This is a genomic window from Pseudomonas sp. Hp2 (assembly GCF_006386585.1).
GTDB lineage: Bacteria > Pseudomonadota > Gammaproteobacteria > Xanthomonadales > Xanthomonadaceae > Pseudomonas_S > Pseudomonas_S boreopolis.
This window is the reverse complement of record NZ_VAHJ01000001.1, coordinates 684,371-740,314: the sequence shown is the minus strand read 5'-3', so window position 1 is coordinate 740,314 and position 55,944 is coordinate 684,371. Positions and strand designations below refer to the sequence as shown.

The window sequence follows — 55,944 nt, the reverse complement described above, 5'->3', positions numbered from 1 at the left end:
CGTGCCGCTCGAGACCAGCACGCGGCTGCTTTCGATGCTGCCGTCGCGGCGCACGCCGACGGTGATCACCACGCGCCCGCCGAGGCGGCGCCGGCGCGCTTCGTCCGGATAGTTGAGGTTGCCCACCCGCTCGGCGCGGTCCACCCAGGCGCGCAGGTAGTTGGCGTAGGCGTACTCGCGGGTGCTGGCCGAGACGAACTTGCGGTTGGGGCGCTTGGCATATTGCTCGGAGCGCAGGTGGACCTCGGCGGCCAGGCGCGCCATCTCCGCGTCGCGTCGTTCGCGCTCGGCATCGGCCGGCGTCGCCGGCCGCTCGGTTTGGGGGCGAGGCTGCGGCGCCGGCATCGATTCCTCGCCATGCCGGCTGCTTACCACGCGCGCCTGCGGCGCAGGCGCCTGCGCCGCGGTCGTGGCCTGCTGCGGCTGCGGCGCCAAGCCGGCGTGCGGCTGCGGGACCACGCCCGGCTGGCTGTCGCGCGGGCGCTGCGCCTTGTCGCTGTCGCCGCCGCCCTGCTGGTTGGCCTGGGCGAGGAAATCCGCCTGCCTGGGCGTCAGCGGCGTGCTGGTCTGGCTGAAGATCACGTCCAGCGTCGGCACCAGCGGCGCCTCGTCGCTGACCGCGAAGCCGACGCCGAGGATCAGCAGGCCATGCACCAGCAGCGACAGCGCCAGGGTCGCGATCAGGCGCTGGCTTGCATCGATGCGGGGCGCTGCGACCGCGGCGCTCATTGCGGACGGCCGGCCTCGATCGCGTCGAACAGCAGCCCGGCGATGTTCAGGCCGAACTGCGCGTCCAGTTCGCGCACGCAGGTCGGGCTGGTGACGTTGACCTCGGTCAGGTAGTCGCCGATCACGTCCAGGCCGACGAAGCGCATGCCGCGCCGCTTCAGTTCCGGACCGACCTGGGCGGCGATCCAGCGGTCGCGCTCGCTCAGCGGGCGGCCCTCGCCGCGGCCGCCGGCGGCGAGGTTGCCGCGGAACTCGTCGCCCTGCGGGATGCGGGCCAGGCAGTAGTCCACCGGCACGCCGTCGACCAGCAGGATGCGCTTGTCGCCGGCGCTGATGTCCGGGATGAAGCGCTGCGCCAGCGCGAGCTTGCGGCCGCCGTCGGTCAGCGTTTCCAGGATCACGTTCAGGTTGGGATCGCCGCCGCCGCTGCGGAAGATCGAGCGCCCGCCCATGCCGTCCAGCGGCTTGAGCACGGCTTGGCCGTGCTCGCGCACGAACGCCTTCAGCGCGGCGGCGTCGCGGCTGACCAGGGTCGGCGGGCAGCATTGCGGGAACAGCAGCGCCGCCAGCTTCTCGTTGTAGTCGCGCAGGCCCTGCGGGTCGTTGACCACCTCGGCGCCGGCGCGCTGCGCCACGGTCAGGACCTGGGTGTCGTAGATGAATTCGGGATCGACCGGCGGGTCCTTGCGCATCAGCACGACCTGGCCGGGGCCGAACGCCAGTTCGGCGAACTCGCCCAGGGCGAACCAGCCGGCCTTGTCGTCCTTGACCGACAGCGGCGCGACCTGGGCCACCGCCACGCCTTCGCGCAGCGCCAGTCCGCCGGGGCGGACGTAGTGCAGGCGGTGGCCGCGGCGCTGGGCCTCCAGCAGCATGGCGAAGGTGGTGTCCTTGGCGATCTTGATGCTGGCGATGGGGTCCATCACCACGATGACGTCGAGCGGCATGGGGGAAACCTGGCAGAGAGGCGCCGATGTTAACGGTTGCCGCGGCGGCGGTGCGATCCGGAGGGCCGCCGCCGCCGCCCGGAACCGCGAACCCGGTCGCAGCGGGAACCGCTTCCAGGTGCGACGTTCGTCACGCGCCCTTGACAGCATGCGCCGGTGCTGGGATATAGATGCCGTTTCGCAGTGGCGCCGGAGGGATGAAGCGCCACGCGCCCCGGGGATATTGGAATGACAGAAAACATTGCTGCGGGCGGGGAGCTCGCAGGACTCAGAGTGATGGTCATCGACGATTCGAAGACCATCCGCCGCACCGCCGAGACGTTGCTCAAGCGGGAAGGGTGCGAGGTGGTCACGGCGACGGACGGCTTCGAGGCGCTCGCCAAGATCGCCGACCAGCAGCCGCAGATCATCTTCGTCGACATCATGATGCCGCGGCTGGACGGATATCAGACCTGCGCGCTGATCAAGGGGAACCAGCTGTTCAAGTCGACGCCGGTGATCATGCTGTCATCCAAGGATGGTTTGTTCGACAAGGCGCGTGGCCGCATCGTCGGCTCCGAGCAGTACCTGACCAAGCCATTTACCCGTGAAGAACTGCTGAGCGCGATCCGCACATACGTCAACGCCTGACCAGGGGGGAAGGGCAACAACATGGCTCGAATCTTGTTGATCGAGGACTCGCCCACCGACAGGGCGGTCTTCAGTCAGTGGCTTGAAAAAGCCGGCCACCAGGTGGTGGCCACCGATAACGCCGAGGACGGCCTCGAGCTGGCGCGCGGGCAGGCACCGGACCTGGTGCTGATGGATGTCGTGCTGCCCGGCATGAGCGGTTTCCAGGCAACGCGCGCGATGGCGCGCGACGAGGCCACCCGCCACATCCCGGTGCTGATCGTCAGCACCAAGGGCATGGAGACCGACAAGGCCTGGGGCTTGCGCCAGGGGGCGGCGGACTACTTCGTCAAACCCCCGCGCGAGGAAGACCTGATCGCGCGGATCAAGGAATTGGTGGGCTGATGCGTTCCCCGTTCGAGATCCTGGAAGGCTACGAGCGGCGCAGCCTGGCGCACGCGGTGCAACTGCCCGAGAAGCAGTTCGCCGCCGACCTGTGGCGCGGCGTCGGCTACCGCGTCGGCACGCGCCGGCTGGTGTCCGACTTCCGCGAGGTGGTGGAAATCGTGCCGATGCCGCCGGTGACGCCGGTGCCCGGCGCGCAGCCGTGGCTGCTGGGCGTGGGCAACCTGCGCGGCAACCTGTTCCCGGTGGTCGACCTGAAGCAGTTCATGGAAGGCCGGCGCACCGTGCTGCACGAGGGCCAGCGCGTGCTGATCATGCGCCAGGCCGGCGGCGACGTCGCGCTGACCATCGACGAACTGTACGGGCAGCGCAGTTTCGAGCAGGCGCAGGCGATCGAGCCGGGCGAACTGGCCCAGGGCCGCTACGCGCACTTCATCGACCGCGCCTTCCGCAGCGACACGCAGGAGTGGGGCGTGTTCTCGCTCTCGCTGCTGTCGCGCACCCCCGAATTCCGGCAGGCCGCCGCCTGAGCGCGGCCGCCACGCATCCGACCGAGAGGTTCCCATGAGCACCCCCGCCCCGGCCGCCACCAAGAGCCACAAGCTTGGCAGCGCCAACACCGGTTTCTGGCTTGGCCTGCTGATCCTGTCGATGATCGTGTTCGGCGCCAACACCGGCGTTGCGACCTGGCAGGGCAGCCGCCTGGCCGGGGCCAGCACGGGCGCGGCCGACCTGCAGGTGCTCTCGCAGCAGATCGCCAACCAGGGCCGCGAGGCGGTCGGCGGCGACGCCAAGGCGTTCGCCGCGTTCAAGGACACCAAGTCGCGCATCGACAACACCGTCAGCGAGCTGGAAGGCCAATACGGCAACGAGGCCGGCGTGGCTTCGCCGATCCGCCAGCTCAAGGCGACCTGGACGCCGCTCGGCAAGAGTGCCGGACAGGTGATCGCCTCCGAACCGGCCGTGCTGGCGCTGTCCGGCAACGCCGACCGCTTCAGCGCCAGCGTGCCGCAGCTGCAGGCGCAATTGAACGAAGTAGTGCGCGCGATGACGGTCAGCGGGGCGCCGGCCTCGCAGATCTACAACACGCTCCAGCAGGTGGTGGTCGCCGGCACCATGGCGCGGCGCGTGACCGAAATGCGCGCCGGCGGCGCCGGCGCCGCCGCTGCCGGCGACGCGCTGGCGCGCGACGCGGTGGTGTTCGGCCAGATGCTGGACGGCCTGCGCAACGGCAACGAGGAGCTCGGCATCGCCCCGGTGCGCAATGCCGCCGCGCTGTCTGCGCTGGAGCAGTCGCAGGCGCAGTGGACCTCGATGAAGACCGACCTGGACGCGATCCTGGCCAGCTCGCGCAGCCTGTTCGCCGCGCAGTCCTCGGCGGCGGCGCTGACCGCCGGCTCGGGCAAGATGCTCGAAGACAGCAAGAAGCTGTTCGACGCGTTCTCGGCGTTCGGCTCGACCCGCGACACCCGCATCTTCCCGAACTTCTGGCTGAGCGTGGCGTCCGGCCTGCTGCTGGTGCTCTCGCTGGCGATGTTCGTGTGGTCGACGGTGCGCGCGCGTTCGCGCGAGCAGGAAGTCCGCTACCAGACCCAGGTCGAGTTCAACAGCCGCAACCAGCAGGCGATCATGCGCCTGCTGGACGAGATCAGCTCGCTCGGCGAGGGCGACCTGACCGTGAAGGCCTCGGTGACCGAGGACATGACCGGCGCGATCGCCGACGCGATCAACTACGCCGTGGACGAACTGCGCCACCTGGTGACCACGATCAACGACACTTCGGCCAAGGTCGCCGTGTCGGCGCAGGAAACCCAGTCCACCGCGATGCAGCTGGCCGAGGCGGCCGGCCACCAGGCCAACCAGATCACCACCGCGTCCGAGCGCATCAACGAGATCGCCTCGAGCATCGAGCAGGTATCGCGCAACTCCACCGAATCGGCCGAGGTGGCGCAGCGCTCGGTGGTGATCGCCGCCGAAGGCGCCGGCGTGGTGCGCGAGACCATCCAGGGCATGGACCAGATCCGCGACCAGATCCAGGAAACCTCCAAGCGCATCAAGCGGCTGGGCGAGTCCTCGCAGGAGATCGGCTCGATCGTCGAGCTGATCAACGACATTTCCGAGCAGACCAACATCCTCGCGCTCAATGCGGCGGTGCAGGCCGCCTCGGCGGGCGAGGCCGGCCGAGGCTTCGCGGTCGTGGCCGACGAAGTGCAGCGCCTCGCCGAGCGCACCTCCAGCGCGACCCGGCGCATCGAGAGCCTGGTGCAGGCGATCCAGGCCGACACCAACGAGGCGGTCACCTCGATGGAGCAGACCACCTCCGAGGTGGTGTCGGGCGCGCGCCTGGCCGAGGACGCCGGCACCGCGCTGACCGAGATCGAGCGCGTGTCCAACGCGCTGAACAACCTCATCAAGAACATCTCGATCGCCGCCCACCAGCAGGCCGCGGCGGCGACCGACATCACCCAGACCATGAGCGTGATCCGGCAGATCACCGGCCAGACCTCGCAGGGCGCCGGCCAGACCGCCGAATCGATCGGCCGGCTGGCGCAACTGGCATCGGACCTGCGCCGGTCGGTTGCCGACTTCAAGCTGCCGGCATGACCGGCGCCGAGCTGGGGAAGGACACGCAGATGACGTACCGTGACACGCCGATGCAGCACGCGAGCGCCCGCCCGGCGCGCGCGCCGGGGAGCATGCGATGAGCGCGCTGGCCGATGCGATGAACCACGCGGCGCTGGGCTGGGTGAAGCCGGAGCTGGACGAGACCCTGCGCCAGGCGCGGGCCGAGATCGAGGCCTTCGCCGAGGCGCCTTCCGACACCGGCCGCATGCGCTTCTGCGCGGGCTACCTGCACCAGGTGCAGGGCACCTTGCGGATGGTGGAGCTGTACGCCCCGGCGATGGTCGCCGAGGAACTGGAACTGCTCGCCCAGGCCGTGCAGGCCGGCCGGATCGAGGACCGCGACGAGGCCTGCGCGATGCTGATGCGCGGCACGGTGCTGCTGCCGGACTACCTGGAGCGCCTGCAGAACGGCCATCGCGACATCCCGATCGTGCTGCTGCCGCTGCTCAACGAGATCCGCGCCGCGCGCGGCGAACCGGGGTTGAGCGAGAGCGTGCTGTTCGCGTTCAACCCGGACGCCGGCAACGCCACCCCGGCCGAGCTCGAGCATGCCCGCGGCAGCCTGAGCGGGCGCAATCGCGAACTGCTCGACACGGTCGGCAACGCGGTCAAGGAGGAGCTGCTGCGGGTCAAGGACGCCCTGGACCTGCACCTGCGCACCGGCGGCGAGCCGGCCGAACTGCAGGCCCAGGTCGCCGAACTGGGCGCGGTCGCCGACACCCTGGGCATGATGGGGCTCGGCGTGGCCCGCAACGTGGTCGTGCAGCAGCGCGATGCGCTGCGCCGCATCGTCGACGGCCAGCAGGCGATCGACGAAGGCCTGCTGCTCGACATCGCCGGCGCGCTGCTCTACGTGGATGCCTCGCTGGACGACCAGGTTGCCAATCTCGGCGCCTATGCCGAGGGCGGCGACGACGCCGGCGCCAGCGCCAACGCGTCCGAAGTGCGCCGCACCGTGGAGGTGCTGGCGCACGAGGCGATCGCCAATTTCGCCGCCGCGCGCGAGCACTTCGTCGCGTTCATCGAGACCAACTGGGATCACGCGCGCCTGGCCGACGTGCCGGCGTTGCTCGACGAGGTCGGCGGCGCCATGCGCATCCTCGACCTGCCGCAGCCGGCCGACTACCTGGAAGGCGTGCGCCGCTATGTCCAGCACGAGCTGATCGACAAGCGGCGCATCCCGAGCGGGCGCCAGCTCGACACCCTCGCCGACGCGATGGCCAGCCTCGAGTACTACCTGGAGGCGCTGCGCGAGCGCCGCCCCGGGCGCGAAGAGATCCTCGACATCACCCGCAATAGCCTGGAGACCCTGCGCTACTGGCCATTGCCGGTGGCGACGGCGGCGGCCGAGTCGCAATGGCACCCGGCACCGGCAATGGCGATGCCTGCCGTTGCCGCCCAAGCCGAAGCCACGCTGGCGATGGAGGCCTGGACGCTCGCCCCGGCGGAGCCGGAACGCGGTCCGGCCGACGTGGCCGCACCTGGCGATGCGCCTGCCGAGGCGGCGGGCAGCGCGTTCTCCTTCGATCCGGTGGCGGCGGAAGAAGCGCTGCACGGGCTCGATGGCTTGCCGCAGGTGCAGGTCGCGCCGATCGACCTGTCGGTCGACGGCGGCCAGGCCCCCGCGCACTGGCGCAACGATTTCGCCGGGCAGGGCGCGGCACCGTCGGCATTCGATCCGGTGGCGGCCGAATACGTGGAGCACCCGCCGGCCGGGGCGGAAGAGATCCGCTATACCTTCGATGCGGCGGCGCTCGACGACGTCCCGGCGCCGGCCGTGGCGGAGGCGCCGGCGAGGGCCTACGACGCGCTCGCGGAGCTGGCCGCGCCGGAGGCCGCCGCGATCACGCCGCCATTCCTGGCCGAGGTGCCTGTCGATGCGGTGTTCGTCGGCGAGCCGCAAGCCGACGCGGCCGAACCTGACGAGGCCGTGCCCGTACCGGCACCGGCCGATGTCGCCGGCGCGGACGGCGAGGCCGTGCAGCCGCTGGCGATCGAGGAGGACAATCCGTTCGTCGAGCGGAGCGAGGCCGTCCCGGTTCCCGACGCCGAGCCCGCGTCCTCCGCGGCGCAACCGGGCGTGCACGAGGCGGTGATCGGCAAGATCGAACTCGACGAGGCCGCGCGTGCGTTCCTTGCGGAGCTGGATGCGGCCGCGGCCGGGTTCTCGCTCGACGAACCCGAAGCGCCCGAGGAGGCCGAGCCCACGCCGGCCGAACCGGTCGCCGCGGCGCCGCTCGCGGTGCAGGGCGGATTCGAGGACAGCGGCGGCGAGATCGACGACGACATCCGCGAGGTGTTCCTCGAGGAGTTCGACGAGGAACTCGCCAACCTGTCCCAACTGCTGCCGGTCTGGCTCGCCGCGCCCGGCAGCCTGGACAACCTGCGGCCGATCCGGCGCGTGTTCCACACGCTCAAGGGCAGCGGCCGCCTGGTCGGCGCGCGTACCCTCGGCGAGTTCAGCTGGAAGATCGAAGGCATGCTCAACCGCGTGCTCGACGGCACCCGTCCGCCCAGCCCGGCGGTGGTGGCGATGGTCGAGCAGGCCTATGCCGTGTTGCCGCAGCTCAATGCCGCCCTGCGCCACGGCACGCCGGTCCATGCCGACCTGATGGCGATGGAGGCGGTGGCCGACCGCATCGGCGCCGGCGAGGAAACCTTCTACGTCCCGCATGCCGACGCGGACCCCGTCGGACCCGTGCAGGCGGCGGAGGGCACCCCGGCGTCCGTGGACAGCGTGCTGCGCGAGATCCTCGAGGCCGAGGTCGCCACCCACCTGGAAACCGTGCACGCCTGGCTGCAGGCCTCGCAGGTCGAGCCGCAGCCGGCGACCGAGGCGCTGTTGCGCGCGGTGCACACGATGAGCGGCGCGTTCGCGATGACCGACGTGCCCGAGATCACCTCGGTGACCTTGCCGGCGGAAAGCTACGTCAAGCGCGCCCTGGCGGCGGGCGTGACGCCCTCGCACGAAGGCGTGGAGGGCCTCGGCGCGACCGCCTCCGCCATTTCCGCCACCATCGACGCGCTCCAGGCCGAGTCGCCGCGGGTGCCGTCGTTCGCGGCGCTGGCCACGCGCATGCGCGGATTGGCCGACAGCCTGCCCGAGGCGCAGTGGCCGTTGCAGCATTTCGACGAGGAAGCCGAGCTGGAAGCCGAGCCGCCGTCGGTCCCGGAGCAGCCCGGCGAGCTCACCGGCGTGGACGACCTGAGCGCCTACCTCGACGAGTCGGCATTGGCGGCGGCGGAGATCCACGCGCCGTTGCCGGTCGAGCCGGCGGAAAGCGTCGAGCCGGCCGCTTCGCTGCCGGTGGAGCCGCTCGGGTTCCCGTCGGCCGGAGCCGAGGCTTTCCTCGACGCTCCGGAAGCGCCCGCCGAGATCGAAACCGAAGCCGAGACCGACGCCGAAGCCGAAGCGGCAGCCATCGGCGATGCGCCGGCCATGGCCCAGGCGGACGATGGTGCAAGCGACGCCGATCCCGCCGATGCGGATGCATTCGGTGAAGTGGAAGACATCACGCTGGAAGCGCCCGAGTTCGTTGGATCGGAAGAACACGTGGCCGATGTGGCGTTCGATGCGTCGTCGATCGCAGGCGAACCGGCGAACGATGCCGATGGCGGGATCCCGTTCGACCGGGAAACCGCCGCGGCAGCACCGGGAACGGTCATCTACGAAGACCAAGCCCAGGACGAACCGCATGCCGGGCTGCCGGCCGTCGCGGAGTTCGCCGGGCTGTCCGGCGTGGCCATCGAGCACGGCCAGGACGATGCGCCGGCCGATCTGCGGGAGCTGGCCGAAGTGGCCGAGGAAGCCCTCGCCGCCGAAGGCTACGAAGAGGCCAGCGACCTCGACGCGCATGCGGCATTCGACGTCGCCGAGCTGCCCGCGATCGACGCGCCGGCGGACATGCAGGCCGCGGTGGAAGCCGAGGCCGCGACCGCCGAGGCCGACCCGAACGACCTCGGCCCGCTCGACTTCCAGGAGCTGGACAGCGAGCTGGTGGACATCTTCGTCGAGGAAGGCAAGGACCTGCTCGACCATTGCGACAGCCTGCTCGCCGGCCTGCGCGAGACGCCGGACGAGCGCGAGCTCCTGATCGGGCTGCAGCGCGACCTGCACACGCTCAAGGGTGGCGCGCGCATGGCAGGCATCAATGCCATCGGCGACCTCGGCCACGGCATCGAGTCGCTGCTGGAAGCCGTCGCGGCGCAGCGCACCGCGCTGGCGCGCGAGGACGTGGGCCTGCTGGAACGCGGCTTCGACCGGCTGCACCGCCTGCTGGTGCTGACTGGCCAGCATCGCGCGGTGGCGATGCCGGTCGATCTGATCGAGGCATTCGAGGCGCGGACCCAGGGCCGCGGCGAGCCTGCCGTGGAGGCGCCCGTGGCGTTCGCCCGGCCCAGGCCGGCCGCCGAGCTGGTCGAACCGGCGCCGCTGTCCGCGCCGGTGCCGCTCGAGCCGCAGCCCGAGGAAGAACTGCTGCCGCGCGTGCAGCAAGAGCAGGTGCGCGTGCGCGCCGACCTGCTCGACAGCCTGGTCAACCATGCCGGCGAGGTGGCGATCTACCGCTCGCGCCTGGAACAGCAGCTGGGCGCGTTCCGCGGCGCGATGGCCGAACTCGACCGCACCAACGTCCGCCTGCGCGACCAGTTGCGCCGCCTGGACCTGGAGACCGAGGCGCAGATCGTCGCGCGCTACCAGCGCGAGCAGGAGCATGGCGACCGCGACTTCGATCCGCTGGAGCTGGACCGCTTTTCGACCCTGCAGCAGCTCAGCCGCGCGCTGAACGAATCGGCCGCCGACCTGGCCGGCCTGCAGGGCGTGCTCGACGACCTGGCGCGCCAGTACGACAGCCTGCTGCAACAGCAGTCGCGGGTCAGCTCGGAACTGCAGGAAGGCCTGATGCGCGCCCGCATGGTGCCGTTCGACGGCCTGGTGCCGCGCCTGCGCCGCGTGGTGCGGCAGGCCGCCGGCGAAACCGGCAAGCAGGTCCAATTGGTGCTCGACGGCACCCACGGCGAGCTCGACCGCAACGTGCTCGACCGCATGGTCGCGCCGCTGGAGCACATGCTGCGCAACGCGGTCGCGCACGGCCTGGAGGCGCCGCACGCGCGGCGGGCGGCCGGCAAGCCGGAGGAAGGGACCATCACCCTTAGGCTTCGCCGCGAGGGCTCGGAAATCGTGCTGGAAGTGGCCGACGACGGTGCCGGCCTCGACCGCGAGGCGATCCGCCGCCGCGGCGAGCAGCGTGGCCTGGTCGCGCCCGGCGAGGCGCTCGCCGACAGCGAACTGGACGAATTGATCTTCGCCTCCGGCTTCAGCACCTCCGAGCAGGTCAGCCAACTGGCCGGCCGCGGCGTCGGCATGGACGTGGTCCGCAACGAGGTGCGCCAGCTCGGCGGTTCGGTCGACATCCACTCGGTACGCGGCGAGGGCGTCACCTTCACCCTGCGCCTGCCGCAGACGCTGGCGGTCACGCAGGCGGTGTTCGTGCGCATCGGCGAGACCACCTTCGCCGTGCCGGTCGCCTCGGTCAGCGGTATCGGCCGCATCGCCCGCGCGCGCTACGACTCGGGCGAGGGCGGCTACCGCTACGGCGGCGAGGACTACACCCTGTACGACCTGGGCACGCTGGTCGGGCAGGCCGCGGCCACCGCCGACGGCGCCGCGCAGGTGCCGCTGCTGCTGGTGCGCTCGGGCGAACTGCGCGCGGCGGTGGCGATCGACCAGGTGCTCGGCAACCGCGAGATCGTGGTCAAGCCGGTCGGGCTGCAGATCGCCTCGGTGCCGGGCATCTACGGCGCCACCATCACCGGCGACGGCCGCGTGGTCGTCATCCTCGACGTCGCGCCGCTGGTGCGTCGCCATCTCGCCCAGCCGGCGCGCCCGGTGATCGAGGCCCCGGCCGAGGTGCAGCGCATCGCGCCGCTGGTGATGGTGGTGGACGACTCGCTGACCATGCGCAAGGTCACCGGCCGCGTGCTGGAGCGCCACAACCTGGAGGTGGTCACCGCGCGCGACGGCGTGGAAGCGCTGGAAAAGCTCGAAGAGCGCATCCCCGACCTGATGCTGCTGGACATCGAGATGCCGCGCATGGACGGCTACGAGCTGGCCACGGCGATGCGCGCGGACGCGCGCTTCAAGGCCGTGCCGATCGTGATGATCACCTCGCGCAGCGGCGACAAGCACCGCCAGCGTGCGTTCGAGATCGGCGTGCAGCGGTATCTGGGCAAGCCCTACCAGGAGTTGGATCTGATGCGAAACGTGTACGACCTGCTGGGGATCGCCCGTGTCCGCGAGTAATCCCGCAGGTGAAGCCAAGCCGGTTGCGCTGCTCGGGCGCGCCGGTCCCGCGCGCGAGCGCCTGCGCGAGGCGCTCGCGCTGGCCGGCGCGCATGTGGTGCTGGAAGACGAGCCGGCCGCGGTGGATGCGCAGGCCTTGCGCGATGCCGAACCGGTCGCGGTGCTGGTGGCGCTGGAGCCGGCCATCGAGGATGCGCTGGACGCGCTCGAACCGGCGCTGAGCGCGCCCGGGCTGACGGTGATCTTCGACGAGGCCGATCTCGCCGCCAGGCGCGAAGGCTGGGACGCGCAGCGCTGGGCCCGCCACCTGGCGGCCAAGCTGCACGGGCATGGCGACGTGCTGCCGCCCGGCGCGGAAGTCGAACCCGCCTTCCTGCCCGAGCCCGGCCTGCCGGTCACGCCGGCGCAACTGCATTCGCACCACCCGGTGGACGCGCACCTGGAAGCGGCGGCGTTCGAGCTCGACCGCGTGCCGGGCGATGCCCTGTTCGACCCGGTGGACGTGCCGGGCCCAGGCGCCGGCCCTGCCGTGGTCGCGGCCCCCGCGCCCGTGCAGGCGTTGGGCGATTCCAGCACCTGGGGCCTGGTCGACGTGGCCGTGGACGAGACCCCGCGCGTCGCGCGCGATTTCTCCGACCTGGCGACCGGCGACCTGGCCCTGGTCGCGATCGAGGAGGAGGAGTCAGGCTCGCCGGCCGGTGCGGTGCTGGTGATCGCCGGCATCGGCGGGCCGGATGCGATACGCCGCCTGCTGTCCGCGTTGCCTGCCGAGTTCCCGCGCGCCGTCCTGGTGCGGATGGCGTTGAACGGCGGCCAGTACGGCAACCTGGTGCGCCAGATGGGCCGCGTGTCGACGCTGCCGGTCGAACTGGGCGAAGCCGGGTTGCCGATCCGGCCGGGCAAGGTCTACATCCTGTCCGATGGCGTGTCGGTGGCCGAGGCGGAGGGCGGATTGGCGTTCGTCGCCGGGGACGATGCCGCCGCGCTGGTGGCGTCGCTGCCGGCGGCGGACAGTGCCGTGCTGTTGCTCAGCGGCGCCAGCGAAACCCTGGTCGAAAGCGTGCTGGCGGCGGCGCAGGCCGGCGCCTGGGTGGCCGGGCAGTCGGTGGACGGCTGCTACGACCCGGCGGCGGCTTCGCGGCTGGCGCTGCACGGCCGGCCCACGGCCGACCCGTCCCAACTCGCGCAGGCGCTGGCCGAGCGCTGGCCGGCCTGACATCGGAGAGTGCAGTGAGCTACGCCAACAACGACGAAATCCGCGGCGTCCTGATCCAGGCCGGCCAGGAACGCCTGCTGCTGCCGAACGCGACCGTGGCCGAAGTGATGTCGCGCGTGCCGGTCGAGCCGTTGGCCGACGCGCCGCGCTGGCTGGTCGGCCGGATCGCCTGGCACGGCTGGAAGGTGCCGCTGCTGTCGCTGGTGCGTTTCAGCGGCCTCGGCGAGGAGCCGCCGGCGGTCAACAACAAGGTCATCGTGCTGAAGGCGCTGGGCGGGCATTCCTCGCTGCCGTACTTCGCCTTGCTGACCACGTCGTTCCCGCAGCTGATCTCGGTGCCGCGCGACGGCCTGCTGGTCGACGCGTCGGAGGACGCGCTGCCGCAGGGCGTGCACATGCGGGTGCTGCTCGGCGAGCAGAGCGCGTTGCTGCCGGACCTGGAAGCGATCGAGGCGCGCCTCTTGGAACCGTCAGCCGCGTTGTAGATAAACGCGTCGCCACGCGCCAGGGAGGGGGAACGATCAGGCTGTTGCCGTTCCCCCTTCCTGGCGCGTGGCGACGCGTTCGTCATGGCGTCGGCGCCGGGTTTCTCCTGGCGCCCTACAGATCCCCGAACCGCGCCTGCAACGCCGCGATCGCCGCCAGGCCCGCGGTCTCGGTGCGCAGGATGCGCGGCCCGAGTCGCAGCCCCTGGAATCCAACCTGCGCCAGCACCTCGCGGTCGCGCGGCGACCAGCCGCCCTCCGGGCCGATCGCGACCACGACCTGCGCGGTGGCGACCGCCATCGACTTCAACGCGTGTTCGCCCTGCGGGTCGAGCGTCAGCCGCAACGCATCGGCGGGAAGCCGGGCCGCCAGCTGGTTCAGCGCGGCCGGCGGCGCCAGCGACGGCAGCGTCGCCCGCCCGGACTGCTCGCAGGCCGAGACGATCACGCTGTGCCAGTGCGCCATGCGTTTCTCGGCACGGGCGGCGTCGAGCTTGACCTCGGTGCGCTCGGCATTGACCGGGATCACCGCGGCCACGCCCAGCTCGGTGGCCTTCTGCAGGATCAGGTCCATCTTCTCGCCGCGCGCGATGCCCTGCACCAGCGTGATCCGCAGCGGCGACTCGTTCGCCACCGGCTGCGCCGATTCGATCCGCACCCGGGCATCGCGCTTGCCGGCGGCGACGACGACGGCGGCGTAGTCCTGGCCGTCGCCGTTGAAGAGCACGCACGCATCGCCCTCGCGCAGCCGCAGCACGCGCAGCAGGTGGTTGGCGGCGTCTTCCGGCAGCGCGACCTCGCTGCCGGCCTGCAACGGCTGCCCGACATGGCAACGGGTCAGGCGCATGCGGCGGCCTCCTCGATCGCGGCCAGGGTGGTCTCGGCCAGCAGCGCCAGCTGGGACTCGTCGATGCAGTACGGCGGCATCCAGTACAGCACGTCGCCGAGCGGGCGCAGCACCACGCCCCGCTTGAGCGCCGCCCTGTAGGCGCGCAGGCCGACCCGGGCCGAGGCCGGGAACGGCGTGCGCCTGCCGCCGTCGCGCGCCAGTTCGAACGCCAGCACCATGCCGGCCTGGCGCACGTCGGCGACGTGGCGGTGGTCGCGGAACGGCATCGCCAGCTGGCGCATCGTCTCCGCGGTGGCGCGGTTGCGTTCGAGCACCTGGTCCTGCTCGAAGATGTCCAGCGTCGCCAGCGCCGCCGCGCACGCCAGCGGGTTGCCGGTATAGCTGTGCGAATGCAGGAAGGCGCGTTCGCGCGAATCGTCCAGGAAGGCGTCGTACAGCTCCTGCGTGGCCAGCACCGCCGCCAGCGGCAGGAAGCCGCCGGTCAAGCCCTTCGACAGGCACAACAGGTCCGGCACGACCTGGGCCTGCTCGCAGGCGAACATCGTGCCGGTGCGGCCGAAGCCGGTGGCGATCTCGTCGGCGATCAGGAAGGCCCCATGCGCGTCGCACAGCTCGCGCACACGCTTGATGTACACCGGGTCGTGCATGCGCATGCCGCCGGCGCATTGCAGGCGCGGTTCGAGGATCACCGCGCAGATCTCGCCCGGGTGCCGGTCGAACAGGTCGGCCAGCGCATCGGCGGCGTGCAGCGCACGCTCGGCGGCGGACTGTCCCGGCGCGGCCAGGTAGGCGTCGGGCGAGGGGGTGAACAGCGCCTCGGCCAGCAAGGGCGCGTATACGCGGCGGTACAGCGGGATGTCGCCGACCGCCAGCGCGCCGATGGTCTCGCCGTGGTAGCCGTTCTCCAGCGCGACGAAGCGCGTGCGGCGTTCCTCGCCGCGATTGCGGAAGTAGTGGAAGGCCATCTTCAGCGCCACTTCCACGCCCGCCGAGCCGTTGTCGGCATAGAACACCTTGGCCAGCGGCGCGCGCCCGGGCTGCCGCGGCGCGATCGCCAGCAGGCGCTCGGCGAGCTGCACCGCCGGCTCGTGGGTGAAGCCGGCGAGCATCACCTGCTCCAGCTGCGTGGCCTGGCGCGCGATCGCCGCGCCGATGCGCGGCTCGGCGTGGCCGAACAGGTTGGTCCACCAACTGCTGACCGCGTCCAGGTAATGGCGGCCGTCGTGGCCGATCAGCCAGGCGCCGTCGCCGCGCGCGACCGGCACCAGCGGCAGCGTGTCGGGGTGCTCGCGCATCTGCGTGCAAGGGTGCCAGACCACCTCGAGGTCGCGCTGGCGCCAGCGGGCCGACAGCCCTGCGTCGTTGGCGTCTGCTAGCATTCCGGGTTCATGAACATGTTTCTGCATCCGCGCATTCTATCGGCCCTGCCGGCCGCCCATCGTGGCGCGTGGTGGCCATGAGCCGTTCCTTGCCGACCATCCACAAGGTCACCGAGATCGCCGACGGCGGGTTCCGCCGCCAGCAGCTCGATCTCGAGTTTTCCAACGGCGAACGCCGCCTCTACCACCGCCAGGTCAGCCAGGGCCACGGCGCGGTGGTGGTGGTGCCGATGCTGGACAGGGAGACCGTGCTGCTGGTGCGCGAGTACGCCGCCGGCGTGCACCGCTACGAGCTCGGCCTGGTCAAGGGCCGGATCGATGCCGGCGAGACGCCGGAGCAGGCCGCCGACCGCGAGCTGAAGGAAGAGGCCGGCTACGGCGCCCGCGACCTGGTCGTGCTGCGCGCGATGACGCTGGTGCCGACCTACATGACCCACCAGTCGTGGCTGGTGGTGGCGCGCGACCTGTACCCGGAGCGCCTGCCGGGCGACGAGCCGGAGGAACTGGAAGTGGTGCCGTGGAAACTGGCGCGCCTGGACGAGCTGATGCTGCGCGAGGACTTCTCCGAAGGACGTTCGCTGGCCGCGCTTTTCATCGCGCGCGAGTGGCTGGGGCGTCAGGCATGATCCGCCTCACCGCCGACCTGCGCGAGACCGTGATCGCGATCGCCGCCGATGCCGGGGCCGCGATCATGGACGTGTACGCGCGCGACTTCGACGTCGAGACCAAGAGCGACCGCAGCCCCTTGACCGAAGCCGACCTGGCCGCGCACCGCGTCATCGTCCAGGGGCTGGCGCGGCTCACCCCGGAGTTGCCGATCCTCTCGGAGGAATCGGCCGCGGTGCCCTGGGCCGTGCGCCAGCAGTGGACCAGCTACTGGCTGGTCGATCCCCTGGACGGCACCCGCGAGTTCATCAAGCGCAATGGCGAATTCAGCGTCAACATCGCCCTGATCCACATGGGCACGCCGGTGTTCGGCGTGGTGCAGGCGCCGGTGGACGGCCGCGTCTGGCACGCGATGCGCGGCGAGCAGGCGTACCGTCGCGACGGGGCATACGACACCGCGCTGCGCGTGCGCAGTCCCGCGCATGCGCCGCTGCGCGTGGCGGCCAGCCGCTCGCACCGCGACGCCCGCACCGAGGCGGCGCTGGCGCGCATGGGCGAGATCGAACTGGTCGCGCAGGGCTCCTCGCTCAAGTTCTGCCGCATCGCCGAAGGCGAGCTGGACGTGTACCCGCGCTTCGGCCCCACCTCCGAGTGGGATACCGCCGCCGGGCAATGCGTGCTGCTGTCCGCCGGCGGCGCGCTGGTGTCCGCCGCGACCGGCAAGACCTTCCGCTACAACCGCCGCGAGAGCCTGCTCAACGGCGATTTCGTCGCGCTGGGCGATACCGCGCTGCCGTGGCGGGACTGGCTGGCACAGTCATAGGCATCATGTGCCCTTCTCCCTTCGGGGGAGGGCGTGCTGTTTGCGAACCATGGGTTCGCACGCGCCTGGAGGCTTGGCGCGCTGCGCCAGGCCGGGGCGCGAAGCGCGGGGGCCCGAAGAGGCGGACGAGGGTACGAGCGAAGCCTCGCGTTGCTTGGTTGCATGAGGCTTCGCCCGTATCCTCGCCCCAACCCGCACCCTGGCCCCACGCCAGCGGCGCGCGTGCCTTATCGCCCAAGCGGGAGAAGGGCTTGCCAACTGGATTTTCAACGACTATGCGGAGCCACGGCGTGGACCAGCCGAGCAACCCCGGACAGCGCGACATCACCGAACTGCTGCGCATCATGGCGCGGCTGCGCGATCCCGACGGCGGATGCCCGTGGGACCTGGAGCAGACCTTCGCGAGCATCGCGCCCTATACCGTGGAGGAAGCCTACGAGGTCGCCGACGCCATCGACCGCAACGACCTGGCAGGACTGAAGGACGAACTGGGCGACCTGCTGCTGCAGGTCGTGTTCCATGCGCAGATGGCGTCCGAGCAGGGCGCGTTCGGGTTCGGCGACGTGGTCGCTGCGATCTGCGACAAGCTGGTCCGCCGCCATCCGCACGTGTTCGCCCGGACCGAGGTCGAGGACGCCGAGGCGGTCGCCGCCAACTGGGAGTCGATCAAGCGCCAGGAGCGCAAGGACGCCGGGCATGCCGACGACTCCGCGCTGGCCGGCATCTCGCGCGGCCTGCCGGAGTGGATGCGCGCCGCCAAGCTGCAGTCGCGGGCGGCGCGGGTCGGTTTCGACTGGCCCGGCCCGGAGCCGGTCATCGAAAAGCTGCTGGAAGAGATCGGCGAGGTGCGCGAGGAACTCGCGCGCGGGCCGGTCGAGGGCAACCACGCGCGCCTGCAGGACGAGATCGGCGACCTGCTGTTCGTCTGCGCCAATCTCGCCCGCCATGCCAAGGTCGATCCTGGCGCGGCGCTGCGCCACGCCAACCTCAAGTTCGAACGCCGGTTCCGCGCGATGGAGGCGGCGGCCGCCGCGGATGGCACCTCGCTGGCGCAACTGCCGCTCGAAGAGCAGGAGCGCTACTGGTTGCGCGCCAAGTTGGCCGAGCGCGGCATCCCGTGAAGACGCTGCTGCTGTTCGTGCTCACGGCGCTGGCCGAGCTGGTCGGCTGCTACCTGCCGTACCTGTGGCTGCGCAGGCAGGGCAGCGCCTGGCTGCTGGTGCCGGCCGCATTCAGCCTGGCGCTGTTCGTCTGGCTGCTGACATTGCACCCGGCCGCCTCCGGCCGCGTCTATGCCGCCTACGGCGGGGTCTACATCGCCACCGCGCTGCTCTGGCTGTGGTGGGTGGACGCGATCGTGCCGACCCGCTGGGACCTGCTCGGCGCCGGCCTGTGCCTGCTCGGCATGGCCGTCATCATGTTCTCGCCCCGCCCGGCCTGATCGCCAGCGCCCATGGCGGGCGTATGCTGCCGGCGGGAGGGCAGGGCCATGAAGCGATTCCGGAATTTCTCCGAGTTCTATCCGTTCTACCTGAGCGAACACGCCAACCGCACCTCGCGCCGGCTGCATTTCGTCGGCAGCTGCGGGGTGCTGCTGCTGGTGCTGCTCGCCATCGTGCGCGGCCAGCCATGGTGGCTGCTGGCCGCGCTGGCCTGCGGCTACGGCTTCGCCTGGGTGGGGCACTTCTTCTTTGAGAAGAACCGGCCGGCCACGTTCCGGCACCCGTTCTACTCGTTCATGGGCGACTGGACGATGTTCCGCGACATCCTGCTGCGGCGCATCCCGTTCTGACCCCGGGCTTCCGGCATACTGGATCCCGTTCGCGTAACCGAAAAGGAGAAGACGATGTTCTCAAATGGATTCCTGGCGCTGGTGGTGCTGGTCGCCGGCGTGATCGTGCTGTTCAAGACCGTGCGGATGGTGCCCCAGGGCTACGAATGGACGGTGGAGAAGTTCGGGCGCTACACCCACACCATGAGCCCCGGCCTGCACTTCCTGATCCCGATCGTGTACGGCGTCGGGCGCAAGGTGAACATGATGGAGCAGGTGCTGGACGTGCCCAGCCAGGACGTCATTACCAAGGACAACGCGGTGGTGCGCGTGGACGGGGTGGTGTTCTTCCAGGTGCTGGACGCGGCCAAGGCGGCGTACGAAGTGGCCAACCTGGAGGTCGCCACGATCGCGCTGGTGCAGACCAACATCCGCACCGTGATCGGTTCGATGGACCTGGACGAGTCGCTGAGCCAGCGCGAGACCATCAACGCGCAGCTGCTGAGCGTGGTCGACCACGCGACCAACCCGTGGGGGATCAAGGTCACCCGCATCGAGATCCGCGACATCCAGCCGCCGCGCGACCTGGTCGACGCGATGGCGCGGCAGATGAAGGCCGAGCGCGAGAAACGCGCGCAGATCCTCGAGGCGGAGGGATCGCGACAGTCCGAGATCCTGCGCGCCGACGGCGAGAAGCAGGCCGCGGTGCTGGAGGCTGAAGGCCGCAAGGAGGCCGCCTTCCGCGACGCCGAGGCGCGCGAGCGCCTGGCCGAGGCGGAGGCCAAGGCGACCCAGATGGTGTCCGACGCCATCGCCCAGGGCAACGTGCAGGCGATCAACTATTTCGTCGCGCAGAAGTACGTGGAGGCGTTCCGCGAGCTGGCCACCGCGCCCAACCAGAAGTTCGTGCTGATGCCGATGGAGTCCTCCGGCATCATCGGATCCATCGCCGGCATCGCCGACCTGGCCAAGGAAGCGCTGGGCAGGTCGAACGAAGCCGCCTCGCAACGGCCGCCGCAACCGCCTCGTTTCGGGAACTGAGCCATGCGCTGGGACGTGGTGGGATGGGCGGCGGTGGCCTTGCTGCTGTTCGCCGCCGAAGCGATGGCGCCGGGCGCCTTCATGCTGTGGATGGGGCTGGCCGCGGCGGTGGTGTTCGTCGGCGTGCTGCTGGTGCCGGGAACCTCGCTGCTGCTGCAGGTGGTGGCGTTCGTGCTGCTCAGCTTCGTCTCCATCCAGATCTACCGGACCTGGTTCCGCCACCGCGACCGCCCGAGCGATCGGCCCTTGTTGAACCGCCGCGCCGAGCAACTGGTCGGGCGCGTGGTCGTGCTCGACCAGCCGATCCGCGACGGGCAGGGGCGCGCCAAGGTCGACGATGCGTTCTGGGTAGTCGCCGGCCCGGAACTGCCGGCCGGCACTTCGGTCAGGGTCGTCGCCGTGGACGGGATGACGTTGAGGGTGGAGCGGGCCTGAGGCGGGAAGGCCGGGGCCCGGGCATGGGAACTCGGGACTCGGCGAAGCGACAGCCTGCCCCGGATTGAATGCTGTTGCGGGAGGGGCTTCAGTCCCGACGGGCTTTGCCGGCCTACCTGTAGGGACTGGAGTCCCTCCTGCGAAAAGCAAAAAAGCACCGGGTCGCCTGGCGCCGAACCCAGGCAAGGATGCTTGTTCCGAGTCCGAACCCTGGCCTCCCCGGGTCCGACCCCATGGGATAATGCCGGACTTTCCCTTACGGACTCCGGCCATGACCCAGAAGACGGTTCTCAACGACACCCACCGCGCGCTCGGCGCCAAGATGGTCGACTTCGGCGGCTGGGACATGCCCATCCATTACGGGTCGCAGATCGACGAGCACCACCAGGTGCGCCGCGACGCGGGCATGTTCGACGTCAGCCACATGACCGTGGTCGACCTGCATGGCGCGCGCGTGCGCGACTTCCTGTGCCGCCTGCTCGCCAACTCGGTCGACAAGCTCAAGGTGCCGGGCAAGGCGCTCTATAGCTGCATGCTCAATGCGCAGGGCGGGGTGATCGACGACTTGATCGTCTACTACCAGGCCGAGGACTTCTTCCGCCTGGTGGTCAACGCCGCCACCCGCGAGAAGGACCTGGCGTGGATCGGCGAGCAGGCGGCGGCGTTCGGCGTGCAGGTCCAGGAGCGCCCCGACTTCGCCATGATCGCCGTGCAGGGGCCGAACGCGCGCGCCAAGGTGATCGGCCTGCTGGTCGAGGGCGACCGCGCCGCCGCCGAGAAGCTCGGTCGCTTCGCCGCGCTGCAGGCCCGCTCGACCGACGGCGTGCCGCTGTTCGTCGCCCGCACCGGCTACACCGGCGAGGACGGCTTCGAGATCGTCCTGCCGGAAGACAAGGCGGTCGCGTTCTGGAACGCGTTGCTGCAGGCCGGCGTCAAGCCCGCCGGGCTCGGCGCGCGCGACACGCTGCGCCTGGAAGCCGGCATGAATCTCTACGGGCAGGACATGGACGAGCAGGTCTCGCCGTACGAGGCGGCGCTGGCCTGGACGGTCGCGCTGGACGAAGGCCGCGACTTCATCGGCCGCGGCGTGCTGGAGCAGCAGAAGGCCGCCGGCGCTCCGCGCCAGATGGTCGGGCTGGTGATGGACGAGAAGGGCGTGCTGCGCCATGGGCAGAAGGTGCTCACCGCCAACGGCGAGGGCGAGATCCTCTCCGGCACGTTCTCGCCGACCCTGGGCAAGGCGATCGCGTTCGCGCGCATTCCGGCCGGGGAACCGGGCCAGGTGCGGGTCGACATCCGCGGCAAGGAAGTGCCGGTGCGCGTGGTCAAGTTCCCGTTCGTGCGCGATGGCCAGGCGCAGCCCGGCGTGCTCGACTGACGCCGGGCGCACACTTTATTTATATGTGCGCCATCCCCGATGCCGTGGATGCCCGCGCCTGCGCACGGGCGTCCGTCTAAAACGGCATGACACCCTCTAAACTATCTTCCTGTCACGAACCCTGTTTCCCCGGAGCATACCCATGAGCGAGATCCCAGGCGACCTCAAGTTCCTCAAGTCCCACGAGTGGGCACGTGTCGAAGGCAACGGCCGCGTCACCGTCGGCATTTCCGACCATGCGCAGGGCCTGCTGGGCGACCTGGTCTACGTCGAGTTGCCCAACGTCGGCGACACCGTCGAGGCGGGCGCCGGCGCGGCCGTGGTGGAGTCGGTCAAGGCGGCTTCGGACGTCTACAGCCCGGTCAGCGGCACCGTGGTCGAGGTGAACTCGGCGCTCAGCGACAAGCCGGAGACCATCAACGAGGATGCCTACGGCGACGGCTGGATCTTCGTGGTGGAAGTCAGCGACCCGGACCAGCTCAACGAGCTGCTCTCGCCCGACGACTACGCCGAACTGCTCGCGGACGAGGACCACTGAGTCCACCCGCGATCCGACGACGTCGAGGACGGCCGCGCAAGCGGCCGTTTTCGTTTCCGGACGAGGTGCCGGCCGACGTGAGCGCCGCGTGAGTTGGCACGAGGAATGCGAACGGTCGGACATGCCGCGTCGAAGACCGTTTCCTGCTCCGGCAGGCACGAGGGGCGAGTCTTCGGCGCGCCTCGGAGGTGTTCGAAGTTTGCGCATTTCCGCTTGTGCGACGCCGGAACGGCGCCTTCGGCGAAAAAAATTTTCAGGCGGCAGACAGACGCGGTTGCGCTTTCCGCCGAGGCGGGCGCGCAGCGGCGGCGATGCCTGGATGGCGTGCGCCTGCATGCGCGCGATGCGCGCGCGCAGCTGAAAACAAGCTTTTTTTTTCGATGCGTGGCGGCGGCGGTGCGCGCGTGCGGGCAAGGCCGGTGGCACTTCTTTCGCCACCGCCTGGCGCCGTGCCCGGCAGCGTCCGGGCGGGCCGGAAAAAAAGTTGCGCGCGAGTGTTGACAGTAAAAAAAACCGTGATTAGGTTTCGCCCCAGCAGACGATGCTGCCGAAGAGAGTGAGCCGAATCGACATTCTGGCGACAAGCACAACCCACGCGTCCACCGGCAAACCTACGAGGGTGGAGTTGGGCCAGCTTCCCTCCAAGAAAAGCAGCATCGTCCCCGAGCAAGCACCCGCGTCGGCGCCTGATGCGGGTGTTTCTGTATCCGCCGAGCCACGCTTCGCGTGTTGGCGGTTCCCGCAGGCAGTCCATCGCCGCGGATTTGGTTCAACTGGGCGTTTTAACTTCATACTTCACTGACGAGGAGCCATCCCATGGCCACGAAGAAAGCTGCGAAGAAGAAACCTGCCGCCAAGAAGGCGGTGAAGAAGGTCGCTAAGAAGGCCACCGCCAAGAAGGCGGTGAAGAAGGTCGCCAAGAAGGCCACCAAGAAGACCGCCAAGAAGGCGGTGAAGAAGGTCGCCAAGAAGGCCACCGCCAAGAAGACGGCGAAGAAGGCCACCAAGAAGACCGCCAAGAAGGCGGTGAAGAAGGTCGCCAAGAAGGCCACCGCCAAGAAGGCGGCGAAGAAGGCCACCAAGAAGACTGCGAAGAAGGCTGCCAAGAAGCCGGCGAAGAAGGCTGCTGCCAAGAAGAAGCCTGCTGCCCGCAAGAAGAAGGCTGCTCCGGTTGCGCTGCCGGCGACCCCGGCTCCGCTGATCTGATCGATCCCGGTCGCACCCCATAAACTCTCTCCCCGGTGCCCAGCGGGGAGGGAGTTTTTTTATGTCCGGGCCAGGCGCGCGACGGGCCCAGCCGCGCAGGCACGAAAAAGGCGGCCGGAGCCGCCTTCCACAGTGGGAACGCAGGTGGCGCTCAGCGCGGCGAGGCCACCGACCTGCTGGACGAAGCTCCCTTCTTCTTCGGGTCGGGCTTGTCGGCCAGGATGTTGTCGCTGCCGAAGTCGCTGTCCACGTCGATGTCCAGCCAACGCTGCGCCGGCAGGCCGAGCGCGCGGTCGAGGATGGTCGGCATCAGCCCCGAGGGCAGGCTGCTCTCGCCGTTCCACATGATGGCGATACCCAGGTCGCGCTCGGGCAGCAATGCGACCAGGCCGCGATACCCCTGCACCGCGCCGGCATGGAAGACCACCTGGTGCCCGGCATAGTCGAACACGCGCCAGCCGAGCGCATAACCGGCCGAGTTGATGCGCTGGTGGCGCCAGCCGGAGCGCATCTCGCCCGGCGTGGAAATCAGCGAGGCGTGCAGCGTGGCCAGCAGCGGGGCCGGGAGCACGTCGGGGCGATGCCCGGTATGCGCCAGCAGCCACTGCGCCATGTCGCTGGCGCTGGCGTTGACGCCGGCGGCGGGAGCCAGACGGTAGTAGGTGGGCTTGGGCATCAGCGACACCCAGCCGTTGCGGCTGCGCACGTGCGGGCGCGCCCAGCGCGGACTGGCCTGGATGCCCGCCAGGCCGAGGCTGGCGTCGTTCATGCCGAGCGGCTTGAAGATCCTGCGCTCCACCGACTGCTCGTAGAAGCTGCCCGAGGCGGCGAACACCACGTCGCCGACCAGGCTGAAGGCGACGTTCTGGTAGGCGTAGCACTCGCCCGGCGCGCAGCGCAGCGGCGCCGAGGCGAGGCGATGGGTCAGGGTGTAGTAGTCGGCGTTGGATTCGATGTCGCGGTCGTAGGCGTTGCGGGTCAGGCCGACGCGATGGCTGAGCAGGTCGGCCACCGTGAGCTGGCGGGTCGCCTGGGGATCGCTGAGCTGGAAGCCCGGGACGTAGTCGGTGACCTTGCTGTCCCAGCGCAGGACGCCATCGTTGACCAGCAGGCCGGCCATCGTGCCGGCGAAGGCCTTGGACAGCGAGGCGAGCCGGAACACGGTATGCGCATCGACCGGTTCGGGGTTGTTGACGTTGGTGACGCCGTAGCCCTTGGCGCTGAGCACGCGGCCGCCCTGCACGATGGCCATGGCCATGCCGGGCACGCGCTGGCCGTAGGTGAGCTGCTCGGCCATCGCCTCGAAGTCGGCGACGTTGAAGCCGGCGGCAGGCGGCTGCACGTCGGCGGTGCCCAGCGTGGTGCGATAGGGAGCGGGTTGGGTCAGGGCGGCGCCGGCGACGGGCTGCAGGGACTGCGCGACCGGGGCAGGCGTCTGGGCGGTGGAAGACAATGCGAACGGGACCAGGATCCCGAGCAACCCCGATGCGACCGGCCGCATGCGCCGGTGCCTGCTCTTCTCTTTCATACGTCTGTCCGCCGAAGGCCTTACCTTCCCGGGATTCTAGCGCCGCATTTCTGAATTGCACAAACAAGGCAAGGATGAATGGGCATCGCATTGAAAACCCACGATTTGCGGCATCAAAACGGTGTGAAGCGTGCCGCATGCGGCGGGGGGGGGGGCGGGTGCAGGCGATGCTATCCGCCTGCCGGCTGCGATCGCTGGCACGTTTCTCTTGGTCCATCGCTCGCTAGCCCGCATCGCCGACGACGCAGCCGTGCCTGTCGCCGGCTCCATGGGGCGAGCGGTCCTTGTTGCACCGCATCGTATACTGCCCGCCTCGTCGGGCGGGGCAAAGCGGATGCAGGTCGAACAGGCATCGGGGCGGGTTTCCACGGGAAGGGTCAAACAGGGGGAGTGGCGTGCCGTCGCCATTTCTTTCGTTTGTTTTTTCTGCGTGCTGGCTGCCTACTACGTAATCCGCCCGGTGCGCGAGCAATTGTCGGCCGCGGTCGGCTCGACCCAGCTGCCTTGGTTCTACGCGGCCACCTTCATCGCCACGCTGGTGCTGACCCCGGTGTTCGCCGCGTTCGCCTCGCGCTGGCCAAGGCGCAAGCTGGTGCCTCTGGTGTACTTGTTCTTCATCGCGTGCCAGCTGGCTTTCATTCCTGCTTTCACCCATCTGGGGCTGCTCAGTCCGCGCATGCTGGGAATCGTGTTCTTCGTCTGGGTCAGCGTGTTCAATCTGTTCGTGGTGTCGGTGTTCTGGATATTCATGTCCGACATCTGGAGCCTGGAACAGTCCAAGCGTCTCTTCCCGATCATTGCCGTTGCCGGCACGCTCGGTGCGTTGATGGGGCCAGCGCTGACCCGTTCGTTGGTCGAAGTGATCGACGTGGCGCCCTTGTTGGCGGTCTCCGCCACATTGCTGGGGATCGCCACGGTCTGCGTGGTGCTGCTGGGCCATTGGGCGAGCGCGCATGGCGCGCGCCGGCACGAGGCCGGCCACGAGGACGCGATCGGCGGCAGCATGTGGGACGGGTTGAAGCAGATCTTCACCGATCCGTTCATGCGCGGCATGGCGATCCTGCTGCTGCTGGCCGATGGGATCGGCACGGTCAACTACGCGCTGATGGTCGATTACTCGGGGGCGACTTTCGCCGACGCGGTGTCGCGCACCCGCTTCCATGCCGACGTCGACCTTGCCGGCAATCTGCTGACGGTGATCGTCCAGCTCGGCGTGACCCGCTGGTTGCTGCCATGGAAGGGGCCCGGTGCATTGATCATGCTGTGGGCGTCGATCAGCATCGCCGTATTGCTGCTGGTGGTGTTCTCGCATGATCCCCACGCGCCCTTGTTCTCCTTGCCGATCCTGATCGGTCCGATAGCACCTACCGTGTTGGCCCTGGTGGTCAGCCGCGGCTTGGCCTACGGCATGGCCGAGCCGGCACGCCATAGCCTGTACACGCGGGTGCCACGCAGCGTGCGCTACAAGGGCCAGAATGCGGTCGACACCGCGGTATGGCGCTTCGGCGACGTGGCAATCGCCACCGGCATGAACGGGCTGAAGTCGCTCGGCATGGCGATCGGCGGATTCGCCGCCATCAGCGCCACGGCGGCCCTCCTGGCTGCCGGTATCGGCTGGCGGCTCTGGAAGCGGATCGAGTACGTGGGCGCTGCCGTATCATCGGCGGACCAGCGATGACGAGTGGACAGAGGTAGCGATGCCGCCGATTGCGACGATCCTCACCGGCCTGGTAGCCGCGCTGCACCTGTACATCCTGGTACTGGAGATGTTCCTGTGGACGCGCCCGCCGGGCCTGAAGGCGTTCCGAAACACGCCCGAGAAGGCGCAGGCCACGCGCGTGCTGGCGGCCAACCAGGGGCTCTACAACGGCTTCCTGGCAGCGGGGCTGGCCTGGGGCGCGATCGCCGGCCGCACCGACGTGGCCGCGTTCTTCCTCGGCTGCGTGGCCGTGGCCGGGCTTTACGGCGCTTGGAGCGTCAGCCGGCGCATCCTGTTCGTGCAGGCGGTCCCCGCCGCACTGGGGTTGCTGTTGCTGTGGCTGGGGATCTGACCGGTCCGGCTTACCCGCCCGCGCGCTGGCGCGGCGATACCCACATCATGATCCGTGCCTGGAACACGGCCTCGCCGGCCGTGTTGCGCACCGCGACCTCCACCGGCAGGTCGTAGCCCTCGGCCGATTCGCGCAGCGCCACCGCCGGCGTGGCGTTGGCGTGCATCGTGCCGGTGGCCCTCTTCAGATAGTCCACCTGCATGCCCTTCGGGATCCAGCGCATCGACGGCGGCAGGCTGGCGTCGACCATCACCCCGGCGACCAGCTCCGCGAGATTGCACAGCGCGATCGCGTGCACCGTGCCGATATGGTTCTGCACGCGGCGGCGATGCGCGATGCGGGCTTCGCAGCGCCCGGGTTCGAGCAGGGTGATGCGCGGGGCGATCGTGGCGAAGTAGGGCGCCTTGAGGCAGATCGCGCGCGAGAACAGCCAATGGCCGGCGGGCCAGCGGGCGAAGCGCCGATACAGCGAAAGCAGGTTCGTCATTTCGGGGGACCGGATGCGAGGACGGCGGACCTGAGTCCGCCGTCCTGGTGTCGATGGGATTGGATCAGGCCGCTTCGCGCGACGGCTTCGGCTGGTGCCGGTCGTAGTAGCTGGCCGCGCGCAGCTCATGCGGATCGAAATCGTCGACGGTGATGGTGTCCATCGTGAGTTCGCGCAGCTCCTCCAGCAGCTTGCGCTCCTCGCCGGTGATCACGCCCTCGGCCACGGCCTCGTCCAGCTGCGCCGGGAACTCCAGCGCCTCGATGCCCTTGGACTTAAGCGCCTTCAGGAACTTGCGCTCCACCGGCTCGGCCGCGACCGCCTTGGCCAGATAGCTGGCGATGCGCCCGCCCGGATTGTTCTCGCACGGGGTCAGGAACACGCCGCGGGCGAGGCTGTCGCGCGCCTCGTTCGGCGCCATCAGCAGCGCGGCGACGCGGCGCGACAGGCGGTCGCCGGGGGCTTCCGCGCGGCGGCCGAGCGGGAAGATCAACGCCCACATCAACCAGCCGACCGGGCGGATCGGGAAGTTGCGCAGCGCGGCCGACAGCGCCTCCTCGATCTTGTGCACGCTGTCGTGGAACGCCCAGGCCAGCAGCGGGCGCTCGGCCTGCGGCGCGCCTTCGTCGTGGTAGCGCTTGAGCATGGCGCTGGTCATGTAGATGTGGCTCAGGACGTCGCCGAGCCGGCCGGACAGCGATTCCTTGAACTTCAGCTTGCCGCCCAACATCATCATCGACACGTCCGCCATCAGCGCCAGGTTGGCCGAATAGCGGTCGAGCTTGCGGAAGTAGCGGCGGGTGTAGTCGTCGCCCGGCGCCGAACCGAACTTCGCCCCGGTCAGGCCGAACCAGAACGAGCGCACCGCATTGGAGATGCCGAAGCGGATGTGGCCGAACAGGCTCTGGTCGAATTCCTCCAGGCCGCGCGCGCTGTCGCTGTCCTGCGCCGCCTTCATCTCCTTCATCACCCACGGATGGCACAGGATCGCGCCCTGGCCGAAGATCAGCAGGCTGCGGGTCATGATGTTGGCGCCCTCGACGGTGATGCCGATCGGCGAGGCCTGCCAGGCGCGGCCGGCGAAGTTGCGCGGGCCGAGGATGATGCCCTTGCCGCCGATCACGTCCATCACGTCGCTGACGATCTCGCGCGCCATCGTGGTGCAGTGGTACTTGGCGATCGCCGACGGCACCGACGGCACGTCGCCGCGGTCCACCGCCGCGGCGGTGGCCTGCGACAGCGCGCTGCACACGTAGGCCTTGCCGCCGATGCGGGCCAGGGCCTCTTCCACGCCCTCGAAGCGGCCGACGGACAGGCCGAACTGCTTGCGGATGCGCGCGTAGGAACCGGTCACCACCGCGCCGAACTTGGCGCCGCCGCTGGAGGTGGAGGGCAGGGTGATCGAGCGCCCCACGGCCAGGCATTCGTTGAGCATGTTCCAGCCCTTGCCGACCATGTCCACGCCGCCGATCAGCTGGCTCAGCGGGATGAACACCTCGCGGCCGTGGATCGGGCCGTTCTGGAACGGCGAGTTAAGCGGGAAGTGGCGGCGGCCGATCTCCACCCCGGGGGTCTCGCGCGGCAGCAGCGCCAGCGTGATGCCGATGTCCCGGGTGTCGCCGATCAGGCCGTCCGGGTCGTACATGCGGAACGCCAGGCCGATGATCGTGGCCACCGGCGCCAGCGTGATGTAGCGCTTGTCGAAGGTGAGCTTGACGCCGAGCACGTTGGCGCCGTTCCACTCGCCCTTGCAGACGATGCCGTAGTCCGGGATCGACGTGGCGTCGGAGCCGGCGAACGGACCGGTCAGGCCGAAGCACGGGACCTCGATGCCCTGCGCCAGGCGCGGCAGGTAATGCTCCTTCTGCTCCTGGGTGCCGTAGTGCACCAGCAACTCGCCGGGGCCCAGCGAGTTCGGCACGCCGACGGTGGAGCTGACCACGCTGCTGACCGAGGCCAGCTTCTGGATCACCTTGTGGTGCGCCAGCGCGGAGAAGCCCAGGCCGCCGTACTCCTTCGGGATGATCATGCCGAAGAACTTGTTCTTCTTGATGAAGTCCCACAGCTCCGGCGGCAGGTCGGCGTGGACGTGGTTGATCTCCCACTCGTTGACCATCTTGCACAGTTCTTCGACCGGGCCGTCCAGGAAGGCCTGCTCCTCGGCGGTCAACTGCGGCTTGGGATAGTTCAGCAGCTTCTGCCAGTCCGGGTCGCCGGTGAACAGTTCGCCCTCGAAGCCGACCGAACCGGTCTCCAGCGCGATGCGCTCGGTCTGCGACAGCGGCGGCAACACCTTGCGGAACACCTTGAGCAGCGGCGCGGTGATCAGCGGCTTGCGCAGGAACGGCAGCAGCACCGGCACCGACACCAGCAGCATGAGCACGGCGGCGACGGCCGTGGCGGTGGGATTGGCGCCCAGCAGCCAGCCCGCGACCAGCAGGGTCGCCGCGATGGCGACCCAGGCGGCCAGGCGCATGCGGTGGTAGGCGGCGAAACCGGCCGCTACCAGTACGAGGAGGAACGGCACAACGATGCTCATGATCTTGCTCCAGTGACGTGCTCGATGAGGTTGGACGTCGCGACGTTTGCCGGGGGCAGCGAGTCCAGATAATGCAGCACAGCCGCGGTAAACGCGGTGTTGTCGTCGCCGGCCACCATGTGGGTGGCATCCGGGAGCTGCACATGCTGCGCGTGCGGCACCAGCGACATGAATTCGGAAATCGTCTGCGGCGTGACCAGGTCGCTGCGCCCGCCGCTGACCAGCAGCACCGGGCAACGCACCTGCCTAGCCGCCTCGACCATCACCGCCTGCTGTTGCGCGGCATCGCCGCCGGCCAGCTCGGCGATCAGGCGCGGATCCCAGTGCCAATGCCAGCGGCCATGGGCATCGGGATGCAGCAGGCGACGCAACCCGTCCTCGGACTTGCGGGGACGATGCGGCAGGTAGGCGGAAATCGCGTCCGCCGCGGCCTGCAGCGAATCGAAGCCGTCCGGATGCGCCGTCATGAACGCCAGGATGCGCTCGACGCCGCGGGTATCCCAGCGCGGCGTGATGTCGACCAGCACCATCGCCCGGAACAACCCCGGCCAGCGCGCCTCCGCCAGCAGTCCGAACAGCCCGCCCATGGACGCCGCGACCAGCACCGGCGGCTCGCTCATCTCGCCGGCGATGACGATCAGGTCGTCGGTGAACTGCTCGCCGCTGTAGGGCGTGTCCTTGGCGTTCCAGTCCGATTCGCCATGTCCGCGCGCGTCGTAGGCGATCGCGCGGAAGCCTGCATCGGCCAATGCCTTCGCGGTGGATTCCCACGCACTGCGCGTCTGCCCGAAGCCATGGGCGAGCAGCACGGGCACGCCGTCGTCGGGACCATGGAAGCTCGCCTGCAGGCGCATCGCATCGGCCCCGACAAGCGGCCGCGCAGGAGGCATTGCAGGAAGGGAGGATGTCGTAACCATACCTAATGGTATGGATGGCTCTCCGTGAGTGTCAATACTGGGGGGTATGGCGATATAAGTGCCTGAACCGGGAGGATTCGAGGTGGGGATCGCGGTCCACATACTGCAACCGACTCCGGCGTATGGTTAAATCGGCCGATGAGCAATGACACCGATTCCAGTCCTGCCCAGGAACGCCCCGGCAACGGACGCAACTCCCGCCTCAGCGCGGAAGACTGGGCGCAGGCCGCTCTCGATCTGATCGCCGAACAAGGCGTCGGGGCCGTCGCCGTCGAGCCCCTGGCCCGGCGCCTGGGCGTGACCAAGGGCAGCTTCTATTGGCATTTCCCCTCCCGGGACGCCTTGCTGCAAGCGGCGCTGGAGCGCTGGGAACAGGTCGAGCAGGAACAGGTGTTCGGCAGCCTGGAGGAAGTGGCCGACCCGCGCGTGCGCCTGCGCGCGCTGTTCCAACTGGTCGCGCACGAGGTCAGGCCGCACGTCATCTACAGCGAACTGCTCAAGGCCCTGGACCACCCCGCGGTACGCCCCGTCATCGACCGGGTATCGCAAAGCCGCATGGACTACCTGGTCGCCTCGTTCCGCCAGGCCGGCCTGAGCTCAACCGACGCCCGCCATCGCGCCCGCCTGGCCTACGCCGCCTACGTCGGCTTCCTGCAACTCTCGCTGCAACTGCAGCAACCCAAGCAGGCGCGCGAGGATTTCGAGGCGTACGTGGAGCACGTGATCCATACTTTGATCCCAGGCGATGGTTGAGCGTTCTGATTTTGGTTGAATAAAAAAATCGCGGCTCCCTAAGGAGCCGCGAAATTCATAGTTGCGCAATAAGATCAGAATCTTTGTGTGTAGCGCATGTAATAGAAGCGTCCCGGAATTTCGTACTGGGGATCAAAACTATTGGCGAAAGTAGTGGCCGAACGCGGAGGGTCGCGATCGAACGCATTATTGATGCCAATAGTGACTCGTGCGTTCCAGGGGGCCTTCCAGTAAGCGCTCAGGTCCGTGTATGTGACACTAGGAATGTGGTTGCGCGGTGCGGCGCCCGCACTGGTGCGACGATCAGGATCTGAGCACAGCAGCGGAATGTTCCTCGGATCGGAAAGATTTGATCCCGTGCAGTTTTCGACCTGAGAACTGTAGTAGCGCATGGCGACCGAACTGCCGAAGTCACCCAGTTCCCAATTTGCGATCAGGTTCGAACGCAGACGCCAGTTGTTGTCGCGGGCGCTGCCGCCGCGATATAGGCCAACTCGCTCTTCTGGTTCCTGGAGCGGCTTTTCGACAATGTACTTCGTCATGTAGGTGGAATCCCAGACGAAGTTGAAGGAGCCCCAGGCAGTGTCGGGTAGGCGATAGCCGACCGTAAAGTCGAAGCCTTCTGCTTCAATGCGACCAATATTATTGGGGACGGCCAGCATGTTGGAGATCTCGCCGGTCTGCTCACGCGTAATCAAGGAGCAGACCGAGGAAATTCCCGCAACGTAGCAACTATCCAGCATTTCCTGAGCGGTTTGAGTGTCGATAGCATTCTTGATCTCGATGTTCCACCAATCAACCGAGATGTCCAGGCCACTCACCCAGCTGGGGCTGTAAACAAAACCCAGGGTCTTGGAGGTGGATGTTTCTGGGCCGAGATCCGGATTGCCGCCTACAGTGGTGCGGATTTGTGAATTGGCTTGGGCGTAGGGAGCAACACCAGCGCACGAGGCAGGTATCGAGGTGTTCGGGCTGCCACCGCTGTAAGAGCCAGCGCAAGGGTCACGGACATCTTCGAAAGTGTCACTTACACCGGAGTAGAGCTCGCTGATGGAAGGAGCGCGGAAGCCCTCGGACCAGTTGCCGCGTATCATTAAATCGGTGATCGGTTTCCAGCGGAATCCAAACTTGCTATTTGTCGTATTGCCGAAGTTGCTGTACTTCGAATAGCGAGTAGCTACGCTGAAGTCCAGGAGCTGGGCTCCGGGTAGATCGGACAGCAGCGGAATGGCAAGTTCCAGATAAGCCTCGTCCAAGTCGTAACCACCGCTCGTCGCGGTCCGCGCATTACCTGTAGTGTCGCCTGAATTGATCAGGGCGTCGGGATCATCGAAGCCTGATTCCTCGCGATGCTCCACGCCCAGTGAGAATGCAAGCGGTCCTCCCGGCAGATTGAATAGCTCGCCGCCGATGCTTCCATAATACGTCTTCTGCTCGTAGCCATAGACATCGTGCGCAGTAAAGCCTGCGTAGTTGATCATTTCGGGGGTCAATGAACCAGCGCCACCGAGCATATTCATCGGCACGCAACCATCGATCACTGCACCTGCAGTGCCGCAACGAGCGACACCGGTAGCATCTATGAAGGATGGACCTAAAGCGTTACGCAGCGCGGAAATGTTGAAGAAACCATTGGTGATATCGGTTTGATCATTCTTTCCGTAAAACATGCCGGCTTCCCAGTTAAAGAAGCGGTTGCCAACTTCAAAATCTCCTTCAAATGCTCCATTGAAGGCATAGGTTTTAACGTTCTGCCGATAGATGCGACCGCCAGTTTCGCTTGCTCGATACTGGATATAGTTTATGTCGCGCCCAGTATTGTTATAGATGTTGTCGGCGTCAATGACGATATTGGCGCCATTTGTGCCTGGCGCAGCGCGGCCGAGGGTGATCGGCATCGCTGCCAGGATCTGTTCTGACTTGCGTTCGTTGTAAGTCACGGTTGACTTGAATCGCACATTGTCGGTCAGGCTAAAACCGGCATCGGCGAAGACTGAAGTGCGCTCCTGCGGCGTAACTAGATAGTTGGACGGAGCATGGTTATAGCTGTCGGCCGAAGTGTAGTTGCGATACGTGCTGCCGCCATCATCGGTAATGAAATAGCCTTCCGACCCATTTGGACGGAGCGCTCCAAACACTGGCCTGCCACTCGAGTCAACACGGCCGGTATTGCCGTAATAAGCAAAACGGCCTTCTGGCGTGGTGGAGCTGTTGCCAGTGCCGGGTATCGCTCCATAGACGGGAACGGCAGAGATCTTGCGATTACCAGCCCATACCGGTTCTTCTTTCACATAACCGACGCCAAGGGTGGCATGGAAACGCTCGCCGGTGGATCCAATGGTAAAATCGTAAGCTTCGCGGCTGCCGTCGCCTTTGTCATACTGTCCAAAGTACGCGTTGGCTTCAGCACCATCAAAATTTTGCCTCAGAATGATATTGACCACGCCGGCGATCGCGTCGGAGCCGTAAATGGTCGAGGCTCCATCCTTTAGAACTTCGATGCGCTCAACCGCAGCTGTTGGGATGGTGTTGAGGTCAACCGCGCCACCCAGTCCGGTGCCGCCAACCCAGCGGCGCCCGTTGACTAGAACAAGCGTGCGATTGGAGCCGAGATTGCGCAAGTTGACACGGGTTTCTCCGTTGCCACCATTGTTGTAGGTGCTATTAAGTGAAGAGCCGTTGGTGCTGATATTCTGGATGATATCGCCGATTGAGGTTAGGCCTTGTGACTCGATTTGCTGGCGAGTCATGGAGAACACCGGTTGGGAGGTCTCGACGTCAGCGCGCTTGATGCGTGAACCTGTGACTTCAATCTTGTCCAGATTGGTGGTGCCGGCGTTTTCCTGGGCGAACGCGGTGCCAGTCGCGCCCACGGCGAGCGCGAGCACAACTGCATCGCGCAGTGTGTTGGTCTTGCAATTCATTAGCTCTCTCTCCAAGTGAGATCTTGGGTACTGCCAAGGGTTTGCCCGCCGGTGGCTTCGAAAGAGCGAAGCCAAAACCGCCGGGGTGAACCGATGGTATCTGCGTTCTGGAGAGAATTAAAGTCCCGTTAACGATGGGTCACGGACGGGTGAGGAGCAGGGGCGCGGTACTAGCCGAGCCATGCATGTGAGAGGTTCGCTGCTGTGCGGGCCGCGTGTGGTGTACCGTGACGGGCGGAACTCAGCTCAGAGATCCTGCTCGTACCGAACGTACGGTACCGTGCTGTCGCTGTTGCTTTCGTTGTTGGGCGCGAACGGGTTCTTGCCGCGGGTGACGATGTTCTCGGCGCCTACGGTGAGCTGGCCGCTCCAGGGCGTGCGCCAGGTCAGGCCCAGGCCGAGGCCCTGCCACTTCTCGGGTTGGCCGGGGACGTCGACGACGCGGCCGATGATGTTGGCGCTGAAGGAGCCGTAGCCGCCGCCGACGCTGAGGGTCTTGCTGTCCCATTGGTCGACCAGGCCCGGCGCGGCTTCGGCCAGCGGGACCAGGCGCGCGCGCGCGAAGGTGCCGCCGATCGAGACGAAGCCTTCCTTGCCGATGTTCTTCTGTCCGAACACCGTCAGGTCGTTCTGCTCGACGCGGGCCGGCGGGGTCTTGGTGCCGGCGGTCAACCAGCCGGGAAGGGTGTCGCGGCCGTTGCCCAGGCTCACGCCGACGCGGGTGCCGCCCCGGTTGAAGCCCAGGGTCGCCGATGCGTGCTTGCCGGTGACGTCGTCATCGTCGCCGAGGCTGGCGAGCAGGCAATGGCTCGCCAGGCCGCTGATGCTGGTGCCGCGGTTGCTGTTGCACAGCAGGCCGAGCGAATCGCCCGAGGACAGGCCGAAGGCGGCGTCCAGCGAGTTGCGGCCGAAGTGCCAGCGTGCGCCTGCCTTCTGCTCGCCGGTCGGTTCGAGGTAGAGCAAGGCCTCGACCTTGCCGCTGCCCTGGTTCCAGACCGGCAGGACCGTGCTGGAGGCCGCGTTCTGCGCGTGCACGCCCGTCGCCGCGGCAAGCGCGGTGGACAGGGCAAGCGACAGTCGCAGGAGGGCTCTCATGACGAACGATCAGACCGAGGGGCAGCCGTTAAGTTCCCGGGAAGGCAGGGTGAAAATGTTAGGAGGATTATGATTTCTTAACAAGTCTCAGTTCTCCCCAGAACTCAAACCTGGTGCATTCCCGACACGACGCCCGGTCCCGCGCCTCGAACCGCGCCGGCATCCGGGTCATTGAAGCCTTTCCGAAGCGGGGGCCTCGGCCGGCCGCTCGGCGAACAATATAGGCAATTCGGTCAACGGGAAGTGATACTCCCGCCCACAGAATTCGCATCTTACCTCGATCGCGCCGGTCGGTTCGGCCGCGGCGCGGGCTTCTTCCTCGCCCAGCGACTGCAGCATGGCCTCGACCCGTTCCCGCGAACATGAACAGGCGAAACCCAGGGGTTTTTCGCCCAGCAGCTCGGGGTTCTCCTCGTGGAACAGGCGGTGCAGGAGCTCGCGCCCGGGGGTCGCCAGCAGCTCGGGGGCGGCCAGGGTGTCGAACAGGGCGCCGCTGCGGGTCCAGCCGTCGTCGTCGCCCTGGTCGCCCGGCAGCTTCTGCAGCAGGAGGCCGGCCACGTGGTCCTGGCCGGCCGCGAGCAGCAGGCGGGTCGGCAATTGCTCCGATTGGCGGAAATAGCCTTCGAAGGCCTCGTCCAGGAACGGCACGTCGAGCGACACCAGGCTCTGGTAGCGCTGCGGTTCGCGCGGGTCCAGGCCCGGATTCTCGATGGTGATGGCCAGGACCGACTGCCCGCCCAGCCGGGTCAGGTCGTCGGGAGCGTCCTGGCCGTCTTCGAGGCGGACGATGCCGCGCAGGGTGCCGGCGGCGGTGCATTCGGCGAACAGGGTGCGCAGGCCGTGCTCGCCGCGCAGCTGGATCGAGAGCCGGCCATCGACCTTGGTGTGGCCGGTGAACAGCGCGGCGGCGGCGCAGGCCTGGCCGAGCAGCGCCTTGGCCCGCGGCGGGTAGTCCGAGTGGCCGGTAATGTCGTGCCATGCCTGGTCCAGGCGCACGTGGACGCCGCGCACGCCGGCGGCGGGCAGCAGGAAGCGGATCAGTTTGTCGTCTTGGACTTCGATGGAAGGCATGCGAGGTTCCTGTTGCCGGATAATGCGGCCAGGTAAATTGAAAAGGACACCGGCACAGGGATGTGCCGCGCTTTTGTGAGGGATTCACACCCAAGACACCGGCACGCGGGTGTGCCGTGCTCTTGCGAGGGACTCATAACAGACAAAGGGGATAGCGCAACGATGGGGGCGGAGCCGCAGGAGTACAAGACGGGGCATCGCCGTCGTCGCTGGGGGCGCTGGCTGTTGGCCTTGCCGCTGTTGTTCGCCGCGGCCAGCTTCCTGCAAGTGGCGGTGCTGCGTTTCGTCGATCCGCCGGCGAGCGCGGTGATGGTATGGCGCTGCGTCGAGGCCTGGGGCAGCGGCGACTGGGAGTTCCGGCTGCGCCATGAATGGCGCGACCTGGACCGGATGTCGCGGAGCCTGCCGATCTCGCTGGTGGCGGCCGAGGACCAGCGCTTTCCGCTGCACGATGGATTCGACCTGCAGGCGATCGAGAAGGCGCGCGACCACAATGCGCGCGGCGGCCGCCTGCGCGGCGCCAGTACGATCAGCCAGCAGGTGTCGAAGAACCTGTTCCTGTGGCAGGGCCGGAGCTGGGTGCGGAAGGGATTGGAGGCCTGGTATACGGTGCTGATCGAGCTGCTGTGGCCCAAGCGGCGCATCATCGAGATGTACGCGAACTTCGCCGAGTTCGGCGACGGCATCTACGGGGCGCAGGCGGCCGCGAAGACGTTCTGGGGCACGGATGCCGATCGGTTGACGCCGGCGCAATCGGCGCGGCTGGCCGCGGTGCTGCCGGCGCCGCGCCGCTACGACGCGCGCAATCCAGGTCCCTACGTGTCGCGCCGCGCCGCCTGGATCCAGCGCCAGGCGGCGCAGCTGGGCGGGCCTGCCTACCTGGAGGCGAGATGAGCCCCGCGCCGGCAACACGCCTGACGGTGGTGATCGCCGCCTACAACGAAGCGGCTTCGCTCCCGCTGTTGCATCCCCGGCTGCGCAAGGTGCTCGACGCGATGCCGGAGCTGCGGCCCCGGGTGCTGTACGTCGACGACGGCAGCACGGACCGGACCTGGGACGTGCTGGAAGAACTGGTCCGGACCGATCCCGGCGTCGGTGCGATCCGCCTGTCGCGCAACTTCGGCAAGGAGGCGGCGATCACGGCCGGCCTCGACCACGTCGAGGACGGGGCCGTGGTCCTGCTGGACGCGGACGGGCAGGACCCGCCGGAGCTGATCCCCCAGTTCGTCGAGCATTGGCGCGCCGGCTACGACAACGTGTTCGGCACGCGCGTCTATCGCGACGGCGAGGGCTGGCCGAGGCGGATCGCCGCGGCGGCGTTCTATCGCGTGATCGGCCGGCTGTCGCATACGCCGATTCCGGCGGATACGGGCGATTTCCGCTTGCTTTCGCCGCGGGCCTTGGCCGCACTGCGGCAGTTGCGCGAGCACAACCGGTTCATGAAGGGATTGTTCGGCTGGGTGGGGTTCCGGCAGGTGTCGGTGCCCTACCGGCGCGAGCCGAGGCTGTCGGGGCGCAGCAAGTTCACGTTGTGGAAGCTGTGGAACTTCGCGCTCGAGGGCATCACCAGCTTCTCCACGGCGCCGCTGCGCGCCGCGACCTACCTGGGGTTGCTGACGGCCGCGTTCGCGCTGGCGTTCGCCGTCTGGGTGGTGGCGAAGGCGGCGCTGTTCGGCGATCCGGTCGCGGGCTGGCCGACGATGATGGCGGTGATCCTGTTCCTGGGCGGCGTGCAACTGGTGGCCCTGGGCATGATCGGCGAATACCTGGGGCGGCTCTACGACGAGGCCAAGCACCGGCCGTTGTACTTCGTCGACATCCGGGCCGGGGCGGCGGAGGTATCCTCCGGGCACCAGTCCAGCGATGGAGCAGGCCATGCAAACCGTTCGGCAATTGTTGAAGGCGAAGAAGACGCCTGAGGTCTTTGCGGTAGGGAGCGATGCCGCGGTCATCGACGCGATCCGCCTGATGGCGGAGAAGAGCATCGGGGCGGTGCTGGTGATGCAGGGCGAGCGATTGGTCGGGATCCTGTCCGAGCGCGACTACGCCCGCAAGGTGGTGCTGCGCGACCGCTCCTCGGCCACGACGCAGGTCGGCGAGATCATGACCGCACAGGTGGTGACGGTGGCGCCGGCGGAAAGCGTCGAGCGCTGCATGCAGATCATGACCGAGCGCCGCATCCGCCACCTGCCGGTGACGGAGGACGGGCGCGTGGTCGGCGTGGTGTCGATCGGCGACCTGGTCAAGGCCGTGATCGAGGAGCAGCGGCGCGACATCGACCAACTGCAGCGCTATATCGCCGGTTGACCCGGCTCATCGGGCGTAGCGGCCGCCGCAGTCGCTGTCCTTGCCCGGGCCGGCCTCGATCGTGGCCAGCAGCGCCGCCGGCGGGGCGATGCTGCCCAAGGTGAGCGCGATCACGCCGCGTGCGCCGAGCGCCTTGGCGTCGGGCCGGAACGAGGGATCCTTGAACGTGCCGCCGATGCGCAGCGGCGAGCGGAAGGCGAGGATGCTGCGGTCCTTGGGGCGCGGCCGCAGCAGTAGGTCGAGGGATTCGTCCTTCAGGTCGACGGTGCCTTCGCCGAGGATGATCGTGTCGGTGGTGTCGAAGGCGAACGCGCGTGATCGCATCCGCCCGTCGCGCACGCCGAAGTCGGCGAAGGCGCAGCGCAGCGGGATGCTGCGGTCCTTGCCGAGCAGGTACTTGAGGGTTTCGGCGACGTCCAGGCCCGCCAGTTCCATGACCAGGTTGCTGACGCGGCCGCGCCCCATCCCGATGGCGACGTTGCCGTCGGACGAGCCGAGCATCGCCGCGATCGAGTTGCCGTCGCCGGTGAGGTCGATTTCGCCGCCGATGGCCCCGGAAGCTTCCCGGGCCAGTTTCGCGTCCGGGAAGAGCCGGCCGAACTGCAGCTTGCGCAGGCTGGCCCGCAGCTGGGTGGTGATGGCCGCGCGCCGCGCATCCATGCGGACGTTCGCGCGGATGTCGCCGCCGGCCACGCCGAAGTCCAGCGGATCGAGTTCGAGCAGCCCGTTCTCGAGGGTGAGGCGGACGTCCATGTCGTCCAGCGGCAGCGACGGCGCATCGATGCGGTGGGCTTTCCAATGCACCTTCGCGTCCATCGCGCGCAGCTTCGACAGGTTGTAGGGCGTATCCGGCAGGACGCGCGGCTTGGCGGCGCGCTCGGCGGCCAGCCGCCTCTGTTCGGGATTGGCGGCCTCGCCGGCATCGGTCCTGGGCGGTGCGCCGATGAATCCCGCGAGGTCGTCGAAATCCAGGCGCCGCGAAACCAGTTCGGCGGTGAGAAGGGGGCGCTCGCCGCCGGTGTCGATCCGTGCGGTGCCGGACAGGTCGCTGTCGCCGGCGCGCCCGCTGAAGCCCTCGTAGCGCCAAGTCTCGTTGTCGCGCTTGAGACGGCCTTCCAGGTGGTACGGCGGCGTCGGGGGGATCGCCACGCCGATCAGCGGATACAGGTCCTGCATGTCCTGGCCGTCCAGGGTCATCTGCAGGTCGAATACGCGGAACTGGAACGGGTTGGTCAGCGTGCCGCGCACGTGCGCGCGGGTCGGGCCCGCGTTGCCGCGCAGGTCGATTCGGAACGGATGGTCGGTCTGGCTCAGTTCCAGCGGCGAGGCGGTGCTGCCTTCCAGCGCGAACGGATTGCCCCGCCAGCGTCCTTGGCCGGCCACCGCGATCGGCGCGGCGGGATCGCGGCCTGCGGCCGGCAGGCTGTGGATGTCGACGTCGATGTCGGTGCGGCTGGCCGCATCGACGAAACGCAGGCGGCCTTGCTCTACCCGCAGCCGTCCCATGGCCGGCAACCGGCCGCCGCCGGCGCCCTGCCCGAAGACCCAGTTGCCCGTGTGGTCGCCATTGCCGGCTTCCAGCCACACCTCGGGACGGTCCAGGCGTATTTCCGGAATCCGCACTTCGCCCCGGAGCAGGGGCCAGGGGCGAAGGTCGATCTCGGCGCGCTTGGCGCGGGCCATCAGCGGTTGCCGCGACCAGGCGGCATTGGCGAGGGTGAGGTCGTCGCCGCGGATCGTGGCGACGCGGCCAAGATCGACGTCGAGCCGTCCTATCCGGAACTCGCGTCCGGTCCGCGCTTGGACCATGCGTTCGACCGGGCCGCGGAACCAGTTCCAGTCCCACAGCGCGACCAGCAGGGCTAGGAGGATCGCCAGCGCCGCGAGTACGGCGAGGAGGATCGGGCGGCGGCGCGATGGGCGCCTGGGAGAATCCGGGGCGGGCGCATCGTTCATGCGCCCATGGTTCTCAGCCGTGCGTGCAGGGGGCGCGAAACCCCGGCGGCGGCGTCACAGCACTTGTGAAGTCACCGCAACGAAGTGGCAGACGCTGCCTGCGAGCACGAACAGGTGCCAGATGGCGTGGAAATAGCGGATCGAATCGCGCTGGTAGAACCAGGTGCCCAGCGTGTAGAACAGGCCGCCGGCGAGCAGCCAGCCCAGCGTGAAACCGTCCAGCGCCTGCAGCAGCGGCTTGAGCGCCACCACCACCAGCCAGCCCATCGCGATGTAGATCAGGGTCGAGAGCAGGCGGAAGCGGCCGGTGTAGAAGAGCTTGAACACCACGCCGGCGATGGCCAGCGACCAGATCGCCGCGAACAGGCCCCAACCCCATGGCCCGCGCAGGCCGATCAACGTGAACGGGGTGTAGGTGCCGGCGATCAGCAGATAGATGCAGCAGTGGTCGAACACCTGCAGCCGCGCCTTGGCGCCGGGATGCGGGATCGCGTGGTAGAGCGTGGAGGCCACGTAGAGCAGGAGCAGGGTGGCGCTGAATACGATCGAGGTGCCCAGCTGCCATCCGTCGCCATAGATCGCCGCCAGGGTGATCAGGACCGCGCCGCCGGCCAGGGCGGCGATGGCGCCCAGGCCGTGGGTGAGCGCGCTGGCCAGTTCGTCGCGGAAATCGGTGGAGGGCGAGGCATCGGCGTTCATGGCCGCACGTTACCCTAATTGCGAGACATTCGCATTGCTGGGCATCGCAAGCACCTCGCCCCGCCTGCCCGCGTAGGCAGGCCGCGTCCGGCCCATGCCGGCGGGGAGAGGCCTAGTTGCGGCGGCCGATCAATCGACCGCCACGCTGTGGGCGTGCTCGCGGGTGGCATGGAACTTGACGCCGGGCGCGCGTTCCTGGGCGAGCTGCAGGTTGACCCGGGTCGGCGCGAGATAGACCAGCTCCCCGGCGGCGTCGATGGCCAGGTTCAGGGCGTTCTTCTCGCGGAACTCTTCCAGCTTCCTGGCATCGGCGCACTCGATCCAGCGCGCGGTGGTGACCGCGACCGGCTCGAAGGTGGCGTCCACGCCGTACTCGTCCTTCAGGCGGTAGGCGACCACGTCGAACTGCAGCACGCCGACCGCGCCGAGGATCAGGTCGTTGCTCATCAGGGGGCGGAAGAACTGGGTGGCGCCTTCCTCCGACAGCTGCGCCAGGCCCTTCTGCAGCTGCTTGAGCTTGAGCGGGTCGCGCAGGCGCGCGCGGCGGAACAGCTCCGGGGCGAAGTTGGGGATGCCGGTGAAGCCGAGCTGCTCGCCCTCGGTGAAGGTGTCGCCGATCGAGATCGTGCCGTGGTTGTGGATGCCGATCACGTCGCCCGGGTAGGCCTCGGCGGCGATCTCGCGGTCGGAGGCCATGAAGGTCAGCGCGTTGGCGAGCTTCACTTCCTTGCCGCTGCGCACGTGGAAGGCCTTCATGCCGGCGGAGAACCTGCCTGAGCACACGCGCATGAACGCGACGCGGTCGCGATGCTGCGGGTCCATGTTGGCCTGGATCTTGAAGACGAAGCCGGTCAGCTTCTCCTCGGTGGGCTGCACCCCGCGGCCGGTGGTGGCGCGCGGCTGCGGCGAGGGCGCGTGCTCGACGAAGAAGTCCAGCAGCGGCTGCACGCCGAAGTTGTTCACGCCCGAGCCGAAGAACACCGGGGTCTGCTTGCCGTCCAGGTAGGCCTGCTTGTCGAACGGATGGCTGGCGCCCTGCACCAGTTCCAGTTCGTCGCGCAGGTGGGCGAGCATCTCTTCGCCGATCTTCTCGGCCAGGCCGGGGGCGTCCAGCGACGGGAAGATCGTCGAGTCCTGGCGGGTGAAGTTGCGGCCCGGCTCGTACAGGTGCACCTCGCCGGTGACCAGGTGGACCACGCCCTTCAGGCGCTGGCCCATGCCGATCGGCCAGGTCACCGGGGCGCACTGGATGCCGAGCACGCTTTCCACTTCGTCCAACAGCTCGATAGGGTCCTTGCCCTCGCGGTCGAGCTTGTTGATGAAGGTCATGATCGGCGTGTCGCGCAGGCGGCACACCTCCATCAGCTTGATGGTGCGCTCCTCCACGCCCTTGGCCACGTCGATGACCATCAGCGCCGAGTCCACCGCGGTGAGCACGCGGTAGGTGTCCTCGCCGAAGTCGGCGTGGCCGGGGGTGTCGAGCAGGTTGACGATCTTGCCTTCGTACGGGAACTGCATCACCGACGAGGTGACCGAGATGCCGCGCTCCTTTTCCAGCGCCATCCAGTCGGAAGTGGCGTGGCGCGCGGCCTTGCGCCCCTTGACCGAGCCGGCCATCTGGATCGCGCCTCCGAACAGCAACAGCTTCTCGGTCAGCGTGGTCTTGCCGGCGTCGGGGTGGGAAATGATGGCGAAGGTGCGGCGGCGCGCGGCTTCGGTGGCGACTTCGGACATGGAAACGCGCCCGGCCGGGCGCTGGAGCGGAAAGGGAAGCCCGGGATTATAGCGGGCTTCCTGGCGCGGCCGGCGCGGGCGCGGAGACGGCAGGCCGCGCGAAGCGCAGCTCGCCCAAGGGGCCGGCCATCCGGAAGGGCACCGACACCAGCCGCATTCCGCGGTTGAGTTGTACGGCAAAATGCAGGTGCGGGCCGGTGCTCAGGCCGGTGTTGCCGGACAGCCCGAGCCGGTCGCCGGCGCGCACGCGCTGGCCGGGCCGGACCTCGGTACCGCCGGGGGCGAGATGCGCGTAGAGGGCCATGCTGCCGTCGGCATGCAGGACGCGGACGAGGTTGGCCTGCGTTCCGAACCGTGCCGGGTCGCGCCCGCCCTCGCGGAAGTCGCCGCGTATCTCCATCACGACACCCTCGCGGGCCGCGAGTACCGGCGTGCCTTCCGGCAGGGCGAAGTCCAGCGCGTGGAAGTTGGCGGGGTCGCGATGGCTGAACGCGCCGCCGAAGCCTTGGCCGACATGGACCGGGACGCCGGAGAACGGCAGGCGGTAGACGACGTCGTCCGCGCGGCCTCGCGGCGAGCCGGGAACGGCGTCGATGTCCAGCCGCAGGGGCGGCATCTTGCCGGGAGCCGACGGATAGAGCCGCGCGGCGAGCCGGCGCTCTCCCGCCTCCAGTTCCAACGTCACCGGCAAGGCCGGTACGGCCCTGGGCCCGCCGCCGGCATCGCCCACCAGGCGGACCTGGACGGGCCCGGCCAATGGGTTGCCGATCCAGGCCCGCTGGATGCCGCCTTCGTCCTCGATCTGCAGCCAGCGCGGCGGCGCGGCGGCCGGGGCGGATGCAGCGGGGGCGGGCGTTTCTCGGTGGCGCCAATCCAGCAGGCGCTGGGCCATCGCCAGCGCGGGGATGCACGCGAGCAGGGCGGCGCAGCAGAGGCGGAGGGAGCGCTGGGGCACGGGCGCGGATGGCTGAATGGGGGGCGGATTATCGCGGGCGATCGTAACCGTTGAAATCGTATCGCTTCATCCGAATAAAGCGATTGACATGCTCGGGGGGCGGTGGCATCGTAGCCGCACCATCGAGACCGGCGGAGGGACAGGCCCTTTGATGCCGGGGCAACCAGCGCGGCGCAAGCCGCGTGTTCGGTGCCAAATCCTGCGGGGACCCCGCGTCCGCCGAAAGATGGTTCGAACCTTGCCTTCCGCAGGTCGAACGCGAGCTCCGCGAAGCTCGATGGCCGTTTTCCCCCGGAATCCCGCCATGAGCCTCGCCCAAGCCGTTTCCCGCAACGCCTATGCCTACACGCCCGTCGCCGACGACGAGGGGCGCATCGCCGTGCGCGGCGAGGTGGTGGTGGCGTTGCCGATGCGCCATGCCGGCCTGCGCAATGTCGTGCTGCGCTACGAACTGGTCGGCGCGGCCGACGCGCCGGTGGTGTTCGTGGCCGGCGGCATCTCGGCGCATCGCCATGTCGCATCGAATGCGCTGTTCCCGGAGAAGGGCTGGGCGGAAGGATTGCTGGACGCCGGGCGTACGCTGGCGCCGGCGCGGTGCCGGGTCCTGGCCTTCGATTTCCTCGGTGCCGACGGGACGCTCGATGCGCCGATCGACACCGCCGACCAGGCCGATGCGATCGCCGCGCTGCTCGACGCGCTCGGCATCGAGCGCTTGCAGGGCTATGTCGGCTATTCCTATGGCGCGCTGGTCGGCCTGCAGTTCGCGATCCGGCATGCGCCGCGGGTTCGGAAGCTGGTCGCGGTCAGCGGCGCGCATCGCGCGCACCCGTACGCGGCGGCCTGGCGCGCGCTGCAGCGCCGCGCGGTCGCGCTGGGCCAGCTGCAATGCGCCGAGAGCCATGGGCTGTCGCTGGCGCGCCAGTTCGCGATGCTCAGCTATCGCACCCCCGAGGAGTTCGGCGAGCGCTTCGACGCGGCGCCGGAAGTGATCAACGGCCGCGTGCGCGTGGCCGCCGAGGACTACCTCGACGCGGCCGGCGCGCAGTACGTCGCCCGTACCCAGGTCAACGCCTACCTGCGCCTGTCCGAATCCATCGACCTGCACCGCATCGATCCCGCCGCGGTCGCCGTGCCGACCATCGCGGTCGCGGTCGAGGGCGACCGGCTGGTGCCGCTGTCGGACATGGTCGCCCTGGTCGAAGGCCTGGGCCCGCGCGGCAGCCTGCGCGTGCTGCGTTCGCCCTACGGCCACGACGCCTTCCTGAAGGAAACCGATCGCATCGACGCGATCCTCGCCACCGCCTTTCGCGCTACCGGAGAAACCGCATGAGCTTCCACGACACCGACCTTCCCTGTAGCCCGGCCACCGGCGCGGTGCGCGCCGGCATCGATCGCGATGCCGCCTACGGCGCGGTGACCCCGCCGATCGTGCTGTCGTCGAACTTCTCGTTCGACGGCTTCGGCAACAAGCGCGAGTACGACTACACGCGCAGCGGCAACCCGACCCGCGACCTGCTCGGCGAGGCGCTGGCGCAGCTGGAGGGCGGCGCCGGCGGCGTGGTCACCTCCACCGGCATGGGCGCGATCAACCTGGTGCTCAACGCCCTGCTGCAGCCGGGCGACAAGCTGGTGGTGCCGCACGACGCGTACGGCGGCAGCTGGCGCCTGTTCAACGCGCTGGCCAAGAAGGGCCATTTCGAGCTGATCACCGCCGACCTGACCAACCCGGTGTCGCTGGGCGAGGCGCTGGCGCAGGCGCCGAAGCTGGTGCTGATCGAGACCCCGTCCAATCCGCTGCTGCGCATCACCGACCTGCGCTTCGTCATCGATGCCGCGCACAAGGCCGGCGCGCTCGCGGTGGTGGACAACACCTTCCTGTCGCCGGCGCTGCAGCGGCCGATCGAGTTCGGCGCCGACCTGGTGGTCCACTCCACCACCAAGTACGTCAACGGCCACAGCGACGTGGTCGGCGGCGCGGTGGTCGCGCGCGATGCCGAGCTGCACCAGCAGCTGGTCTGGTGGGCGAACGCGCTGGGCCTGACCGGCTCGCCGTTCGATGCGTTCCTCACCCTGCGGGGCCTGCGCACGCTGGATGCGCGCCTGCGCGTGCACCAAGAGAACGCGCAGGCGGTGGTGGCGCTGCTCGACGGCCACGACGCGGTGTCGAAGGTGTACTACCCCGGCCTGGCCTCGCACCCGGGGCATGCGTTGGCGGCGCGCCAGCAGAGAGGCTTCGGCGCGATGATCTCCTTCGAGCTGGACGGCGGCGAAGCGGCGGTGCGCGCGTTCGTCGATGGCCTGCGCTACTTCACGCTGGCCGAGTCGCTGGGCGGCGTGGAGAGCCTGGTCGCGCACCCGGCCTCGATGACGCATGCGGCGATGACGCCGGAAGCACGCGCCAAGGCGGGCATTTCCGACGGCTTGCTGCGCCTGTCGGTGGGCATCGAGGCGGCCGAGGACCTGGTGGCCGACCTGCAGGCCGGCTTGGCGCGCGCCGCGGCAGTGCTGGCGGAGTCCAAACGCAAGCTCGCCGACGCATGAGCTCGGTCGTGCGCTTGGCCTCGGCGACGGCGCCGAGGCCCCGACTGGGCTTGCTCGGCACCGGCGTGGTCGGCACGGCCTTCGTGGCCCGCTACGAACGCCTGCGCACGCGCGGGCTGGCGCTGCCGCCGCTGCTGTGGCTGGCCAATTCGCGCGCCTTGCAGCATTGCGCGGAGGGCGCCGAGCGCGCGCTGCTGCAGGCCCGCAATGCGCTCGCGCGCAGCGATGCCGGCGGCTTGCCGCCCTGGGCCGAAGGCGAGGCGCTGCGGGCCGGCGACATCGTGGTGGACGCCACCGCCAGCGACGCGGTCGCCGGCTGGCACGTGGACTGGCTCGCGCGCGGCGTGCACGTGGTCACCGCCAACAAGCTCGGCAACGGCGCGGCGCTGGGGCGGGCGCAGGCGATCGCACGGGCACGTGCCGAGTCCGGCGCGCATTACGGCGATGCCGCCACCGTCGGCGCCGGCCTGCCGCTGCTGCGCAGCCTGCGCGCGCTGGTGGCCGGCGGCGACCGCATCCATCGCGTGGAAGGCGTGCTGTCCGGCTCGCTGGCGTGGCTGTTCAACCACTACGACGGCATGCGGCCGTTCTCGGGCTTCGTGCGCCAGGCGCGCGAAGCCGGCTATACGGAACCCGACCCGCGCATCGACCTGTCCGGCGAGGACGTGCGCCGCAAACTGCTGATCCTGGCACGCGCGGCGGGCATGCCCTTGCAGTCCGACGATGTGCAGGTGGCCTCGTTGGTGCCGGCGTCGCTGCAGCGGTTGCCGTTGGCCGAGCTGGATGCGGCGCTTGGCCAGTTGGACGAGCCGTTGTCCGGGCGCTTCCGCGAGGCGCATCGCAATGGCGCGCGGCTGCGTTTCCTCGGCCGGTTCGAGCAAGGACAGGCGAGCGTCGGCCTGCAGGAGTTGCCGGCGGAGCATCCGCTGTGCGGCGGTGGCGGGACCGACAACCGGGTGGCGATCTACAGCGACCGCTACGACGTGCAGCCGCTGGTGGTGCAGGGGCCGGGCGCGGGCGCGGAAGTGACGGCCGCGGCGTTGCTGGACGACGTGCTGCGCATCGCGGTGTGATCGCGGAAAACGCATGCAGTGCGGAGAGAACGCTGCATGCGGGGAGGGCGGGCCGTAGCCCACCCTCCAACCTTCCATCGCGGGCTTACTTCAGTCCTTCGCCCATGGTGCGCAGCAGCTCGCCCTGGTAGTCGCCGCTGAACTCCCAGAAGAAGGCGCCGCCCAGGCCCTGCACCTTCACGTAGTTCATCTTCTCGGTGACCATCGCCGGGTTGTCGTAGCTCCAGAACGTGTTGCCGTCGTACTTCCAGTGCGCACGCGCCTGCGCATCGATGTAGCTGGTGCCGGCACGACCGCGCAGGACCTTGTAGTCCTCGTTGCCGGCCTCGTAGGTGCCCGGCGCCGCGCTGCCGTTCTGGTACAGGCCGTTGTTGGCGCTGGATACGCCCGTCCAGCCGCGGCCGTAGAAGCCGATGCCGAGGTTGAGCTTGGACGCCGGCACGCCGCGGTCGAGGAACGCCTGGATGGCGTCGTTGCTGTTGTAGTAGCGCTGGTCGCCGGTGGACGGATCGTTGGGCGAGCTGAACAGCGCCGAGTGGTGGTTGGTCTTGGCATCCCAGGTGCCATGGAAGTCATAGGTCATGACGTTGATGTAGTCCACGGACGCGGCATACAGGTTGGGATCGGTCACGCGCACCTTGTCCACGCCGGCGCCGACGGCCACCGTGAGCAGCAGGCCCGGACGCACCTCATCGAGCTGGCGGCGGAACTCGGCCAGCAGTGCGGTGTAGTTCTGGCGCTCTTCTGCGGTGCCGCAGGCCAGGCCGCAGGCAGCGGGGTATTCCCAGTCGATGTCGATGCCGTCGAACACGCCCGCCGCCGCTCCCGTGCCGCCCGCACCGTCGGTCACCGGCAGGTTGCCGCGGATGTAGGCGTCGATGCACGAGGCCACGAACGCCTGGCGGTTCTCCGGGCGCGCCGCGCTGGCGAAGCCGCGCGACCAGGTCCAGCCGCCGAGCGAGATCAGCACCTTCAGCCCGGGGTGCTTGGCCTTGAGCTTCTTGAGCTGGTTCCAGTTGCCGCGCAGCGGCTGGTCCCAGGTGTCGCCCACGCCATCCACGCTCTGTCCGGCCGCGAACGACTTGGTGTAGTCGGCGAACGCATCGCCGCCTTCGCCGGTGGATTCGTTCGAGGGAATCGTCTTGCCGACCTCGCACACGTTGTTGCGCACATTGCCGAAGGCGTAGTTGATGTGGGTCAGGTAGCCCGCCGCGCCGCTGCTCTCGATGTCCTTCACCTGGTAGTTGCGGCCGTAGATGCCCCACTGGGTGAAGTAGCCGATGACGCGCTTGTTGCCGCCGTTGCCAGTGCCCGCCTGCGTGCGCACGCTGATCTGCGCGCTGTTGGCCGAGACGTTGCCGGCGTTGTCGCGTGCGCGCACGGTGTAGGTGTACGCGGTGTCGGGCTGCAGCGCGGAGTCGGTGTAGGACGGGGTGGTGGGCGAGCCGACCAGTGTGCCGTTGCGGTACACGTTGTAGCCTGCCAGGCCGCTGCCGCCGGCATCGGTGGAGGCGCTCCAGGCCAGGGTGATGCTCGCGCTGGTCTGCGAGGTGGAGACCAGGCCCGTCGGCACGCTCGGGGCGGTGGTGTCGGTGCTGGTGGCGTTGACGGTGATGGGGACCGCGCCGGACGTGGTGGTGGCGCCGGCGTTGTCGGTGGCCTTGGCGGTGAGCGAATAGCTGCCCGCCGTCGCGCCGCTCCAGGTCACGCTGTAGGGCGCGCTGGTATCGCTGCCGAGCGAAGTGGTGCCGCGGAAGAACTCGACCTTGCTGATCGTGCCGTCGCTGTCGCTCGCGGCGGCGGAGAGCGTGATGGTGGCGCCCGCGCTGTAAGTGGTGCCTGCGGTGGGCGCGGTGAGCGCGACGGTGGGCGGCGTGTTGCCGCCGCTGGTGCCGCAGGTGCCGAGCTCCTGGTACCAGCCGCAACTGGTGCAGTAGGTGGGGGCGACGTTCCAGATCTGCGTCGTGGTCTGGTAGAGCTTGCCTTGGTAGGTCAGCTTCGCGCCGGCCTGGTAGATCGTGGCGGCGTTCCATTCGGATACGCCACTACAGAAAACGGACTGAGCCTGGGCCTGGAAAGCCAGGGCCAGGCCGGTGCAACCGCACAACAGCCAAGCTAAGGCGTGTTTCACGTTCACGATAGATCTCCTGTCCGGTAGATGGATGTCCCTTCCCCGGCGTTGCGCCGGGTTTTCCCCCTGTGGCAACGAACTGCGGTGATCGCGAAGCGGGCCAGGCCATCGCGGCCGGCGGATAGACCTTCTCTTGGTGATGATAACGTTGTCAACAAAGCGTCATCAGCGAGCCGCCAGACTGTGACGGTCTTCCGGTGACAACGTTTACAGCGAGGGCCGGGTGCTGCGCCGCCGCATGGCGGCGACGTAGCGGCACGTGGCGGTCAGTCGGCCAGGGCCTTGAGCAGCGCGGCGTTGAAATGGGCAGGATCCTGCACCTGCGGCGAGTGGCCCAGTTCGGGGAACTCCACCAGCTTCGCGCCGGGGATCGCGGCGGCGGCGCGCTTGCCGAGCGCAGGATAGTCGCCCAGCTTCGCCCTGGCCTCGGGCGGTGCCAGGGCCTTGCCGATGGCCGTGTTGTCCTTCTGGCCGATGAAGAGCGTGGTCGGCACGCGCAGCAACGGCAGTTCGTGGACCACCGGCTGGTTGAGCACCATGTCGGAAGTCAACGCCTGGTTCCAGGCCACGGCCTGCTTGCCGGGGCCCGCGTACATGCCCGCCTGCATGCGCGCCCAGTGCTCGAACTCCGGCTTCCATTCGCCGGCGTAGTAGGTGGCGAGCTGGTACCGCCTGATGCTCTCGTAGTCGGTCTTGAGTTCGCCGGCGTACCAGGCGTCCACGTCCTGCCAGGGCACGCCCGCGGCCTTCCAGTCCTCCAGGCCGATCGGGTTGACCAGCACCAGGTGTTCGGTCGCCTGCGAATACGTCAGCGCGTAGCGGATCGCGAGCATGCCGCCCATCGAGTGGCCGGCGATCACGGCGCGGTCGATGCCGAGCTTTTCCAGCAGCGCATGGGTGTTGCCGGCGAGCTGGGCGAACGAGAACTGGTAGGCGGCGGGCTTGCTGGATTTGCAGAAGCCGACCTGGTCCGGCGCGATCACGCGGTAGCCGGCCCGGCTGAGCGCGTCGATGGCGTGCTGCCAGGTGGCGGCGCAGAAGTTCTTGCCGTGCAGCAGCACGACGGTGCGGCCGTTCGGCGTGCCGGAAGCGGCGACATCGAGGTAGGCCATCTCCAGTGCCTGCCCCTGCGAGCGGAACGCGTAGGTGTGCACGGGGTACGGGTAGTCGAAGCCTTCCAGCCGGGGGCCGTAGGTTTCGCTGGCGTGGCCGGAAAAGGCCACGGCGAGGGCAAGCGCCGGGATCAGGGATTTCATGGCGGTCGTCGCGACAGGGGATCGCCCGAATGTAAACGATCCGGGCGAACCTGCCGCGACGCCCGTCACTCCCCAGGCGTCGCGCTCAGCATTCGATGACGTTCACCGCCAGCCCGCCGCGGCTGGTTTCCTTGTACTTGTCCTGCATGTCGCGGCCGGTGTCGCGCATGGTCTTGATGACCTTGTCGAGCGAGACCTTGTGCTTGCCGTCGCCGCGCATGGCCATGCGCGCGGCGTTGATCGCCTTGACCGCGCCCATCGCGTTGCGCTCGATGCAGGGGATCTGCACCAGCCCGCCGATCGGATCGCAGGTCAGGCCGAGGTTGTGTTCCATGCCGATCTCGGCGGCGTTCTCGACCTGCCCGGGGTTGCCGCCGAGCGCGGCCGCGAGCCCGGCGGCGGCCATCGAGCAGGCCACGCCGACCTCGCCCTGGCAGCCGACCTCGGCGCCGGAGATCGAGGCGTTCTCCTTGTAGAGGATGCCGATCGCCGCGGCGGTGAGCAGGAAGTCGAACACGCGCTGCTCGCTGCTGCCCGGGCAGAACCGGTCGAAGTAGTGCAGCACCGCCGGGATGATGCCCGCCGCGCCGTTGGTCGGGGCGGTGACCACGCGTCCGCCGGCGGCGTTTTCCTCGTTGACGGCGAGGGCGTACAGGTTGACCCAGTCGAGCGTGGTCAGCGGGTCGCGCATCGCCGCCTCCGGCTTGGAGGACAGTTCGCGGTACAGCGCCGGCGCGCGGCGCGCCACGTGCAGCCCGCCCGGCAGCGTGCCTTCCTCGCGGATGCCGCGTGCCACGCAGCTCTGCATCGCTTCCCAGATCTCGCGCAGGCCGGCGCGGATCTCGTCCTCGCCGCGCCAGCTCTTTTCGTTCTCGAACATCAGCTCGGCGATGCTCAGGCCGCTGCGCGCGCACTGCGCCAGCAGTTCGTCGCCGCTGTTGAAAGGGTAGGGCAGCGGCGTGGCGTCGGGCACGATGCGGTCGTCCGCGGCATCGTCGGCGTTGACCACGAAGCCGCCGCCGACCGAGTAGTAGTCGCGCGTGGCGATCACTTCGTCGCCGGCGCCGTAGGCGGTGAAGCGCATGCCATTGGTGTGGTACGGCAGCTTCTGGCGCTTGTTCATCAGCAGGTCGCGCTTCTCTTCGAAGGCGATCTCGTGCTGGCCCATCAGCTTGATGCGCTTTTCGGCGCGGATGCGCTGCAGCGTGGCCGGGATGATGTCCGGGTCGATCAGGTTGGGACGGTGGCCTTCCAGCCCGAGCAGGATCGCCTTGTCGGTGCCGTGGCCGCGCCCGGTCAGCGCCAGCGAGCCGAACACCTCGGCGCGCACGCGCACCACGTCCCCGAGCCGGCCCGGATCGAGCAGCCAGCGATGGATGAAGCGTTCGGCCGCGCGCATCGGGCCCACGGTATGGGAGGAACTCGGGCCGATGCCGATCTTGAACAGGTCGAAGGTGCTGACTGCCATGCTTGCGGAGGAAAGACGAGAAATCCGGATATTCTACGGGCCCGCCGCCATCGCCATGGCCTGCACCGCAGCATCCGCGCCCTCCCGTCCATGCCGTTGATCCTCTACCAGCGCGACGACTGCCACCTGTGCGACGCCGCCGTCGCCGTGCTGGCGCAGGCACGCGCCGGCGATTTCGCCAGCGTATTCATCGACGACGACGAGGCCCTGGAGGCGCGCTACGGCACGCGCGTGCCAGTGCTCGCGGACGTGAACGGACGCGAACTGGACTGGCCGTTCGACGCTGCGCGGTTGCGCGGTTGGCTCGACGGGAGCGGATGAGGCCGCCCGGCCGTCGATCAGCGCCCTTCGTCCGGTCGGTCGAGCAACGGCAGGATGTTCGCCTTGGCGAAACGGATGAAGGCCTCGGTCCGTTCGGGATCGGGGGGCACGTCGCCCACGACCAGGCCTCGATAGGCATCGCGGGCCTCGCGCAGGATCGGTCGGTGCTCGCCGGGCAGGCGTTCCAGCAGCCAATCCGCGGCGCTGTCCTTGGGGGCGATCCGCCCCGTCGAGGCGCTGTACCAGATGCGGGCGAGCGCGAGCATGATGTGACGTTCCTCGCCTTGCCAGTCCTCGGCGGAATTCCATTGCGCCACGGTATCGGCCAGGGCGCCGGCGAAGTCGCGTGCGGGGACCGGGTCGAACAGCGCCTGCGCCGGCGGGCCGAACAGCGCGAGGCTGTGCTGCCTCGCCTTCGTCAGCAATATCGCCAGGTCGTGGTCGAGCATGGGCGGTTCGAACGTGCCGCCCAGCAGGTCCCGCCGGAGCCATTCGCCGAACTGCAGTTCGCGCCGGGCCGGGTAGCGCCAGGGCACCACCTCGCCATGGGCGACGACGGTCACTTCCAGCGGGCGCCACGACGTATCGCCGGGCGGCGCCGAGACGGCCAGAAGATCGAGCAGGAGCGCCCGGCGGACGGATTCGTCGGGCGCGACGCGGGCGGTGACCAGCAGGTCGATGTCGCTTTGCGGCTTGAGGCCGCCGTCCATCGCCGAGCCGAACAGGTGGATGGCCTGCACGGTGTTGCCAAGGTGGCGCTCGATCGTGGCGCAGGCGCGGGTGGTCTGCTGGGCGATTTCTTCAGGCAGGTGCCGGGGCATTCCGATGCGTGTCTGGAAAGGAATGCCCGATTGTGGCGCATGCGGCGCAAAAAAACGGCGGACCCGACGAGTAGTCCGCCGCGCAACGGCATGTGGAGCCGCATGCCGGTATGGCGATCACTTCGCCTTGAGGATCACCTTGGTGCTGATCGCGGTCTCGTTCGGGATGGTCTTGGTGTCGGCCCAGTCGCCGCCGCCCACACCGAAGTCGAGGCGGTTCACCGTGGCCTTGCCCGAGAGCACCGGCTGCGCGCCGGGCGTCCAGGTGAAGGTCAGCGTCACCGGCTTGGCCACGCCGCGCAGCTCCAGGGTGCCGTCGGCGGCGTACTGGTTGCCGCCTAGCGCGCGGAACTTGTCGGCGCGGTAGTGGGCGGTGGCGAACTTGGCGACGTCGAAGAAGTCCGGGCCCTGCAGGGTCGAGTCGCGGTCGCTGTTGCCGCTCTTGGCGCCGGCGAGCGGGATGGTGACGTCGAGCTTGCTGGCCGCGAGATTGGCCGGGTCGAAGCTCAGCTTGGTGTCGAAGCCGGGAAAGGTGCCGGTGAACACCTCGCCGTCGTACTTGGTGGCGAAGACCAGGATCGACCCCGGTGCCTGCACGTAGTCGGCGGCGATGGCGGGCGCGGTGGCGAGCATCGCGGCCAGCGAGGCGGCCACGGCGGCAGGAGCGGGGAAGCGGAACGACATGGCTGGAGTCCTCATTGTTTGGGGGGGAGCCAACCCTGCGGCAGCATGCGCGCCAAGGTGGCGTCGCGCTGGAACAGGTGGTGGTAGAACGCGGCGCCGGCATGGGCGAGCACCACGGCGATCAGCAGCCAGAAGCCCCATTCGTGCGCGGAGTGCGACAGCGCGCGCAATTGCTCGTCGGGCGGGCTGAGCTTGGGCATCTCGAACAGGCCGAACCAATGGAACGGGCGCAGTCCGCTGGCCGAGTCGTACAGCCAGCCAGACAGCGGGATGGCGAAGATCAGCACGTACAGCAGCACGTGCGTGGCCGCGGCGATGCGTTCCTGCCAGCCGGGCGTGCCGGGCTCGGGCCTGGGCGCGCCGGCGTACAGGCGCCATGCCAGGCGCACGACGGCCAGCGCCAGCACGGTGATGCCCAGCGACTTGTGCGCGGTGTAGACCCAGAAGTACTTCGGCGTCTTGGGCAGGTCGCCCATGGTCAGCCCGACGATGCCCAGCAGCAGGATCAGCAGGGCGATCAGCCAATGCAGGAGCTGGCTCACGCCGCCCCAGCGGTCGGCGGTGTTCTTCAAGGTCATGGCGTGGTTTCCGGCGTTGGCGTGGGGGCGTCGGGGGCTGGGGATCCGTCGTCGGCCTTGCCCTCGCGCACGGCCTCGGCCTCGATGCGCAGTTCCACCGTGTCGCCGATCATCGACTTCCATGCGTCGATGCCGAAGTCGCTGCGTTGCAGCGTGGCGGTCGCGGAAAAGCCGGCGGTGCGGCGGAACGGCGGCAGCGGGTGGCGCTTGAGCGCGTTGAGGGTGACCTCCAGGGTCGCCTCGCGGGTGACCCCGCGCAGGGTCAGCTGGCCGACCACCTTGGCCCGGCCGGGGCCCTGCGGTTCGACCCGGGTGGAGACGAAGTGCGCCTCGGGAAAGCGCTCGCCGTCGAGCAGGCTGCGCGCCAGTACGGACTGGGTCCACTTGGGATCGCCCAGGTCGATCCGGGCGATCGGGACGCGCACGTCCAGGCGCGCGCCGGCCCAGTCGTCCGGGTCGAACACCAGCGTGCCGGTGCTGCCGGAGACCGTGCCCAGCGCCTTGGAGAAGCCGGCATGGTCGATGGCGAACAGGACCCGGGTGTGTACCGGGTCCAGTTCGTAGCGGGCCGGGGCCGCCGCGGCCGCGAAGGCGGCTAGGGCAAGGGCCGGGGCGAGCAGCAGGCGGAGGCGGGAGCGGGTCATGGGCCGGGATTCTAGGCATATCCCGGCCGGGCACGCTCGGCTTGCGCCCGCAACGATCCGTTGCGAG

Annotated in this window: 50 protein-coding genes and 1 riboswitch (1 of these 51 running past the window's edge); of the genes, 28 read left to right on the top strand and 22 right to left on the bottom strand. The window is 68.8% G+C overall.

Going from position 1 to position 55,944, the window contains the following annotated elements:
• Positions 1-729 carry the 5' portion of an energy transducer TonB family protein gene (locus FD678_RS03100; protein ID WP_140719147.1) on the bottom strand. 147 nt of this gene lie to the left of the window's left edge, so 729 of the gene's 876 nt are visible here — the first part of the coding sequence; it begins with the start codon at positions 727-729; its stop codon lies off the left edge, out of view.
• Positions 726-1,676, bottom strand: coding sequence for a glutathione synthase (gshB, locus tag FD678_RS03095; protein ID WP_140719145.1), 951 nt, complete (start codon positions 1,674-1,676; stop codon positions 726-728). Before gshB ends, FD678_RS03100 begins: the two co-directional genes overlap by 4 nt.
• 228 nt (positions 1,677-1,904) lie before the next feature.
• Between gshB and pilG the strand changes: the two genes are divergently transcribed.
• The 7 genes from pilG (at position 1,905) to FD678_RS03060 (ending at position 13,317) form a co-directional block, all read left to right on the top strand.
• Positions 1,905-2,306 (top strand): twitching motility response regulator PilG, encoded by a 402-nt coding sequence (gene pilG / locus FD678_RS03090; RefSeq protein ID WP_057646033.1) that lies wholly within the window; start codon positions 1,905-1,907, stop codon positions 2,304-2,306.
• A gap of 21 nt (positions 2,307-2,327) precedes the next feature.
• Complete coding sequence (locus tag FD678_RS03085; protein WP_140719143.1) at positions 2,328-2,690, top strand: response regulator; 363 nt, start codon at positions 2,328-2,330, stop codon at positions 2,688-2,690.
• Positions 2,690-3,220 (top strand): chemotaxis protein CheW, encoded by a 531-nt coding sequence (locus FD678_RS03080; RefSeq protein WP_140719141.1) that lies wholly within the window; start codon positions 2,690-2,692, stop codon positions 3,218-3,220. The genes FD678_RS03085 and FD678_RS03080 overlap by 1 nt, the downstream gene beginning before the upstream one ends.
• A 34-nt stretch (positions 3,221-3,254) precedes the next feature.
• Positions 3,255-5,294, top strand: a complete 2,040-nt coding sequence (locus FD678_RS03075) for a methyl-accepting chemotaxis protein (RefSeq protein WP_140719138.1) — start codon at positions 3,255-3,257, stop codon at positions 5,292-5,294.
• A gap of 97 nt (positions 5,295-5,391) precedes the next feature.
• The gene (locus tag FD678_RS03070) at positions 5,392-11,616 is read left to right on the top strand and encodes a hybrid sensor histidine kinase/response regulator (protein ID WP_140719136.1); all 6,225 of its coding nucleotides are present in this window, start codon (positions 5,392-5,394) and stop codon (positions 11,614-11,616) included.
• Positions 11,603-12,832 carry a chemotaxis protein CheB gene (locus FD678_RS03065; RefSeq protein ID WP_218569461.1) on the top strand — a complete coding sequence of 410 codons (1,230 nt, stop codon included), beginning with the start codon at positions 11,603-11,605 and terminating at the stop codon, positions 12,830-12,832. Before FD678_RS03070 ends, FD678_RS03065 begins: the two co-directional genes overlap by 14 nt.
• Before the next feature lie 14 nt (positions 12,833-12,846).
• Positions 12,847-13,317 carry a chemotaxis protein CheW gene (locus FD678_RS03060; RefSeq protein WP_140719134.1) on the top strand — a complete coding sequence of 157 codons (471 nt, stop codon included), beginning with the start codon at positions 12,847-12,849 and terminating at the stop codon, positions 13,315-13,317.
• A gap of 115 nt (positions 13,318-13,432) precedes the next feature.
• Here the strand turns inward: FD678_RS03060 and FD678_RS03055 are convergent, their stop codons facing one another.
• Both FD678_RS03055 and bioA read right to left on the bottom strand, forming a co-directional pair.
• Positions 13,433-14,164, bottom strand: a complete 732-nt coding sequence (locus tag FD678_RS03055; RefSeq protein WP_140719132.1) for a 16S rRNA (uracil(1498)-N(3))-methyltransferase — start codon at positions 14,162-14,164, stop codon at positions 13,433-13,435.
• Positions 14,155-15,546 (bottom strand): adenosylmethionine--8-amino-7-oxononanoate transaminase, encoded by a 1,392-nt coding sequence (bioA, locus tag FD678_RS03050; protein ID WP_218569460.1) that lies wholly within the window; start codon positions 15,544-15,546, stop codon positions 14,155-14,157. Before bioA ends, FD678_RS03055 begins: the two co-directional genes overlap by 10 nt.
• Positions 15,547-15,623: 77 nt before the next feature.
• Between bioA and nudE the strand changes: the two genes are divergently transcribed.
• The 11 genes from nudE (at position 15,624) to FD678_RS20150 (ending at position 23,344) form a co-directional block, all read left to right on the top strand.
• Entirely contained in the window at positions 15,624-16,172 is a 549-nt protein-coding gene (nudE, locus tag FD678_RS03045; RefSeq protein ID WP_140719128.1) for an ADP compounds hydrolase NudE, read from the top strand.
• On the top strand, positions 16,169-16,975 hold the full coding sequence (gene cysQ, locus FD678_RS03040; protein ID WP_140719126.1) for a 3'(2'),5'-bisphosphate nucleotidase CysQ: 807 nt from the start codon (positions 16,169-16,171) through the stop codon (positions 16,973-16,975). Before nudE ends, cysQ begins: the two co-directional genes overlap by 4 nt.
• A 290-nt stretch (positions 16,976-17,265) precedes the next feature.
• Positions 17,266-18,096 (top strand): nucleoside triphosphate pyrophosphohydrolase, encoded by an 831-nt coding sequence (gene mazG, locus FD678_RS03035; protein WP_256661836.1) that lies wholly within the window; start codon positions 17,266-17,268, stop codon positions 18,094-18,096.
• Positions 18,093-18,416 carry a YnfA family protein gene (locus tag FD678_RS03030; protein ID WP_140719122.1) on the top strand — a complete coding sequence of 108 codons (324 nt, stop codon included), beginning with the start codon at positions 18,093-18,095 and terminating at the stop codon, positions 18,414-18,416. Before mazG ends, FD678_RS03030 begins: the two co-directional genes overlap by 4 nt.
• 48 nt (positions 18,417-18,464) lie before the next feature.
• The gene (locus tag FD678_RS03025) at positions 18,465-18,767 is read left to right on the top strand and encodes a DUF962 domain-containing protein (RefSeq protein WP_140719120.1); all 303 of its coding nucleotides are present in this window, start codon (positions 18,465-18,467) and stop codon (positions 18,765-18,767) included.
• A 54-nt stretch (positions 18,768-18,821) separates the two neighbouring features.
• A complete protein-coding gene (locus tag FD678_RS03020; protein ID WP_140719118.1) occupies positions 18,822-19,787 on the top strand; it encodes an SPFH domain-containing protein in 966 nt (321 codons plus the stop codon).
• 3 nt (positions 19,788-19,790) lie between these two features.
• A complete protein-coding gene (locus tag FD678_RS03015; protein ID WP_140719116.1) occupies positions 19,791-20,222 on the top strand; it encodes an NfeD family protein in 432 nt (143 codons plus the stop codon).
• A gap of 271 nt (positions 20,223-20,493) precedes the next feature.
• Positions 20,494-21,600, top strand: a complete 1,107-nt coding sequence (gene gcvT / locus FD678_RS03010) for a glycine cleavage system aminomethyltransferase GcvT (protein ID WP_140719114.1) — start codon at positions 20,494-20,496, stop codon at positions 21,598-21,600.
• Positions 21,601-21,742: 142 nt separating this feature from the next.
• On the top strand, positions 21,743-22,138 hold the full coding sequence (gene gcvH / locus FD678_RS03005; RefSeq protein WP_140719112.1) for a glycine cleavage system protein GcvH: 396 nt from the start codon (positions 21,743-21,745) through the stop codon (positions 22,136-22,138).
• A 213-nt stretch (positions 22,139-22,351) separates the two neighbouring features.
• Positions 22,352-22,639, top strand: a complete 288-nt coding sequence (locus FD678_RS20155) for a hypothetical protein (RefSeq protein WP_177497531.1) — start codon at positions 22,352-22,354, stop codon at positions 22,637-22,639.
• A 315-nt stretch (positions 22,640-22,954) separates the two neighbouring features.
• Positions 22,955-23,344 (top strand): hypothetical protein, encoded by a 390-nt coding sequence (locus tag FD678_RS20150; protein ID WP_177497529.1) that lies wholly within the window; start codon positions 22,955-22,957, stop codon positions 23,342-23,344.
• A gap of 151 nt (positions 23,345-23,495) precedes the next feature.
• Here FD678_RS20150 and FD678_RS02995 read toward each other — a convergent pair whose 3' ends face one another.
• Complete coding sequence (locus FD678_RS02995; protein WP_140719110.1) at positions 23,496-24,872, bottom strand: serine hydrolase domain-containing protein; 1,377 nt, start codon at positions 24,870-24,872, stop codon at positions 23,496-23,498.
• A gap of 334 nt (positions 24,873-25,206) precedes the next feature.
• On the opposite strand from FD678_RS02995, the gene FD678_RS02990 reads away from it, so the two are divergent.
• Complete coding sequence (locus tag FD678_RS02990; protein WP_140719109.1) at positions 25,207-26,550, top strand: NTP/NDP exchange transporter; 1,344 nt, start codon at positions 25,207-25,209, stop codon at positions 26,548-26,550.
• Positions 26,551-26,569: 19 nt separating this feature from the next.
• Positions 26,570-26,923, top strand: a complete 354-nt coding sequence (locus FD678_RS02985; protein WP_140719108.1) for a DUF1304 domain-containing protein — start codon at positions 26,570-26,572, stop codon at positions 26,921-26,923.
• Positions 26,924-26,933: 10 nt separating this feature from the next.
• Here FD678_RS02985 and FD678_RS02980 read toward each other — a convergent pair whose 3' ends face one another.
• From FD678_RS02980 to FD678_RS02970, 3 genes are all read right to left on the bottom strand, one after another.
• Positions 26,934-27,410, bottom strand: coding sequence for a hotdog fold domain-containing protein (locus FD678_RS02980; protein ID WP_140719107.1), 477 nt, complete (start codon positions 27,408-27,410; stop codon positions 26,934-26,936).
• A 64-nt stretch (positions 27,411-27,474) separates the two neighbouring features.
• Positions 27,475-29,949, bottom strand: a complete 2,475-nt coding sequence (locus tag FD678_RS02975; RefSeq protein ID WP_140719106.1) for an acyl-CoA dehydrogenase — start codon at positions 29,947-29,949, stop codon at positions 27,475-27,477.
• On the bottom strand, positions 29,946-30,803 hold the full coding sequence (locus FD678_RS02970) for an alpha/beta fold hydrolase (RefSeq protein WP_218569458.1): 858 nt from the start codon (positions 30,801-30,803) through the stop codon (positions 29,946-29,948). Before FD678_RS02970 ends, FD678_RS02975 begins: the two co-directional genes overlap by 4 nt.
• A gap of 201 nt (positions 30,804-31,004) precedes the next feature.
• On the opposite strand from FD678_RS02970, the gene FD678_RS02965 reads away from it, so the two are divergent.
• Entirely contained in the window at positions 31,005-31,619 is a 615-nt protein-coding gene (locus tag FD678_RS02965) for a TetR/AcrR family transcriptional regulator (RefSeq protein ID WP_140719104.1), read from the top strand.
• A 74-nt stretch (positions 31,620-31,693) separates the two neighbouring features.
• Here FD678_RS02965 and FD678_RS02960 read toward each other — a convergent pair whose 3' ends face one another.
• The 3 genes from FD678_RS02960 to hslO form a co-directional block, all read right to left on the bottom strand.
• Positions 31,694-34,543, bottom strand: a complete 2,850-nt coding sequence (locus tag FD678_RS02960) for a TonB-dependent receptor domain-containing protein (RefSeq protein ID WP_140719103.1) — start codon at positions 34,541-34,543, stop codon at positions 31,694-31,696.
• 246 nt (positions 34,544-34,789) lie between these two features.
• Positions 34,790-35,638, bottom strand: coding sequence for an XOO1806 family protein (locus tag FD678_RS02955; protein WP_140719102.1), 849 nt, complete (start codon positions 35,636-35,638; stop codon positions 34,790-34,792).
• Between the two features lie 168 nt (positions 35,639-35,806).
• A complete protein-coding gene (gene hslO, locus FD678_RS02950; protein ID WP_140719101.1) occupies positions 35,807-36,709 on the bottom strand; it encodes an Hsp33 family molecular chaperone HslO in 903 nt (300 codons plus the stop codon).
• 162 nt (positions 36,710-36,871) lie between these two features.
• On the opposite strand from hslO, the gene mtgA reads away from it, so the two are divergent.
• The 3 genes from mtgA to FD678_RS02935 are packed head-to-tail and all read left to right on the top strand — an operon-like array spanning position 36,872 to position 39,016.
• Positions 36,872-37,603, top strand: a complete 732-nt coding sequence (gene mtgA, locus FD678_RS02945; protein ID WP_140719100.1) for a monofunctional biosynthetic peptidoglycan transglycosylase — start codon at positions 36,872-36,874, stop codon at positions 37,601-37,603.
• On the top strand, positions 37,600-38,628 hold the full coding sequence (locus FD678_RS02940; RefSeq protein ID WP_140719099.1) for a glycosyltransferase family 2 protein: 1,029 nt from the start codon (positions 37,600-37,602) through the stop codon (positions 38,626-38,628). The genes mtgA and FD678_RS02940 overlap by 4 nt, the downstream gene beginning before the upstream one ends.
• Positions 38,585-39,016 carry a CBS domain-containing protein gene (locus FD678_RS02935; protein WP_140719098.1) on the top strand — a complete coding sequence of 144 codons (432 nt, stop codon included), beginning with the start codon at positions 38,585-38,587 and terminating at the stop codon, positions 39,014-39,016. The genes FD678_RS02940 and FD678_RS02935 overlap by 44 nt, the downstream gene beginning before the upstream one ends.
• 6 nt (positions 39,017-39,022) lie before the next feature.
• On the opposite strand, the gene FD678_RS02930 is transcribed toward FD678_RS02935, so the two are convergent.
• From FD678_RS02930 to FD678_RS02915, 4 genes are all read right to left on the bottom strand, one after another.
• A complete protein-coding gene (locus tag FD678_RS02930; protein WP_140719097.1) occupies positions 39,023-40,972 on the bottom strand; it encodes an AsmA family protein in 1,950 nt (649 codons plus the stop codon).
• 54 nt (positions 40,973-41,026) lie between these two features.
• Positions 41,027-41,671, bottom strand: coding sequence for a PAQR family membrane homeostasis protein TrhA (gene trhA / locus FD678_RS02925; protein WP_140719096.1), 645 nt, complete (start codon positions 41,669-41,671; stop codon positions 41,027-41,029).
• Between the two features lie 129 nt (positions 41,672-41,800).
• Positions 41,801-43,405 (bottom strand): peptide chain release factor 3, encoded by a 1,605-nt coding sequence (locus tag FD678_RS02920; protein WP_140719095.1) that lies wholly within the window; start codon positions 43,403-43,405, stop codon positions 41,801-41,803.
• A gap of 46 nt (positions 43,406-43,451) precedes the next feature.
• Positions 43,452-44,360 (bottom strand): M23 family metallopeptidase, encoded by a 909-nt coding sequence (locus FD678_RS02915; RefSeq protein WP_218569457.1) that lies wholly within the window; start codon positions 44,358-44,360, stop codon positions 43,452-43,454.
• Positions 44,361-44,476: 116 nt separating this feature from the next.
• A riboswitch (SAM riboswitch) is annotated at positions 44,477-44,593 on the top strand.
• Between the two features lie 71 nt (positions 44,594-44,664).
• Here FD678_RS02915 and metX point away from each other — a divergent pair.
• From metX to FD678_RS02900, 3 genes are read left to right on the top strand one after another with little or no spacing between them, the layout of a single operon-like run.
• Complete coding sequence (gene metX / locus FD678_RS02910; RefSeq protein WP_140719094.1) at positions 44,665-45,690, top strand: homoserine O-succinyltransferase MetX; 1,026 nt, start codon at positions 44,665-44,667, stop codon at positions 45,688-45,690.
• Positions 45,687-46,901 carry an O-succinylhomoserine (thiol)-lyase gene (locus FD678_RS02905; RefSeq protein ID WP_140719093.1) on the top strand — a complete coding sequence of 405 codons (1,215 nt, stop codon included), beginning with the start codon at positions 45,687-45,689 and terminating at the stop codon, positions 46,899-46,901. The genes metX and FD678_RS02905 overlap by 4 nt, the downstream gene beginning before the upstream one ends.
• Positions 46,898-47,974: a homoserine dehydrogenase gene (locus FD678_RS02900; protein WP_140719092.1), complete on the top strand. Its 1,077-nt coding sequence runs from the start codon at positions 46,898-46,900 to the stop codon at positions 47,972-47,974. The genes FD678_RS02905 and FD678_RS02900 overlap by 4 nt, the downstream gene beginning before the upstream one ends.
• Positions 47,975-48,059: 85 nt before the next feature.
• Here FD678_RS02900 and FD678_RS02895 read toward each other — a convergent pair whose 3' ends face one another.
• The 3 genes from FD678_RS02895 to FD678_RS02885 form a co-directional block, all read right to left on the bottom strand.
• Complete coding sequence (locus tag FD678_RS02895) at positions 48,060-50,111, bottom strand: glycosyl hydrolase family 18 protein (protein ID WP_218569456.1); 2,052 nt, start codon at positions 50,109-50,111, stop codon at positions 48,060-48,062.
• A gap of 260 nt (positions 50,112-50,371) precedes the next feature.
• Entirely contained in the window at positions 50,372-51,361 is a 990-nt protein-coding gene (locus tag FD678_RS02890) for an alpha/beta fold hydrolase (protein WP_140719091.1), read from the bottom strand.
• Between the two features lie 85 nt (positions 51,362-51,446).
• Complete coding sequence (locus FD678_RS02885; RefSeq protein ID WP_140719090.1) at positions 51,447-52,829, bottom strand: L-serine ammonia-lyase; 1,383 nt, start codon at positions 52,827-52,829, stop codon at positions 51,447-51,449.
• A 90-nt stretch (positions 52,830-52,919) separates the two neighbouring features.
• Between FD678_RS02885 and FD678_RS02880 the strand changes: the two genes are divergently transcribed.
• The gene (locus FD678_RS02880; protein WP_140719089.1) at positions 52,920-53,150 is read left to right on the top strand and encodes a glutaredoxin family protein; all 231 of its coding nucleotides are present in this window, start codon (positions 52,920-52,922) and stop codon (positions 53,148-53,150) included.
• A 17-nt stretch (positions 53,151-53,167) separates the two neighbouring features.
• Here FD678_RS02880 and FD678_RS02875 read toward each other — a convergent pair whose 3' ends face one another.
• From FD678_RS02875 to FD678_RS02860, 4 genes are all read right to left on the bottom strand, one after another.
• Positions 53,168-53,971 (bottom strand): AadA family aminoglycoside 3''-O-nucleotidyltransferase, encoded by an 804-nt coding sequence (locus FD678_RS02875; RefSeq protein WP_140719088.1) that lies wholly within the window; start codon positions 53,969-53,971, stop codon positions 53,168-53,170.
• 117 nt (positions 53,972-54,088) lie between these two features.
• Complete coding sequence (locus FD678_RS02870; RefSeq protein ID WP_140719087.1) at positions 54,089-54,655, bottom strand: YceI family protein; 567 nt, start codon at positions 54,653-54,655, stop codon at positions 54,089-54,091.
• Positions 54,656-54,666: 11 nt separating this feature from the next.
• The gene (locus FD678_RS02865; RefSeq protein ID WP_140719086.1) at positions 54,667-55,233 is read right to left on the bottom strand and encodes a cytochrome b; all 567 of its coding nucleotides are present in this window, start codon (positions 55,231-55,233) and stop codon (positions 54,667-54,669) included.
• Entirely contained in the window at positions 55,230-55,877 is a 648-nt protein-coding gene (locus FD678_RS02860; RefSeq protein ID WP_140719085.1) for a YceI family protein, read from the bottom strand. Before FD678_RS02860 ends, FD678_RS02865 begins: the two co-directional genes overlap by 4 nt.
• Between the last annotated feature and the right edge of the window lie 67 nt (positions 55,878-55,944).

Coding starts and splice junctions, on each gene's coding strand:
- gshB (WP_140719145.1), bottom strand. CDS start 1,676: ATGCCGCTCGACGTCATCGTGGTGATGGACCCCATCGCCAGCATCAAG.
- pilG (WP_057646033.1), top strand. CDS start 1,905: ATGACAGAAAACATTGCTGCGGGCGGGGAGCTCGCAGGACTCAGAGTG.
- FD678_RS03085 (WP_140719143.1), top strand. CDS start 2,328: ATGGCTCGAATCTTGTTGATCGAGGACTCGCCCACCGACAGGGCGGTC.
- FD678_RS03080 (WP_140719141.1), top strand. CDS start 2,690: ATGCGTTCCCCGTTCGAGATCCTGGAAGGCTACGAGCGGCGCAGCCTG.
- FD678_RS03075 (WP_140719138.1), top strand. CDS start 3,255: ATGAGCACCCCCGCCCCGGCCGCCACCAAGAGCCACAAGCTTGGCAGC.
- FD678_RS03070 (WP_140719136.1), top strand. CDS start 5,392: ATGAGCGCGCTGGCCGATGCGATGAACCACGCGGCGCTGGGCTGGGTG.
- FD678_RS03055 (WP_140719132.1), bottom strand. CDS start 14,164: ATGCGCCTGACCCGTTGCCATGTCGGGCAGCCGTTGCAGGCCGGCAGC.
- bioA (WP_218569460.1), bottom strand. CDS start 15,546: ATGCTAGCAGACGCCAACGACGCAGGGCTGTCGGCCCGCTGGCGCCAG.
- nudE (WP_140719128.1), top strand. CDS start 15,624: ATGAGCCGTTCCTTGCCGACCATCCACAAGGTCACCGAGATCGCCGAC.
- cysQ (WP_140719126.1), top strand. CDS start 16,169: ATGATCCGCCTCACCGCCGACCTGCGCGAGACCGTGATCGCGATCGCC.
- FD678_RS03025 (WP_140719120.1), top strand. CDS start 18,465: ATGAAGCGATTCCGGAATTTCTCCGAGTTCTATCCGTTCTACCTGAGC.
- FD678_RS03020 (WP_140719118.1), top strand. CDS start 18,822: ATGTTCTCAAATGGATTCCTGGCGCTGGTGGTGCTGGTCGCCGGCGTG.
- FD678_RS03015 (WP_140719116.1), top strand. CDS start 19,791: ATGCGCTGGGACGTGGTGGGATGGGCGGCGGTGGCCTTGCTGCTGTTC.
- gcvT (WP_140719114.1), top strand. CDS start 20,494: ATGACCCAGAAGACGGTTCTCAACGACACCCACCGCGCGCTCGGCGCC.
- gcvH (WP_140719112.1), top strand. CDS start 21,743: ATGAGCGAGATCCCAGGCGACCTCAAGTTCCTCAAGTCCCACGAGTGG.
- FD678_RS20150 (WP_177497529.1), top strand. CDS start 22,955: ATGGCCACGAAGAAAGCTGCGAAGAAGAAACCTGCCGCCAAGAAGGCG.
- FD678_RS02995 (WP_140719110.1), bottom strand. CDS start 24,872: ATGAAAGAGAAGAGCAGGCACCGGCGCATGCGGCCGGTCGCATCGGGG.
- FD678_RS02990 (WP_140719109.1), top strand. CDS start 25,207: ATGCAGGTCGAACAGGCATCGGGGCGGGTTTCCACGGGAAGGGTCAAA.
- FD678_RS02985 (WP_140719108.1), top strand. CDS start 26,570: ATGCCGCCGATTGCGACGATCCTCACCGGCCTGGTAGCCGCGCTGCAC.
- FD678_RS02980 (WP_140719107.1), bottom strand. CDS start 27,410: ATGACGAACCTGCTTTCGCTGTATCGGCGCTTCGCCCGCTGGCCCGCC.
- FD678_RS02975 (WP_140719106.1), bottom strand. CDS start 29,949: ATGAGCATCGTTGTGCCGTTCCTCCTCGTACTGGTAGCGGCCGGTTTC.
- FD678_RS02970 (WP_218569458.1), bottom strand. CDS start 30,803: ATGCGCCTGCAGGCGAGCTTCCATGGTCCCGACGACGGCGTGCCCGTG.
- FD678_RS02965 (WP_140719104.1), top strand. CDS start 31,005: ATGAGCAATGACACCGATTCCAGTCCTGCCCAGGAACGCCCCGGCAAC.
- FD678_RS02960 (WP_140719103.1), bottom strand. CDS start 34,543: ATGAATTGCAAGACCAACACACTGCGCGATGCAGTTGTGCTCGCGCTC.
- FD678_RS02955 (WP_140719102.1), bottom strand. CDS start 35,638: ATGAGAGCCCTCCTGCGACTGTCGCTTGCCCTGTCCACCGCGCTTGCC.
- hslO (WP_140719101.1), bottom strand. CDS start 36,709: ATGCCTTCCATCGAAGTCCAAGACGACAAACTGATCCGCTTCCTGCTG.
- mtgA (WP_140719100.1), top strand. CDS start 36,872: ATGGGGGCGGAGCCGCAGGAGTACAAGACGGGGCATCGCCGTCGTCGC.
- FD678_RS02940 (WP_140719099.1), top strand. CDS start 37,600: ATGAGCCCCGCGCCGGCAACACGCCTGACGGTGGTGATCGCCGCCTAC.
- FD678_RS02935 (WP_140719098.1), top strand. CDS start 38,585: ATGCAAACCGTTCGGCAATTGTTGAAGGCGAAGAAGACGCCTGAGGTC.
- FD678_RS02930 (WP_140719097.1), bottom strand. CDS start 40,972: ATGAACGATGCGCCCGCCCCGGATTCTCCCAGGCGCCCATCGCGCCGC.
- trhA (WP_140719096.1), bottom strand. CDS start 41,671: ATGAACGCCGATGCCTCGCCCTCCACCGATTTCCGCGACGAACTGGCC.
- FD678_RS02920 (WP_140719095.1), bottom strand. CDS start 43,405: ATGTCCGAAGTCGCCACCGAAGCCGCGCGCCGCCGCACCTTCGCCATC.
- metX (WP_140719094.1), top strand. CDS start 44,665: ATGAGCCTCGCCCAAGCCGTTTCCCGCAACGCCTATGCCTACACGCCC.
- FD678_RS02905 (WP_140719093.1), top strand. CDS start 45,687: ATGAGCTTCCACGACACCGACCTTCCCTGTAGCCCGGCCACCGGCGCG.
- FD678_RS02900 (WP_140719092.1), top strand. CDS start 46,898: ATGAGCTCGGTCGTGCGCTTGGCCTCGGCGACGGCGCCGAGGCCCCGA.
- FD678_RS02890 (WP_140719091.1), bottom strand. CDS start 51,361: ATGAAATCCCTGATCCCGGCGCTTGCCCTCGCCGTGGCCTTTTCCGGC.
- FD678_RS02885 (WP_140719090.1), bottom strand. CDS start 52,829: ATGGCAGTCAGCACCTTCGACCTGTTCAAGATCGGCATCGGCCCGAGT.
- FD678_RS02880 (WP_140719089.1), top strand. CDS start 52,920: ATGCCGTTGATCCTCTACCAGCGCGACGACTGCCACCTGTGCGACGCC.
- FD678_RS02875 (WP_140719088.1), bottom strand. CDS start 53,971: ATGCCCCGGCACCTGCCTGAAGAAATCGCCCAGCAGACCACCCGCGCC.
- FD678_RS02870 (WP_140719087.1), bottom strand. CDS start 54,655: ATGTCGTTCCGCTTCCCCGCTCCTGCCGCCGTGGCCGCCTCGCTGGCC.
- FD678_RS02865 (WP_140719086.1), bottom strand. CDS start 55,233: ATGACCTTGAAGAACACCGCCGACCGCTGGGGCGGCGTGAGCCAGCTC.
- FD678_RS02860 (WP_140719085.1), bottom strand. CDS start 55,877: ATGACCCGCTCCCGCCTCCGCCTGCTGCTCGCCCCGGCCCTTGCCCTA.